Genomic DNA, 57,671 nt, shown 5'->3' with positions numbered 1-57,671 from the left:
TCAAATTCGATAGGATGGGTAGTCATACGGAAACGCGTGACATCTTCCATCTTCAAATTGATATATGCATCAATCATGGACTCAGTGAATACACCACCGCGAGTCAAGAACTCGTGATCTTTCTTCAATGCATCCAATGCCTCTTCCAAGCTTGCGCAAACGGTTGGGATCTTTGCGTCTTCTTCTGGTGGCAAGTCATACAGGTTCTTGTCAGCAGCTTCGCCTGGATGAATCTTGTTTTGAACACCATCCAAACCAGCCATCATCAATGCAGAGAAGCAGAGGTATGGGTTAGCCAATGGATCTGGGAAGCGAGTCTCGATACGACGACCCTTAGGATTTGGAACGTGTGGAATACGGATTGAAGCAGAACGGTTACGTGCTGAATAAGCCAACTTCACCGGGGCTTCAAAGCCTGGTACCAAACGCTTGTAAGAGTTTGTACCTGGGTTAGTAATCGCATTCAATGCTTTAGCGTGCTTGATGATGCCGCCAATGTAGAACAATGCGAATTCTGACAAGCCTGCGTAGCCGTTGCCAGCAAACAAGTTCTCGCCGTTCTTCCAAATGGATTGGTGAACGTGCATACCAGAACCGTTATCGCCAACTACTGGCTTAGGCATAAAGGTTGCTGTCTTACCGTAAGCATGAGCTACGTTTTGAACAACGTACTTCTGCCAGATAGTCCAGTCAGCGCGTTGCACCAATGTGCTGAACTTTGTACCCAATTCGTTTTGGCCTTGACCAGCAACTTCATGGTGATGAACTTCAACTGGAATGCCCAATGATTCAAGAATCAAACACATTTCAGAACGCATGTCTTGGAATGTATCTACTGGAGCAACTGGGAAGTAGCCGCCTTTTTTACCTGGACGGTGGCCAGTGTTGCCGCCTTCGATTTCTTTTGATGAAGACCATGGAGCTTCTTCTGAATCAATCTTCACGAAGCAACCCTGCATGTCGGCACCCCAACGCACGCCGTCAAAAATAAAGAACTCTGGCTCTGGACCAAAGTAAGCTGTGTCGCCCAAGCCAGTGCTCTTCAAATACGCTTCAGCGCGCTTAGCAATAGAACGTGGGTCACGGTCGTAACCTTTGCCATCAGCTGGCTCGATCACGTCACAAGTCAACACCAAAGTTGGCTCTTCATAGAATGGATCGATATAAGCAGCTGTTGGATCTGGTTTGAGCAACATATCAGATGCTTCAATACCCTTCCAGCCAGCGATAGAGGAACCGTCAAATGCATGACCACTCTCAAATTTATCTTCGTCAAAAGCAGAGATAGGAACTGTCGTGTGCTGTTCTTTACCCTTTGTGTCTACAAAGCGGAAATCAACGAAAGTACATTCTTTCTCTTTAACTAACTTCATCACATCAGCGACGGTCTTCGTCATGCAAATCTCCTCTATTAACTAAATTCGGAATTAAAACTTAAGGCATACACCCTTGTTTATTCCAGGCACCAAACATGCCTTATGGATGTATGTAATTTACTGAAGCAAACAAATGGGAACGCTCATTATTGCACTGTTTAAGTGCTGAAACACCCCTCATATCGCCTCAAATACACCTATTTGCACCTTTTTAGTGCAAATAAGGTTAGCTGATATCGTGGATTTCGTAGCCCAGCTCTTGGGTGCCAGCTCTTAATGCAATCCAAGCACTTTCCAAAAGGTTGGCATTACCTTTGATGCCCAGCTCTATATGGCGCTGGGCGTACACGCCACCCCTTGTGGCATCGCCTACCGATGGCAGGCTAAAGACCTTAACCCCAGGAAAATTCGCTTCTATGCGCTCCATTAATGGGGTCAAAGTCGATTCGATGCCCTTGGGAACGATAAAGCTCTGCTCAGCCCAGTTCTCTTGATGAAAGAGATCCTTATAGTGCGTATCCAAACACCAGGCCATCATCGGCGCAGCCATCACGGGAAAGCCGGGAACAAAGTGATGCTCCTGAATTCGGAAGCCCGGAATTTGGTTATAGGGATTTGGAATAATTTCACTGCCAATTGGGAACTCTCCCATCTTGAAGCGATGTTGATTTTCTGGGGTGCTGAGGTCTGACTTAATCGGATCACCCTCAGCCATCGACTGAATTCTGCCGGCAATAAGTTCTCGCGCAGTTGGATGCAATTCAATTTTTGTACCTAATGCCAAAGCTGCGCATTGACGAGTGTGGTCATCTGGGGTCGCACCGATACCGCCTGTACTAAACACCACATCTCCATTTGCAAAGCTAGCCTTGAGTGTGGCGGTGATTTGTTCTGGATCATCAGCAACATATTTGGCCCACGCAAGACTCAGACCACGCTCATTGAGAAGCTCGATGAGCTTACTCATATGCTTATCTTGGCGACGCCCAGAGAGAATCTCATCGCCAATGACAATTAAACCAAAGCGGCGCAGTGCCACGGTTGCTCCATTAGTCACATCTACTTCAACTTTCTTCATTACATCAACCATGGTGAGGGAGCTCCAAATCAACAATACGCGATTCCACTGTAAGTGCTTTATCGAGATCTTCTTCTCTTAGCTGCTTAAGCGCATCCAATAGGAAATAGCTAAACCACAAAGCAGCAAAGACAAAGATCAGAGAATAAATCCAAAGCGCAATAAAGCTCACTATCGGAAATAACACTAAAGCCAATGCAGAGGTAGCCCAAAAGAAAGTAGGCACAGCGCCCAACGCGCCTGAGGCAATACCCATACATAGCAATGGCCAGCGATACTTTTGAATCAGCAAATCGCGCTCTTCAGCGCTGGCATGTTTAGCCAGCACGTCATAAGACATTAGTCGCATAGTTAACCACCCCCAAAGTAAAGGAGGTAAAACAGCTACCAGTGGAGGCACCCACCAAACAGGCAAAGTCAACATCACAAGAGCGAGGCAAATAAGAGCAGACCATAAGGTGTAAACCAAGCTGCCAAAAAAACCGTCACCCTGTTTACATTCGAGACCATGAAATTGCGATTGACGAGAAGCAATTTTGACGATTGCCGGTACGGTTGAAAAAGCAATAAACACCAATAAGCTGATTGTGATTAACGGAATGATGAGCATGACAAAAAATAATGGTGCTATCCATGCTCGTGCGTTTTCAAAGCCTGCCCAAATTAAGCCCTCTTGAATCCAACTCGTAAAAACCGATGATGTTAGGAAGACGCTGAGCATTTCGAGCGCTGGTGACCATGTGAGCCAAATTAGGCAACCCCATAAAACGGAGACGATCAGAAACGGTCTTAAGCTAAGCCACAACATACGCGGATGCATGGTCCCAACCAAAGCCATTCCAAACGATTTAAATACCTGCTGCAGTCCGACCATACAACTCCTATTACCGAGAGACTTAAGGTCTACTTTGGCATGATTTCTTTAAGGGCATGAATAAAGCCTTGCCATTGTTGGGTAAGAATATTTTGGGAAACCGTTAGGTTTCTTACCCCTGTAGGATAGACCTCTTTAGGGAAGATGGCCGTTTTAAACAACATATCCCACCAAGGAAACAAAACACCAAAATTACAGCCCCCTAATACACCAGGCTTACCTTTGGCTTCATGACCATATCCCACTGCATGGTGCATACGATGAAACATGGGAGACACCAATAGATACTTAGCGGGACCTAGATGAGATTTAATATTGGCGTGCTGCCAACTCTGAATAAATTGACTCAAAACAATTAACAAAATGAATTGACCTGGAGATACGCCAAACAGTAGAGCAAAAAAGGACATCACTACCGCACGCATGATGTCATCCAGAATGTGATTACGGTTATCTGACCAAGCAGTCATTACTGTTTGGCTGTGATGCAGAGCATGCAATTGCCACCACCAGTTAAAAGTATGTGATGCGCGATGGTAGAGATAATCGATGAAATCTAATAACACCAAATAAATCAAAAAGCTAACAGCAGGAATAGAAGTTACGCCCGGCCACCAGGACTCAACATTTAATCGGCCGAAACGAAAATCATGCAAGATGGAATCTATTTCAAAAAAGAATCCAGATAAAGCAATAAACACTAGGCCATGAAAAATTCCCAGGCGATGGAATAAGGTGTAAAAGACATCTGCCTTGCTGGCCTTTGCAAAGCGCACCTGTTGTTCAGCTGGGGCTAAGCGCTCCCATGTTCTGAGCACAACAATAATCAAGAAGATCTGAATGCAGCCAAATAAAAACCAATCGATCCCATCAAATACATCTTCAGCCCAAGCCATTAAATCAAATTGATATAAAACTGGAGCCGCAATATTTGAAAAAAGAAATTCCTGAACGCTAGCGTACGCACTTGAAATAGTAGAGGCGATGGTATTGAGATCCATGCTTTATTTTGACTGATTTACGGAATTTTTGGGCAGCAAGTCAAAGCAGAAACCACGAGCCTTTAGATTAACAATGAGTTGCTCGAGAACAGCGGGCGCCCAGGGGTCTTTTCTAGACCAAATACCTAAGTGAGCCATAGTAATATCGCCGTCTTTTATGCTGCGACTGGCTTTATCCAAGAGTGCGCTATTGGGATATTTGTCAGAATTAAGCTCGTCACCCAAGAAACCAGCAGGAGACCAGCCAATATGCTCATATCCACACATATCCCCCATCCGAATTAAGGTGGGCGAAGTTTTGCCACCGGGCGCACGCCAAATCTTTTGAATCGGATGCTCAGTCAGTTCTTGAAAGCGCTGATCTACCTTACGGATTTCTTTACACATTGCTGCTTCGTTATAGAGAACGGTCATACCAGCTTTAGGTCCAAATTGTGGTTTTTCAAACACCTCACCTTTCGGTCCATCTTTGACAAAATAGGTATGGTCATAAGTATGACTACCAAAATGGTGCCCCTCTTTAACGCGCTCTTGCCAATAAGCCTTCCAGGAGTCGTCTAAGGAAAAATCACCGCGGAAAGTTTTCTCATTAGCCAAAAAGAAAGTAGCCTTCACGTTTTGTCGCTTGAGAATCTCCGCTACTTTTTCTGCGACTGACATATTGCCAGTGTCAAAAGTCAGGTAAACCTTTTTACTACACTGTGCAGCCTGAGCAAAGACGCCCAATGAAAAACAGCCGAGCAAAAGCGCGGCTGTGATGCGAAGGAATGCGTGATGACTAATGCGCTTCATGGTGATGGTTACTCCCATCCCGCCCTTGGTGTAAAGAAGACGCCGTGCGGTGACTTACCTACTGGGATCACGGTAACTAACTTCATCGTTGGAATATCGATCACCCCGACCTTTTTTGAGAAACGCAAAGTAACCCAGAGCGTTTTTCCATCTGGAGTAATTTCCATATCATCTGGACCCGCTGGCAGCCCAGTGATGTCACCTACCTTTTCTAAGGTTTGCATATTAATCAGACTGATTGTGGAGGCAATACGGTTACTCACAAAGACATGCTTCTTATCACCCAGGGGGCGGAAGTTATGTGCGCCCTTCCCTGTTGAAATGCGTTTTACTTCCTTGCGATTTTTCCAATCAATTACCTGAACGTTGTCTTCGCCGGTAATGCCTACCAATAAATACTGATCGCCTGGCGTCATCCATAAGCCTGCAGGCACCTTACCTGTTGGCATTACCCACAATACATTTTGCGTTTCAAGATCAATGGCAGCAAGCTCGTTTGAGTCCTGCAAGGTAATGAATGCAATTTTGCTATCGGCTGTAAATGCAATATGGCTTGGAGTCTTTGCTAACTTCACAGTCTTCGCTAATTTGAGATTAGCACCATCGGCAGCATAAATATCAACACGATCTAAGCGATTACCATTTGCAACAAACCATTTGTGATTTGGAGAGTACCCAATTTGGTATGGATCAATGATGTTGGGAATTCTGCCAGTTAACTCACCAGTGGTTGGGTTCATTAAGGCCACATCATTACCTGCTGCATTTGCGATTAGTAAAGTCTTTTGATCCGGTGTCAACATCAAATGGTGAGGCTCTTTACCAACCGGAATAGTTTTAATGACCTGGCGCGTAGTCATATCAATCAAACTGACTGAAGCTTCGCCAGAATTGAGAATGACTGCCAGCTTAGGCTGATTCGCTACAACTGCTGCCGTAGCATTACCTGTCTGCGCAAATCCGTTTTGACTGGCTAAAAAAAGTGTGAATAAAGCTGAGGTCGCAATTATGCGAAAACCTCTAATTCTGATAAATGTATACATACCCCCATTGTAAGCAATCAGGAGGCACTAAATGACCTCTAGACCACAATGGATTTGACTTAGCGCAAGCTAGCCAAAACCTTTTCAAGGCGCTTTAAGGACATTGGAGTTGGTGTTTTTAGCTCTTGTGCATATAAAGCCACCCTCAACTCCTCTAGTTGCCAGCGGAAATCCACTAAAGCCTGGTCTTCGGCCATGGCATAGGCAGCAGTACCATTGTTTCCCTGAATTAGTTTTTGCCATGGACGGGCAACTGATTCCCAATCTTTTTGGCACTGGGCATCGCGACTTGGGTTAGAACGTAATTTATCAATCCGCATCGCAATAGCTTTTAAGTAGCGCGGCACATGCACCAGCTGGGCATACGGTATCTCTGCAACAAACTTGGGAAATATCAAGCCCTGTATCTGCGCCTGAATATCTGCATAAGCACTCGGTGATGCAGCTTTTGTACTGGCAATCTTTTTCTGCAAATCCGCGTGGGCTTGTAATGCATTTAATGCATGACGAGAAATCTCTTGGGCGATGAGCGCCAATCTTGGTTTTCCTGCTTGTAAGCGCTCGGTAAATTGCTCAGCATTCACCGGCAAGGGCTCCGTCATATATGCGCGGTCTAACGCTAGATTAAGAATCTGATCAATCAATCCCTCGACTGAGCCCACATTAATAAAAAGCAGACCTAACTCACGTATCCCAGGCAACTGTTTTTGCAAAGCCTTGAGCGTATCTTTATTACTTAGAGCAAATAAGCGTCGCAATCCTAAGCTATGCTGCTTGCGCGCCTCTTCTAAATCATCAAATACTTCAAGATCGCAATAGTCGACGCGATCAACTAAGGCGGGATAACCGAAAAGGGTTTTATTACCTTTTTGTATTTCTAATGTTTCAGGTAATTCACCAAATTCCCAGGTACGGTAACCACCCTGCTCTACTTTTCGAGTGGCATCAAGGGCGCTAGTGCTGCCATTTGAATTGAGTTTAGTTTTTTCACCTACTGGTGGCTCTACACCTAACTCAACTTGGGCCGTTTCCTGCGCAATTGCTTGGAAAGCATTTCGGGCAGTTTGCCCATACTCGGAACGTAGACGAGCTAAGTTGCGCTCCACTTCTAACTGTCGCCCATGCTCATCAATCAAGCGGAAGTTCATCGAGGAATGGAGTGGCAATGCCTCTGGTCTAAAGTCAGTCCTTTTAATCTCGAGGCCACGCTCCTTGCGAATATCACTAATCAGACTATCCAAGAAATCACCAACACCAAATTGCTTCTCTTCTAATTTGCGCTCTAAAAAAGATTTAGCATAGTCAGGTAGCGGCACACAATGACGGCGAAGCTTCTGAGGTAAAGATTTGAGCAGGAGAAGCACCTTCTCCTCACACATGCCTGGCACAAGCCACTCGCAACGACGCCCATCTACTTGGTTTAACTGCGTCAACGGAACCACAAGGGTCACACCATCTTTAGGGCTTCCAGGTTCAAAGTGATAAGTCAGGCTGAGCTGTGCCCCGCCCACCAGCATCGTCTTAGGATAGCGATCCACAGTAATGCCTGCCGCCTCATGGCGCATCAAGTCAGCTTTTTCTAGGCGAAGCTGAGTATCCAACTCACTTCCTTGACTTTTATCTTCTCCGCTTTTTTTAACTAACCACGCTTTAAGGCTTTCTCGACTGCATACTCCTTTTGGAATTCGGGACTCATAGAAAGCAAATAGCAACTCATCATCCACCAAAACATCTGGTCGACGTGAGCGATGCTCTAAGGCTTCAATCTCTTTAATGAGACGACGGTTATGCCAAAAGAATCCAAACAAATTTGGATATTTTTTCTTGGCATCAGTTTCAGTCTCGCGTTGCAACGCTGGCGTATCCATGCGTCCAAACATTTCTTCTTGGACCAAAGCCTGGCGGATAAATAGCTCTCGAGCTTCATTAGGGTTATGAGGTTCATAGCGAACACGACGGCCATGGTAAATCGGCAAGCCATATAAAGTACCTCGCTCAAATGCCATAACCTCTCCCTGACGGTTATCCCAAAAGGGATCGCTCAAGGATTTAATGAGTCGATGGGCGGCTACACGTTCCACCCATTGCGGCTCGATCTTTGCAATGGTTCTGGCATACATGCGATTGGTTTCCTGCAGTTCACCAGCCAGAATCCAGGCACCGGCTTTTTTGCCAATCGTAGACCCGGGCCAGATGAATGGACGAATACCGCGAGCACCAACGTAACCACCGGTCTTGCTATTGCGATCCTGGGATTTTTCATCCTCTTCTTTTTTGGCTATATATCCCAGTAAGCCAGTCAACAAAGATAGGTGAACTTGTTCATAAGTTGCAGCCAAGCCATTTTCTTTCCAACCCTTCTCGCCCAGCATCGTATGGAGTTGACCATGGACATCGCGCCATTCACGCAAGCGACGTGGTGACAGAAATTTACTTTTACAGAGATTCTCTAGCTGACGATTGCTGTGCTTATGTTGCAAAGCATCTTGATACCAATTCCAGAGTTTTACGAAACTCAAAAACTCAGAGCGCTCATCGGCAAACTGCAAGTGCGCTTGATCCGCAGCCGCAGCCTGGTCCATGGGTCGATCACGCGGGTCTTGTGTAGCTAATGCCGAAGCAATAATGGTCACTTCTTTTAAAGCATTCTGCTCTTTAGCAGCCAATAACATTCGTCCAATACGGGGATCCAATGGCAAGTCTGCTAATTGCTTGCCAATGGCAGTAAGCTTGAAGCTGTTGTTGATATCTTTGCCTGCATCCTTAATATCAGCCGTCTCGGATTCATCGAACTCTATTGCACCTAATTCATCCAAGAGCTGAACGCCATCTGCAATAGCCCTGCCTAGTGGCTTATCGATAAATGGAAAGTGCTGAATCTTGGGCAAGCGTAAGGAGCTCATCCGCAACAACACTGCCGCTAATGAACTTCGCAATATTTCTGGGTCAGTAAATTTAGAGCGGCCTTGATAATCCTGCTCGCTATATAAACGTACGCAGATGCCATCTGATACACGACCGCAACGCCCCGCCCTTTGATTGGCAGCTGCTTGAGAGATCGGCTCTATTTGGAGCTGCTCAACCTTGTTGCGATAGGAGTAGCGCTTTACTCTCGCTAGGCCGCTATCAATCACATAACGAATATTGGGAACGGTTAATGAAGTCTCCGCAACGTTGGTAGTTAGAATGATGCGACGCCCATTACCCGCACTAAACACTCTTTCTTGTTCGGCAACGGACTGACGTGCAAATAAACTCAGAATTTCTGGATGAAAGCGCTGCTGCAGGACATGATCTTTACGCAAAGCTTCAGCGCAATCACGGATCTCCCGCTCGCCCGGCAAAAATACCAATACGTCCCCAGCGCCAGCGGCGCCTTCACGCCACAAACTTGCAATCTCTTCGGTAACGGCATCCGGAATTTCTTTGGCAGTCTTTGATTCTTTCTTGCCATCAGGCTTTGCATCTGGCTCTAGTGGCGCATAGCGCTGCTCTACCGGAAACAGTCGACCACTCACCTCAATCACTGGCGCTACTTGGCCATTGATTGCAAAGTGTTCTGCAAATCGTTGTGCATCAATGGTTGCTGAAGTGATGATGAGCTTAAGATCTGGGCGTTTAGGAAGCAGTTGGCGCAAATATCCCAATAAGAAATCAATATTGAGACTGCGCTCATGCGCCTCATCGATGATGAGCGTGTCGTAAGCGCGTAGCTGTGGGTCACGCTGAGTCTCGGCTAGCAAGATGCCATCTGTCATCAGTTTGATAGAGGCTGTATTGCTGGTCTTATCGGCAAAGCGTACTTGGTAGCCGACATCTTGGCCAATGGGTGAGCCTAACTCCTGAGCAATACGCTTGGCTGTGGCGGTAGCTGCAATCCTGCGGGGTTGAGTGTGGCCAATGAGCTTGCCGCCATTAATCGTGCCCCGACCTAGGTCCAGGCAGATCTTCGGTAACTGTGTAGTCTTACCTGAGCCCGTCTCACCGCAGACAATCACGACCTGGTGGGTCTGCAGGGCGTCCTTGATTAGTTGACGCTGACCGGAGACCGGCAATTCCTCCGGAAAGCGAATATCTAGCTTCCGCAAGGTGTTGGAAGCAGGCACAGGCTTTGGGATTGCTTTGGGTTTTTGTTGGTTTATAGGCTCTTGCACCCTATAATTTTCTCACTATGCCGACAAATGCACCAAACCAGGCCTCATTGGCCGAAGAAACGACCTCCAACTTCCCTTTTGTAGGGTGGCTGCGTGATGTTGCGCCCTATATTCATAGCTTCCGCGAAAAGACCTTTGTTATTGCTTTTGCAGGTGAACTCGTACAAGAAATCGGTCTTGAGAACCTGATTGAAGATATCGCCATGTTGCATGCCATGGGTATGCGCATTGTGTTGGTTCATGGCATTCGTCCACAAATTGAAGAGCAGCTCATGCTCCGTAAGATCAAGAGCAAGTTCGGCAAGAGTGCCATGCATAGCTACCGGATTACCGATGCTGCCGCGCTAGAGTGCGTCAAAGAAGCTGCCGGTGAATTACGCTTGGATATCGAAGCAGCCTTTAGTCGTGGTTTACCAAATACTCCAATGGCCGGCTCACGCATTTCAGTGATCTCTGGCAACTTCATCACTGCAATGCCAGTAGGTGTTGTCGAGGGTACTGACTACATTCATACAGGACTAGTTCGCAAAGTGGACTCTGGTTCAATTAGACAATCTCTGGATAGCAACAAAATTGTTTTGCTTTCACCTTTAGGTTTTTCGCCAACCGGTCAAGCATTTAACTTGGCGTATGAAGATGTTGCTGCATCGACTGCTGCTGCACTCAAAGCAGACAAACTCATCTTCTTAAGTCCGTATGCTGGCTTAAAAGATGCTGAGGGTGATTTCATTACCGAACTCTCAATGCCGCAGCTACAAGAATATATCTCCCAGAATAAAGATATTGATCTTGGTATGAAGGGCCTATTGAATACTGCTGGTAGAGCAATTCGTGCTGGTGTTAGCCGCGTTCATTTCCTGCCTTGCAATCAAGATGGCGCCCTACTGGAAGAACTCTTTACCCATGATGGTATTGGCATGATGTTGGCATCGTCTGATATTGAGAACTTACGCGAAGCCAATCAAGATGACGTTGGCGGCATCCTGCAATTGACTATGCCCTTAGAAGAAGAAGGTATTCTGGCTGCTCGTGGCCAAGATGTCATTGAGCGCGATATTCAGCGCTTCTCCGTCATTGAACATGACCGCGTACTCTTTGGTTGTGCAGCACTCTTCCCTTTCCCAAATGGCGTTGGCGAACTGGCCTGTCTCGCTGTTGATCCTGATGTTCAGGGATCAGGTGACGGTGAGCGCCTGCTAAAGCGTGTTGAGATGCGTGCTAAGCAAGAAGGCATTAAAAAATTATTTGTTCTCACAACAAGAACTGAGCATTGGTTCTTAAAGCGTGGCTTCAAGCGGGCATCGGTCGATGACTTGCCAGAAGAAAGAAAACAAATTTATAACTGGGACCGCAAGTCCATGGTTTTAACCAAAGATCTATAAGACATAAGAAATACTAGAAAGGCATTACAGATGGCACGTATGGTTCAATGTATCAAACTCAATAAAGAAGCTGAAGGCATGGATTTCGCCCCGCTTCCTGGAGAGCTGGGTAAAAAGATTTGGAATCAAGTTTCTAAAGAAGCTTGGGCCGCTTGGTTAAAGCAGCAAACCATGTTGATTAATGAAAACCGCCTCAATATGGCAGATCCGCGTGCACGCCAATACCTCTTAAAACAGGTAGAAAAGTACTTTTTTGAAGGTGGTGCAGATACAGCGCAAGGTTACGTACCGCCGCCAGCAGAATAAATATTCCTCAATCTTGATTTGGGGTGTTGACACCGCCAAAGATAAGCGTAGGATGAAGTCGTGGTGAGGCAGTTATAGTGCCCCGCTACATTGGCGAAAGCCAATCTTAATAAGTACATCTATGTGCTTATAGGCTAAGGAACTAAATACCTTCCGAGTGCCTGCGCCATGCAAACCATGGCAAAACAACCCGATGGGGATACCCCGTCGGGTTTTTTATTTCTTACAGAGCGAGACGCTCTACCCCAGCAGCGTTACTCACCAACAAAATATTGGCTTTTTCCTTGGCAAATAAGCCTACGGTGATTACTCCGGCAATTTGGTTGATTTGCGCTTCCAGTTGAATTGGGTCGGCGATCTTCAAACCTGCAACATCCAAGATCCAGCCACCGTTATCGGTTACAAAAGGCTCACTTGGTGTTTGATTAAGATCGGCACGAGTATTTTTTGCTAAGCGCAGGGTCACCTTGCCGCCAAGCTTTTCTAGCTCACGACTAACGACACCTTGAGCAAGAGGAATGATTTCTACTGGTAGTGCAAAGTTGCCTAGCACTGGTACTTGCTTTGATGAATCGCAAATACAAATGAATTGCTTTGCCATAGAGGCAATGATTTTTTCTCTCGTGAGCGCTCCGCCACCACCTTTAATCATGTGACCAGCTGGATCAATTTCATCTGCGCCATCTACGTAAGCAGGAAGACTTTGTACGTCATTTGGATTAAGAACCTTAAAGCCATGCTTTAACAAGCGATCAGTTGTTGCGTTAGAGCTAGATACCGTGCCAGCAAAATGATCCTTATGCGGAGCCAGCGCATCAATAAAACAATTGGCAGTGGAACCAGTGCCCACACCCAAAACTTGTCCGGCTGGCAACCTGAGGACTTCGTCTCTAGCTGCCTCGCCTACCATTTGCTTTAGTTGATCTTGATTCATATAGCTATCAAACGCCTTTACTGGAACTGAGTAATTAATCCATCTATCATATGATATTCACAAGATAACCACTTTAGAGCATTGAGTAAGCCCATGAATAGCACCGCCTCAGCATTAAGCCAGTTAGACCAGCTAAAGAAACTGACTACGGTTGTAGCCGATACAGGCGATTTTGAGCGCATGCAGGCCTTCCAACCTCAGGATGCGACTACCAACCCCTCGCTGATTCTGAAAGCTGCCCAGCAAAGCAATTATCAGGATTTAGTGCGGGCTGTAAAAGCGGCTCATCCAGGCATGAGTCCGACCGACCTTGTGGATTACATCCTGGTGGCCTTTGGTCTGGAGATTTTGAAGATTGTTCCAGGACGCGTATCTACCGAAGTGGACGCTAGGCTGTCATTTGATACCAAAGGTACCGTAGCAAAAGCAAAGCATTTAATTGCCCTATATGAATCTCACGGGATTGATCGCAAGCGTATTTTGATTAAGCTAGCTGGCACATGGGAAGGCATCGCTGCCGCAAAAGAATTAGAAGCCCAAGGCATTCATTGCAATATGACCCTGCTCTTCTCTTTAGTTCAGGCAGCAGCCTGTGGCGCAGCTAATGCCAAATTGATTTCTCCATTCGTAGGTCGCATTACTGATTGGAATAAAGCTAAGCTTGGTGCCAACTGGAGTGATACCGCCAATGGCGGAGCAAATGATCCTGGCGTGATTTCAGTGAAGAGAATTTTTCATTACTACAAGCACTTTGGCATCCCAACCGAAATCATGGGTGCAAGCTTCAGAAACACTAGCCAAATATTGGAGTTGGCAGGCGTGGATTTACTAACCATTAGCCCCGAACTATTAGCCGAACTTCAGGGTAGTAATGCGCCTGTTGAGAAAAAACTTAATCCCGCCAATGCACAAGCCGCATTGCAGGCAGAGAGTATTACACCCCTTAAGCTCGATGAATCCAGTTTCCGCCTACAGCTCAATAATGACGCTATGGCAACTGAGAAGCTAGCCGAAGGTATTCGAAACTTCTGCGTGGATACAGAGAAGTTAGAGGTACTACTGGCCAAATGATTGACCAGGAGTAATTCATTAATACCATTTACTTCTTGCCAGTATTAATACCAAGTATTGAGTAAGCTGGGCAATTACCTATCATTCCCGTTAATAGCGGGATGACACCTATCCAGGCCCAAGGGCCAGTAATACCAAATCCAGCCAAACCCATTAGCGTAACGCCAACAGTCATTCGCAGAACGCGATCTGTGTGTCCCATATTGCATTTCATATGAAGCTCCTTGTTTTACTTGGCAGCCTTGTCAGATACTTTGGCTAGGCGCTGTCTTAATGCCTCATACAAGCATACGCCACTTGCAACCGATACATTCAAACTCGAGACCACGCCTTGCATAGGGATGCGTACAAGCTCATCACAGGTTTCTTTTGTGAGGCGACGCATGCCCTCACCTTCCGCACCCATCACTATTGCAATAGGTCCGGTAAGGTCGATGTCATAGATTGACTTAGTTGCTTCATCATCCGTGCCAATGAGCCAAACCCCAGCTTCTTGCATTTCTTTCATGCTGCGTACGAGGTTGGTAACTGTGATCACCGGCATGACTTCTGACGCACCGCTGGATACCTTACTTACAGTGGCATTAATGGATGCTGAACGATCTTTAGGGATCACAACAGCATCTACGCCAGCACCATCCGCTACGCGCAGACAGGCTCCAAAGTTATGAGGATCGGTCACACCATCCAACACCAAAAATAAAGGTTTCTTCTGCGCACTCTCCGCATCTTCAACTACTTCAGTAATGGTTCTTGCAACAGTCATTTTTTCAGCCAAAGCAACCACGCCTTGGTGACGGTCATGACCCGTTAACTTATGAAGACGTTCAGCATCAGCTGCATGCAAACGTTCGCCTAAAATCTCTTCAGCTTGTTTTAGGAAATCACCCATGCGTCTATCGCGACGACCAGAATCAAAGTACACCGACTTTAAGCTGCCTGGGTCTACTCGTAATCGCGCTTGCACTGCATGAAATCCAACTAATATTTGTTTCATTTTCTTTTCTAACTTAATTTCTATACAGGGCGTCTTTATTTACGGCGTGCTTTGGTGCTACGAACTGGAGGTTTACTACCAGCAGGCTTGCCAATAGTTCTTCCAGGCTTGCTGGTCTTGCCGCTCTTACGCGCTGCTTTGCTCTTAGACTGGTTAGCGCCTAATGTACCCGCAGATTTAGCGGCATTCACATTGATGCCACTGGGTTTTTGCGGAACTTTGTTGTCAGGCCGGCTTCTTTTCGAAGCCGCTTTTTTGTTTGGTCTTCCGGTATCAGTTGCTAACAAGAGCTGACGGCGGTTAGATGATCCGCCAGGCTCTGCCCCGACCGATTTAACCAAGCTAAATTCAATCTTGCGAGCATCTAAATCAACACGACTTACCAATACATGCATGCGATCACCTAAGCGATAACGAATACCGGTACGCTCTCCACGCAATTCTTGCCGTGCTTCGTCATACTGAAAGTAATCGCCACCAAGCTCAGTGACGTGCACCATACCTTCAACAAATAAATTCTCTAACTGAATGAATAAACCAAAGTTGGCTACGCCAGTTACCGTACCTGCGTACTCTTGACCCAAATGGTCGCGCATGTAATAACACTTAAGCCATGCTTCAACATCACGAGAAGCTTCATCCGCACGGCGCTCATTTGATGAACAGTGAACACCTAGCTGCCCCCAAATTGGTAGGGCTGCATTTGCACCTTTTGGTGTTTTAGCGCCCTTGACCCCTGCTTTTGCATCACTTTGGGATTTCTTGGCATTGACTGCATTCTCACGACCCTTACCTTTGCGTGGCAGAGTGAGGTTGAGAGGTACCTTCGGCGGCAAGACTGGAACATAAGGCTTTTTCTGAAGAATCGATTTAATTACCCGATGCGTTAGCAAATCAGGGTAGCGACGAATTGGGCTGGTGAAGTGAGAATATGCCGGATAAGCTAAGCCAAAATGGCCCTCGTTATCTGGCTGGTACATCGCCTGCTGCATAGAACGCAATACAACCGACTGCAGCATATTGGCATCGGGCCGCTCTTTAATCTCACGCATCAATTTAGCGTAATCGCGTGGCTTAGGTTTCTCGCCGCCGCCCAATGAGAGCCCGGAGGTTCTGAGAACTTGGCGCAAAGTAACCAACTTCTCTTCCGATGGCTCACCGTGAACACGATATAAGCTGAGGTGCTTATTTTTATCAATGAAATCTGCAGCACAAACGTTGGCAGTCAACATACATTCTTCAATTAAGCGGTGCGCATCATTACGAATGCGTGGCTCAATGCGCAGAATCTTGCCTAGCTCATTGCTAATGATTTGAGTCTCAGTCGTTTCGAACTCAATAGCGCCCCGCTTCTCGCGGGCAGACAATAAGATCTTATACAGTGAATAGAGATTCGTTAGTAATGGGCGAAATTGAGCAAAACGTGTTGCTTCAGGCCCTTTACTATTAGAGAGGATCTCCCAAACAGTGTCATATGTAAAGCGCTGAGCTGAGTGCATGACCGCTGGGTAGAACTGATATGCCAAAACAATGCCATTGTTATCCACAACCGAATCGCAAACCATACACAAACGATCTACGCCCGGATTAAGAGAGCACAGTCCATTTGAGATCTTTTCTGGCAGCATCGGAATAACGCGTCTTGGGAAGTAAACCGAGGTAGCGCGCAGCAAACCCTCATCATCCAATGGCTGACCTGGCTTAACGTAATGAGATACGTCAGCAATCGCCACAATCAAACGCCAGGCCTTAGTCTGGCCATACATGACCGGCTCACAGTAAACCGCATCATCAAAATCTCGTGCGTCAGCCCCATCAATGGTGACTAATGGCACATCACGCAGATCAACGCGACCTTCCAGATCAGATTGCTGCACCGTATCCGGCAATGCAGCAGCCTCTTTCATGGCGGCGGCAGAAAACTCATGGGGAACACCATACTTACGCACAGCGATTTCGATTTCCATACCCGGATCATCAATCTCACCCAAAACCTCTACTACGCGCCCAACTGCTTGGCGATAGCTATCTGGGTAATCAATAATCTCGACACTAACCACTTGGCCTAATTTGGCATTGCCCTGACCTTTGGGTGGAATCAATATGTCATGACCAATACGCTTATCTTCCGGCGCAACAATCAAAACCCCGTTCTCATTTAAAAGTCTACCGATAACTACTTTATTGGCATGCAGAACAACTTCTACAATTTGACCTTCTGGACGACCGCGGCGGTCTGTACCTAAAACTCTGACATTCACTCTATCCCCGTGCATGACGCGTGACATTTCTCTTTCTGAAAGAAAGATGTCTTCGCCACCATCATCGGGAATAACAAATCCAAATCCATCTCGATGCCCTTGAACTGTTCCTAAACGATCAGCCTCGCGTGGCACCAAGTCTTTTGCTTTACGCATTTAATTCCTTCGGCAATACATGCCCTGTATATATCTAGTGATATCTATTTTTGTTATGAATAAGGCTACTGTATCAAACCACCAAGTCTGATGGGAAAAAGCCGGATGGGGCCAGAAATGACCCAGAAATGCTCATCCCTCTATAATAAAGGTATGCCCAGGTGGCGAAATTGGTAGACGCACCAGCTTCAGGTGCTGGCGATCGTAAGGTTGTGGGGGTTCGAGTCCCTTCCTGGGCACCAAACAGCTTAAAGTCATCCATTAGAGCCTTAATATAGGGCTCTATTGCTCAATCAATGAGCCCCACCACTAACTCTCATTACCAATCTTCCATTGAATCCTGCCCTACTTAAAACCGCGAGCAAGAAAAATAAAGGAATTAGTCTTTTATCAGCTACCGCCCTGGGTATCGGTGGAATGATGGGTGCCGGACTTTTTTCCCTATTGGGCACTGCAAGCGCTCATGCTGGATCCCATATTCCCCTGGCATTTTTGCTGGGCGCAATTGCCGCCTCATTTTCTGTCTACTCTTATGCCAAATTGGGCGCTACTTTTCCGAGTAGCGGAGGGGCTGCCACATTCACTGTGATGAGTTTTGGTCCAGGCGTTATTTCTGGCGGCCTCAATATATTTCAATTCATAGCCTATCTTATTGCTGCTGCTCTTTACGCTGCCGGCTTCTCTGAATACGCCAATACCTTGCTTGGTGGTAATTTATCTCCTGTGGAGATACAGCTTGTTGGCGCTGGCATAGTGATTTTTTGTGCCGGGATTAAATTACTTGGTACAAATTTTGTTGGGAAAGCAGAGGCATTAGCTATTGGCTTTGTAACGATTGCCCTTCTACTCTTTTCAGTAGATGGTATTCATGTTGCTGATATTGGCGCATTTAAGATGTCGAGCTGGTCTATCAATGGCATTGCTATTGCGACTGGTATTTTGTACATAAACTACCAAGGCTTTGGTGTAGTGACCAATTCCTCTAATGCCATGCAAGAGCCTAGAAAAGAGCTGCCACTGGCTATGTTTTCAGCCCTCATTCTAGTAACCATTGCTTATTTCTTGGTGAGTACTGCAGCCATATTGCTGCTCTCCCCCGCTCAAATGGCAGCCTATAACGGACATGTTTTGGCGGATGCCGCCAAAATCGTGGCCGGCAAGACAGGCTTTGTTGTCATAGGCGCATCAGCGCTCTTGGCTTGCGCTGCCGCACTGAATGCCACTATCTTTGCTGCATCTAACATTGCTGCAGACATGGCCAACAAGAGCTCAATCTCAAAAGTACTTGGGGAGTCCGTCTTAACAACAGACTCACGCTCTTTAACCATATCCACTATCTTGGTCATTGCCTTGGTATTGGTATTCCCACTAGAAGTGGTTGGAAAAATGGCAAGTCTTGCTTTTTTATTAGTCTATGCGGCGATTACCTTTGGGCACATTCGAGTTCGCCAGCAAACTGGTGCAAAGCTATGGCCACTCTGGGCCGCAATCATCATTAATCTAGGTTTGTTTACTACTTTATTTATCAATGTTGTTGAAAGTGCTCCAGGTAGCGCAATTGCACTAGTGATTGCTTTATGTGGATGCTTTTCTGCTGAAGCCATTTCCCGCAAATATCTCAGAGGGCTATTAAAGCCCCATTGAGCGGTGTAGGATTTTTGCTTTCATTTCGATCCAAAGACTCTGAAAATCTTCGGTCTTTTCCTCGGAAAACTGGATCGGCTCAAAAAGATGGCCAAAAATGATTGAGCCCTTCTTTACCAGGGTCTTCTCAAACTCACCCAAGCCAATTGGCTTATCGTCCATATCCCTTGTTAACTCTGCCGAGCAGACAATGGCATCAGCATCATCTTTGTCAACCACAGCAAACTCAATGTACTGCTGATTTTTTTCAACAATCACTAAGGTTCCGCGAGCATAACTAACAGCATCATGCTCTTGCACAATGTAGGCAAGAAACTGATTCTTTTCTTCCTCTTTTTCAAAGGGAAGATCATCAATAAAGAAAAGGTATTGATCACCCTCGCTGTTTACCAAAGTAAATACCTTGGGTACTACTCCATGCCCCAAGGCCAAGTTACGGTAATAGGTAGAAATTTCTACAGCAAGATTTTCAGAAAATAAGTGCATAACAGTTAAATGAGACATTACTCTTTACGAGTTTTAATGGATTCAATAATTTTATAGAAGGCATCAGGTTGAACTGAGTTTTGCCCTTTAAATGGCTGATCTGTTATCACCAAGAGCGAGATTAAGGCCCCTAAAGTTACCGGCAAAATCTTGAGGCCAAAGAAAAAAGAATCTGATGGCAGAAATAAAGTGTTAGTCCCCATGAGGGCGAACATACAAATCAGAATAACCACCCAAAACAAACCAGGCAAGCGAATACTTGAACGCTCAATACGGGCTTCTCTGCTCTCGGCCACCTCTTCTGATTTCTTAATGATGTCGGTATACATGGCCGTTTGCCGATTGGTGTGCGGCTCAATCGCCATCAGATTACGAGAAATACTGCGCCAAAGCATGTGTGTCTTAGGGCTGCCTTCGCCCTTTTGTAGCAAAGGCCATTCATCATGAACAATCGAATTCATATACGCAAATAGCTCAGCACGAATAGGCGCAATGGCTGGATCGCCAAAACGGGTCAGTAAACGATCTAAGTTATTAATACGCCCCGCTTCCTGTGAAACTAAAGTTTGGACCTCACGAAAATTGGTTTGCGCTTGATTGAGCAAAAAACCAATTAACAAACCACTTAAGGTAATGATCGATCCAAATAAACCCAAGCCCAATCGGGTGCTGTCTTGAGTTGGAGCAAAAATAGGGATGCATTGCAATAGGCGCGGCAATATATCCAACATGGTCACAAAAAAGAGGACCAGTATTAATAATATTTGGATATTACTTTTTGTATAAATCCAATTGAAAAACTTATCTTCACGAACTCGCTGTTTCATATTGCCTAGTTATTAATATATTTTTTTAAGAAAGTAAATGTACGATCCCAGGCCAACTGGGCAGCTTCCTCGCTGTACTTCAGAGGCGCTAGACCACGTGTATCCGATTTAGGATTGGCAAAGGCATGCTTAGTGTCATAGCGATGAAACTCATAGTTCACGCCTGCCTGCTTTAACTTCTCTTCAAGTTGATCGACTCCAGCGATTGGGAAAAACTCATCATGCATAGCCCAGTGCCCTAACATCGGCTTTGTAATCGCTTTTGCATCAACGTACTCTAAAGGAGGGTTTCCGTACCAAACTATCGAGCCATCCAGCTCCGGTACATTACAGGCGGCCAAGATGGTTAATGCGCCGCCCATACAAAAACCCGTTACTGCAACTTTCCCGCTACCAGTAGCTTTTAAGTATTGAACAGCACCGCGAATATCTTGCCCAGCAGCATCACCAAAATTAAGATCACCCATCAGATGCTCTGCCTCATTTGCTTCAATCGCTAATTTACCGCGATAGAGATCGGGCACCAATGCTCTATATCCAGCATTTGCAAGGCGATCAGCTACCGCCTTGACCTCATCATCAAGACCCCACCACTCCTGAATGACAACAACTCCAGGAGCATTGGATTTATCGACTGGCTCAGCAAGGTAGCCTTTTACAGTTTGTCCATCAGGTCTTTTAAATTCAATCATGAGGTCTCCTTATGCTTTTTTCGTATCAGAATGAATATATCCTACCAGCCAAAATGTAAGCAACCCACAAATTGCCGCGCCATAGCCCACCAAGTTGTAGTGCTGCATCATGCCATCCGGGCCAATAGTGACTATCCAGCCAGCCAGAACCGAGGCTATACCTGAAGACAGCATTTGCACTGAACCGACCAAACTCATAAAGGTGCCACGAATCTTGCTTTCAACTACCTGGCTAACCATGGCCATTGCAGGGATCATGCGGCCAGATACCAAGATGAAGAATGCAGTTGAATTAATCAGTACGATCCATAAAGGCGTAACCGGCAAGTTCGTTGTCACAAGAAGCGGTATCAAACTAATAATGGCCAGCACTCGAAATACAGCCACCTTCCCATACTTATCGGCCATGTGCCCAATAAAACGAGAGCTCATCAGAGTAGCGATGCCGCCACACAAGTAGATCAATGAAATATAAGAGTTACTAATGCCCACATTAGATGTTAAATACAGCGCAATATATGGAATCACTGAGAAGCCGGTAATCATAATGAGCGCCATAAATACGAAAGCTTTGATATTTTGAGGTGCAGTCAAAATCTTCATGATTTGACTTAGTCGACTACCCTCATGGATGTGATCTAAGTGCCCTGCAATCTTCGGAATGTTTCGATATCCCAGATAAAGAATGAGAGCGGAGATCAATGCAATAAAGAAAAACGGCGCACGCCAACCTAAACTTGGTATGTGGTTTGCAAGAAATAATCCCAGCGGAACTCCGGCTACGGTTGATACCGAAAATGCCGCCATCACTGTTCCCAATGCCTTCCCTCTGCGCTCGAACGGTATGGAGTCAGCCACGATAGTTTGGACCAAGGATCCTAGGATGCCCCCGAAAGCACCGGCAAATGCCCTAGCAATAAAAAGTGCTTCGTAGTTGGGCGCTAGACCACAAGCAAAAGTAGCAATAATAAAAAGGGCATACAGGCTTAATAAGAGCTGTCTACGCTCAAATCGATCTACATAGTAGGTAGCAAAGATACCCGCTGCTGCTGCTGCAAAAGTATAGGAAGAAAGCAATAAGCCAAATTGATGCGTATTGATATTAAGCTCCCGAATAAACTCAGGGCCCAATGGCATCATGATCATGAAGTCCAGGATATGGGTGAACTGAATGCCTGCCAATGAAAACAAAAAGAAGCGTTCTCGCTTCTTGGCTTCAGTGGTATGGACGGCGATATTCAAAGGTTGCTTTACATGGCTTAATCAATATGACATTATCAACCCTGATAAGGAAACTTGCCCACCCTTAAACCAAATGAAATTCGCCTAACTTATGTCCATTTCTACTGAAGTCATTACCCAAGCATCAATAGGCGGCATACCGCTTCTACTGCTAATCAGAGATACTTTTTATGGAGTTTTTGGTCTACTCCTTATCCTTCTCTTTCATGGCAGCTCGATTAACTACATCATGCTGCGATTTGAAAGATTGACCATTGGAAATCTAAAACTAAAGCAATATAACCGCGTGTTTTTTCATTTTTACGCGTCCTTTTTCTTTATTGCTTTGATTCACATTAGCGAAATTGTTATTTGGTCTCTTTATGTGATGACACTTGGCATCATGAATGATGGTGTTCAGACCCTACTTTTCGTGGGTAGTTGCTACACCACCGTTGGCTTTATTGAGGATATTTTGCCGGCCGGCTGGAAAAGTCTCGCCTTCTTCATTTCTTTCTCGGGATTATTTGCGGTAGCCTGGACTACTTCCACCATGATTGGGATGACTAATTCATATAAAGCAGCTTGGAATCTCAAGCACCATCAAACGGATCCTAGCGTCTCTTAATATAGTATCCATAGACACAACGCTTCCCACCTCGGGAAGGATCGTGCGTATCATGAATGACGCCATCAATAATGGCGGTGAGGTGCTTAGAAACCTTGGCTATCATCACGCCAGCAGGTAACTCATCAGGGCAAAGGTGAACCTGACAGCCGACCCCCACCCTCATCGTTGGAACCCAGTCAAACCCCTGAGCTAGGATGTAATCATGAAAGACGTTGCGATGATTACCGTTTCTAGGGGACGCTCCTTTGATGGCCAATCTTTTCGCAAGACGATCATTTTTGAGTTGTGCGTATCTCTCGTTAGCAAGTCTTAGATCTTCATAGACTTGGATGTAAGGCAGGTCTGCAGCAATAGCAATTGATCTCACGACGCAATCACTTGCTCCACCTTTAAACCCAGCAGCCTCCCGACCACCATCATTTAGTTGAAATAAGAACCTAGAGTGGGACTTAGAAAAGGGATTCAGAAATCCAAACATAGTTATGGGCTAATAAAAAATGGATTTGCTTTGTAGGCAAATCCATTCTTATCTGAGGTCTAAGTAGTATTAAGCGTTCGCTTTTTTGACTTCCAAACGCCATGCATGCAACAAAGGCTCAGTGTAGCCATTAGGCTGCTCAAGACCTTTGAAAATCAAATCACTAGCTGCCTTATAAGCATAAGAATCTTTGTAGTTTGGCATCATTGGCTTATACAAAGGATCGTCAGCGTTTTGGCCATCTACCACTTTAGCCATACGCTGCAAAGTTTCATTCACTTGGTCAGCAGTCACAATGCCGTTCAGTAACCAGTTAGCAATATGCTGGCTAGAAATACGCAAAGTAGCACGATCTTCCATCAAACCGACGTTATGAATATCCGGCACCTTAGAGCAACCTACGCCTTGATCAATCCAACGAACCACATAGCCCAAGATTCCTTGGCAGTTATTGTCTAATTCTTGCTGAATTTCTTCTTTAGACCAGTTTGCTTTTTCAACCACTGGAATAGTCAACAAATCGTTGATTAGGGCTTCTGCTTCTGCTTGAGTATCGAGCTTTTCCATTTCTTTTTGGAGCTCAGCTACGTTAACTTGATGGTAATGAAGTGCATGCAAGGTAGCAGCTGTTGGAGATGGAACCCAAGCAGTATTTGCTCCTGCTTTTGGATGAACAATCTTCTGCTCAACCATAGCTTTCATCATGTCTGGCATTGCCCACATACCCTTACCGATTTGAGCACGACCACGTAAGCCACAATCCAAGCCAGCAAATACGTTACGACGCTCATAAGCAGACAACCACTTGCTGGTTTTCATATCGCCTTTGCGCATCATTGGACCTGCGTACATCGCTGTGTGCATTTCATCACCAGTGCGATCTAAGAAACCGGTATTAATAAAGGCAACGCGCGCACCAGCTGCAGCAATCGCCGCCTTGATGTTTGCACTCATGCGACGCTCTTCGTCCATGATGCCTAACTTGACTGTGTCCGCTGGTAAGCCAAGCAGCTTTTCAACACGTCCAAAGAGTTCGCCTGCAAAAGCCACTTCTTCTGGGCTATGCATTTTTGGCTTCACGATATAAACAGAACCTTTGCGAGTATTACCAATTGCTTGGCTTGCTGGCCGATTAATGTCATATAAAGCGATCAATACAGTCACCACTGCATCTAAGATACCCTCGTAAATCTCTTTGCCTTCGCCAGTAATAATGGCTGGGTTAGTCATTAAGTGCCCAACGTTACGGAGGAATAAGAGTGAACGGCCATGCAATGTAACGATGCCATCTTTGGCATCAACAGCACCAATGCCAGCCTTGTATTTACGGTCAGGGTTGAGTGCACGAGTAATCGTCTTATCACCCTTCTTCACTTCCTCAACCAAAGTTCCTTTGAGGATGCCTAACCAGTTTTCATAGGCAACCACTTTGTCATCGCCATCTACTGCAGCAATAGAGTCTTCCAAATCCAAAATAGTGGATAGCGCTGCTTCCAGTACAACATCGTTGATGCCTGCAGGGTCACTTGCGCCAATCGTTTTGCTCTTATTGATTTCGATATCAATATGAATGCCGTTATTACGCAAGAGGATTGAACTTGGTGCTGAAGCCTCGCCTTGATAACCAACAAATTGCTTCTCGTCAACTAAACCAGTTGTTGTGCCATCCTTTAATTTGACAGCCAACTTATTGCCATCAACTGTGTAGGCAACAGAGTCGCGGTGCGAGCCTTTGACCAATGGTGCAGCTTGATCCAAGAAGTTACGTGCATAAGCAACTACCTTAGCGCCACGAATTGGATTGTAAGCACCAGTCTTGGTGGCGCCGTCTTCTTCAGAGAGAACGTCCGTGCCATAAAGAGCGTCATACAGGGAGCCCCAACGTGCATTAGCAGCATTTAACGCATAACGCGCATTGAGAACTGGAACTACCAGCTGAGGACCAGCCTGAAGAGCCAACTCATCATCCACGTTCTTAGTAGTTGCAGTAATTTTTCCTGGTACATCAACTAAGTAATCAATCTCCTTCAGGAACTTGCGGTATGCAGGCATATCGGTGATTGGGCCTGGATTGGCTTGGTGCCATTTATCTAAATCTGCCTGAATGCGATCACGCTTGGCAAGTAAAGCCTCATTTTTTGGCGTGAGATCTTTAACGATCTCATCAAAGCCCTTCCAAAAATCAGCACTCTTAATACCAGTACCAGGAAGTACTTTGTCTTCAATAAATCGGTATAAAGGGGTTGCCACTTGAAGGCTATTACAGGTAGTACGCGCAGTCATGTTGTTATCTTCTTAAACAAAAGTTAATAAATTAAGGTGAATAAATTATTTTCCATCAATCCTGAAAAGGATGTTGGAGGAGAATGGTTTCATCACGCTCTGGTCCAGTAGAAACCATAGCGATCGGCTTGCCAGCAACTTCCTCAATACGTCGCAGGAAGTTTTGTGCCTCAACCGGTAGCTTGCTCCACTCACGAATTCCAAAGGTTGTGCCCTTCCAACCCGGGAAGTCTTCATAAATTGGCTCACAGCGAGCGACAGCTTCGGCGCCACGTGGCAATACATCCAATTTTTTGCCGTCTAAGGTGTAGCCCACACATAAACGAATAGTTTCTAAGCCATCTAGAACATCTAGTTTAGTGATGCAAAGTCCAGATAAGCCGTTGATCTGAATGGAACGCTTCAATGCAGCAGCGTCTAACCAACCAGTACGGCGTGGACGGCCAGTGACAGAACCAAATTCTTTACCTACCTCAGCCAAACGAATACCGATTGGATCTTGCTTCGCAGGATTGTCATGGTCATAGAGTTCGCTTGGGAATGGGCCCGCACCAACGCGTGTGCAATAGGCTTTGGTAATGCCCAAGATATATTGCAATGAATCTGGTCCAACACCTGAACCCGCAGCAGCATTACCTGCTACACAGTTACTTGAAGTGACATAAGGATAAGTACCGTGATCGATGTCGAGCAAAGTACCCTGTGCACCCTCAAACAACAGATTTTGGCCAGCTTGTTCAGCAGCATACAAAGCGCTGGAGACATCTACCACCATAGGCTTGATGCGTTCAGCGTAAGACATCGCTTCTGCTAATATCTTTTCATAATTGACCGGCTCTGCGCCGTAGTAATTCGTCAGCATGAAATTGTGATATTCCAAGTTTTCACGTAACTGCTCGGCAAATTTTTCTGGGTAGAACAGATCTTGCACGCGCAGTGCACGACGCGCCACTTTATCTTCGTAAGCTGGACCAATACCGCGTCCAGTAGTGCCAATCTTGGCTTCGCCACGCTTCTTCTCGCGAGCATGGTCGATTGCCACGTGGTATGGAAGAATCAATGTAGTCGCTTCAGAAATCTTCAGGCGAGACTGAACGTCTAAGCCTGCAGCCTCTAGTTCACCAATCTCTTTAAAGAGCGCTTCCGGAGAAAGGACAACGCCATTGCCGATATAGCAAATAACAGTCTTATGCATGATGCCGGATGGAATCAAACGCAGAATGGTTTTCTTATCACCAACAATGAGTGTGTGACCAGCATTGTGTCCACCCTGAAAGCGAACAACTGCTTGAGCATGATCAGTTAACCAATCTACCACCTTACCTTTGCCTTCATCACCCCACTGGGTGCCAATGACAACTACGTTACGACCTTTAGCTTGCTGCTTTGAAGACATAATGAAAATCCAAAAAGATAATTACAAAATAAGTTAACTGTTCACTGCTTTAATTGATATGTCGCTTTACTTCTTTTTTACTTCCCAAGAGCTAGCTTGCTTGACAAGCTCTCGGTCACATTCGTATTCGGCAGCCTCTAGGCTGGTGCCCGCAGGCACTTGTATCACCACCTCACCTTTGCCTCTGAGATCGGCGACTGCCTTAGTTAATTCTGCATCCTCGATCCAAGGGGCAATAATGGCCATCTTGCGCGCACTAAATGGCGACAAACTTGCCAGCGTTAGCAGATCCAAAGAAAAACCAGTGGCAGGACGTGGTCGACCAAATGCCTGACCAACATGGTCATAGCGACCACCTCTTGCAATGGGTTGCGGCAATTGATCAACATAGGCGGCAAACATCACACCGCTGTGGTATTGATAACCACGCAAATCAGCCAAATCAATACTGAGCTCTAAGTTGCTCGACAGTTTTGCTGCAGCAGCAACCAAGCGCTCAAGATCTGCCAATGCCTGATCAATAGCAACATGCTTAGGCAAATCTTTTTTAGCTTTAGCCAATACATCAGCACAAGGGCCATTCAATTCTGTCAATGCTACAAGCGCTTTTGCCACATTTGCTGGCAAGCAAGTCGCCCATTGACTTAAACGTGGACGATCTTTGCTTTGCAATAAGCCATACAAAGCTTCTACCGTTGATTTATCTAAGTTCTGGCCATCCAAGATGCCAGCCAAAATACCGGCATGAGACAAATCAAGATAAACCTTCTTGACGCCAGCAATATCAAGTGTTTTTAGCAACAAGGTAATCGCTTCTAGATCAGCTTCCCAAGTGGCACAGCCATAAATCTCAGCACCCAGTTGTAATTCTTCGCGAGCAGAGCTACCTACAGGCGTACGTGCATGAGCAACAGAGCCTGCGTAACAAAGGCGAGTGACCCCAGCACGATTTAAAAGGTGCGCATCAATACGAGCAACTTGTGGCGTCATGTCAGCGCGCAAACCCAAGGTACGCCCTGACAATTGATCTACCAATTTAAAGGTCTGAAGATTGAGATCTGAGCCAGTACCAGTCAATAAAGAATCTAAGAACTCCAGGATTGGAGGGGCAACTAGCTCATAACCATAGGACTGATATAAATCCAAGACAGCACGACGCAAAGACTCGACCTTGCGAGCCTCAGCGGGCAATACATCTGCAATATCTTCAGGAAGTAACCAGCGATTCATGATATGAACTATTTGCTTTCTTATTTTTTGTGCAGGAACTTGAAGAACTCACCACTTGGCTCAACCACCATCACGTCCTTCTTATCCTTAAAGGAGCTTCTATAGGCCTCAAGGCTTTGATAGAACTGAGCAAACTGAGGATCGCGCCCAAATGCCTCTGCATAAAGTGCAGTAGCTTTAGCGTCACCTGCTCCCTTAATTTTTTGTGCATCACGATAGGCTTCAGCCAAAATAGTGTCACGTTGACGTTCGGCATTTGCACGAATTTTGTCAGACTCTGCAGCACCAGTAGATCGTAACTCGTTAGCAACACGCTTACGCTCTGCTTCCATACGACGATAAACAGAATCACTAATTTCAGCCAACAAATCAACGCGCTTTAAGCGAACGTCAACAATCTCTACGCCGATATCCGATGCATCATCAGCGACTTTCTTACGGATGCCCTGCATTACCTCTTCACGCTGATCAGAAATTAACTCACGAACAGTACGCTTGGTGAACTCTTCATTGAGTGCTGAACGAACCAATTGAGTCAATCGATCCTGCGCTAAACGCTCGTCACCTTTAAAGCTAATAAAGAACTTACGTGGATCGACAATGCGCCATTTCACATAAGAATCAACCAATAGGTTTTTCTTCTCAGCGGTAATAAAACGTTCTGCTTCAGGATTATCGATTGTCAAAATACGACGATCAAAGAAGCGGACACTCTCAAATGGAGCTGGTAGCTTTACTTGAATACCAGGGTTTTCAATCACACGAACAATTTGTCCGAAAGAAAATACCACCGCGAACTTGCGTTGATCCACTACAAAGATGCTAGAGGACAGCACATAGATCAGCGCAACAAAACCAATACCAGCAGCGATTAAACGATTTGCATTCATTATCTTGCCTCCCTATCGCGACTACGGAGACCATCACGTTTGTCTGCAGAACCACTACTTGGAGATACTGGAGCAACAGTATTGGCGCCAGTGGCACCGCCTACTGTGACGCTTCCCGTTGGGGTATTGGATCCAGACTGATTTACTTGCGAAGTTGCAGCTTGAGCACTTTCAGCGCTTACCTGTGCAACGATCTTATCGAGCGGGAGATATAAAAGACTATTGCTCTTGGTGGTATCAACCAAAATCTTAGTAACGTTGTTATACATCTCACGCATGCTATCGATATACATGCGGTCACGAGTCACCTGAGGCGCCTTGGAATATTCAACTAATACTTGCTTAAAGCGTGTGGCATCGCCCTCTGCGGTAGCCACTACACGAGCTTTATAGCCTTCAGCTTCCTGAATCAAGCGGGCAGCAGTACCTTTGGCTCTTGGAATAATGTCATTTGCGTATGCCTGACCTTCACTCTTTAAGCGCTCTTGGTCCTGACCGGCCTTCACTGCATCATCAAAGGCAGCCTGAACTTGCTCTGGAGGCTGAACATTTTGGACAGTGACACTAGTGACATAAATACCTGTCTTATAGCTATCCAAAATCTTCTGAATAGAATTTGCCAAATCAATGCCGATCTTTTCGCGACCTTCGTACAACACGGTATCCATCTTGCTACGCGCGACGATTTCACGGACGGCAGTTTCAGCAGCTTGCACTACTGCAGCATCAGGATCGCGATTGTTGAATAAATAGTCCGTAGGGTCTTTAAGGCGATATTGCACAGCAAAGCGTACGTCAATAATATTTTCATCCTCGGTGAGCATGGAGGAATCTTTTTGATTGGTTGCCTTGATTAAAACAGGGCGCCCCACTTCCACAGAGCGAACGCCTGATAAGTTGACTGTTTCTTCAGACTGAATTGGCCAAGGCATGCGCCAGTTGATACCAGGCCTTGCTGTGTAGTCGTATTTACCGAAAGTCAGAATAACGCCAGCCTGCCCCTCTTGAATAATGAAGAAACCGCTACATACCCACATAAAGAAAACAACTGCGCCTGCGATTAAGATGCTTGCTTTAGATCCAAACGGATTGCTGAAGTTGAAGTTGGGAGCACTCATCCCGCCGTTGCCACCCCCACCGCCACCTCTTTGAGAAGGCGGAGGAATATCAGTGTTACTTGGTTTATTAGCCGGTCTATTTGTTGCGCCAGGAGATTTCTTGCCGCCAAAGATGCCAGCAATTCTGTCATTGAAGTCACGCCACAACTCATCCAAATCCGGAGGGCCGTCTGGTTTAGCGGGTCGATTATTTGGCTGAGTCTCTACTGGTTTATTTGTATCGGGGTCAGCTTTAGGAGCTTGATCACTTCCCTGCCCATCTTTGGCATCTTTAGATCCGCCGGAATTGAGGCTATTGCCCCAACCTGGATCATTGACCGAAAACAGATCTAGAAATTTACGCATCATTAGAAAAATAGCTCGGGTTGGATATCGGATTAAATTCAGAAGTTGCTGGTCGTTCAGGTAAAGGCTCTAAAAACTCATCCGGGGCCAATTGCTTCTTGGCACGGTTGTGCTCGACCCTTATTCTATCAGTCATTTGAGAGCATTCGGCGAGCGCTGAGCGAAGTAAATCAAGGCCTAAGCCCGTCTGGGCCGAGAGGAAAATCTGGCTCGGGAAGCCTTGTCCATCGCGTTCTAAAACAGCCCCACGGGTAAAGGTTTGGGGCATCTGATCGATTTTGTTCATCACCTCGATGCGGGGGATGTCATCGGCCCCAATTTCCTCTAAAACTGCCTCAACTTCAGCCTTTTGCTCCCTAGCAACTGGGCTACAGGCATCAATAACATGCAAAATCAGGTCGGCATGGATGGTTTCATCCAAAGTGGCCCTAAAAGCCTCAACCAGCTGATGGGGCAAATCTCGGATAAAACCCACTGTATCGGAGACCACAATTGACCCAACCCCGTCCAAATGGACCTTTCTAGAGGTGGTATCTAAAGTGGCAAACAATTGATCGGCCGCATATGTCCCTGCTTTGGTAAGGGCATTAAAGAGGGTTGATTTGCCAGCATTGGTGTATCCCACCAAAGAAACCGAGAACACGTCTTTACGATTTCGCGCCCGCCTTTGCGTTCTTTGCTGACGCTGCAGTTTTTCTAATTCATTCTCAAGGCGCTTTGCTTTGGTTGCCAACATCCGGCGATCCAACTCCATTTGCGTTTCACCAGGACCGCCGCGAACACCAATACCACCGCGTTGACGCTCTAAGTGACTCCAAGCTCTGACTAAGCGAGACATACGATAGCGAACTTGTGCAAGTTCTACTTGCGTTTTACCGATATGACTTTGCGCTCTTTGACTAAATATATCCAAAATCAAACCAGTGCGATCCATCACATGAAACCCAATGTGACGCTCTAAATTTCGCTGCTGTGTTGGAGATAAGGGATGATTGAAGATCGCGAGTTCTGCACCCTGCTCTTCCATCACTCTTTTGAGTTCATTAGCTTTACCTGAGCCGATGTATAAAGCTGGATCAGTCCTGCCTTTACGGGCGATCACACTGGCTGCAGGTATAGAGCCGGCGCTATCAGCCAAAAGACTGAGTTCGGCCATGCTGTCAGCAAAATCTTCGCGCCCTGTATCTACTCCAACCAGAACGGCGCGTGCCGCATCTACTCCAGTTTTATACAGGGCTAGCTTCTTCTAAACGGAAATCAATCGCACGAGCAGGAACTATTGTCGAGATTGCATGTTTGTAAACCATCTGCGTAACGGTATTGCGCAAGAGAACAACATACTGATCAAAAGATTCAATATTGCCTTGCAACTTAATGCCATTTACGAGATAGATCGAAACAGGAACATGCTCTTTGCGTAATGCATTGAGAAATGGATCCTGAAGTAATTGAACTTTGTTGTTATTCATACTGCCCCTTATTTATCTTTTCTGAACTACTTTTTTCGGAGTCTTGCTTTTTTAATTAAATATCAATCTGTACTGCAAACTGCTGATTGAGTCCTCTATATTGGGCTGATTTTCGAAAAAATCAAGCCCAAGAAGGCTCAGAAATGAAAGCTTAGCCCAAATTAGCGCTTTTTGCCTTTTTTACCCTTATCAGCATCTACATAGGGGTTTTTGGCTGTATTCATCTGAATCCGCAAAGGCGTACCGCGTAACTTAAAGACATCCCTAAAGCGACCTTCCAAGTATCGCTTGTAGCTATCAGTCACCCCACTCAAGGATGTGCCATGAATGACCACAATTGGAGGGTTCATGCCCCCTTGGTGGGCATAACGCAATTTAGGACGGCCCATACCAACCCGTTTTGGCTGCTGATGCTCAATTGCTTCTTGCAAGATACGGGTCAAACGTGGGGTCGGCAATTTGGCCATAGCTGCAGCGTAGGCAGAATCCACATCTTTAAAGAGCTCTTTGAGGCCTGTGCCCTTTTTGGCAGAGATCGGATGCACGTTTGCAAAATCCAAGAAACGCAGTTTTTGTGCAATTTCTAAGCGAGCACGCTCTTTTACGTACGCGTCGATACCATCCCACTTATTTACCGCAACCACTAGGGCGCGACCAGCTTCAACAATAAATCCTGCGATGTGAGCATCTTGCTCGGAAATATCTTGCTGCGCATCCAGCATTAAGATCACTACGTTACAGTCTGCAATCGCTTGCAAGGTCTTTACAACAGAGAACTTCTCAATCGCTTCAAATACTTTGCCACGACGGCGCAGACCGGCAGTATCTACCAAGATGTAGGGCTTGCCATTGCGCTCAAAAGGAACTTCAATCGCATCACGTGTAGTGCCTGGCATGTCAAATGCAATCACGCGCTCTTCACCAATCAACTTATTGATTAATGTGGACTTACCTACGTTTGGACGACCTACTACTGCAATCTTCATTGGACGATTAGGGTCGTTAGCCAACTCTTCCTCATCCGGCTCAGCGATGCCTAAAGAATCTAATGCATCATCAATCAGACCGCGCACACCATCACCATGCGCAGATGAGATTGGGAAAGGCTCACCTAAACCGAGTTCATGAAAGTCTGCCGTTACAACGCCAGCTTGCATACCTTCAGTTTTATTTACAGCAAGAATGACTGGGCGACCCGTTTTACGCAAGAAGTCTGCAATTACGCGATCTTGTGGAGCCATACCTAAACGACCATCCACCAAGAAAATGACAATGTCTGATTCTGCGACAGCCTGCTTGGTTTGTTTGGCCATTTCAGCAACAATACCGGTCTTAGCAACAGGCTCGAAACCACCGGTATCTACGCAGATGAATGCGCGCTCACCAATGCGGCCTTTGCCATAGTGCCGATCTCTGGTTAAGCCAGAAAAATCAGCTACCAATGCATCACGTGAACGCGTTAGGCGATTAAAGAGGGTCGACTTCCCTACGTTGGGACGGCCGACGATAGTGATAACTGGATTCATTTTGGACTGTACGCCGCTATTTTTCCACCTTGAGATTGAACCAAGATGAGACCACCTACCGCAATGGGGGCAGCCGAGATTGGACTACTGTCGTGACGAATACGTGCAACCAACTCACCATTCGCCTGTGAAAATGCATGGATGTACCCTTGAGCATCACCCATGAGTAAAACCCTACCGACTGCAAGCGACTCGCCCACATCACGGAACGTTAACTGAGTGTTCTCCCAAACTTGTGTGCCATCTTTGGTAGCAAATGCAGTCACGTGCGATTTGTCGTTAGCCGAGAAAACCATATCCGCACTTTGTGATGTGCCGGTATAGCTTGAATAATCTTTAAACCACAAAAGATTTCCAGTACGCGCTTGACCGCAACCAACACGACCTTGATAAGAAACTGCGCAAATAATCTCGCCATCCATACTAGGCTTGGCAGTAACATCATTCAAGCGCTCAATTTCTGAGAATCCTTTAGGAAAAGAGACTGGGGTCTCCCAAACTAAACCACCATTGGCAATCGCAATCATGCCAAAACGTCCGCCAGTAAAACCCGTAACAATAACCTCATTACCAATAGCGAGCATTCCATAGCCAACTCGCAAGGACAAAGCGGACTGCTGACGTTGATAGGTCCACTTGCGCGCTCCAGTTTGAGCATCTAATCCAATAAAACGGTTGTCGAGCGCACGCACAATCACCACACCGGCAGCAACTACAGGCTCACTTAATACTTCGCTTCCAACACTCACGTTCCAGATTGACTTACCAGTATCGTCGTAGGCGTAAACCGTACCTTTTGTAGTTACAGCAACCGTGGTGCGACCATCGGAACCAGGTCCCACGGATAAACGTTCGGGAACAGATGCTTCCCATACCTTGTTACCCGATGCCAAATCAATCTTAGCTAAATTGCCTCGATGGGAGGCAGCGTAAACAGCATCCCCAGCAACAATGGGATGAAAGTTAAAAGTTTCTGATGAGCCGACGCTGGTTGACCACACCGGCTGCAAATCAAATTGATTGGTTACCGTCGCCAACTCGGCAGGCTTTCTGACTCGAGAGTTGCCAGAGCAGGCAACCAAAGCAATTACCACTGAACTCAACACTAGGGCAGCGCCTATGCGCCTTGGTAAACGCTTCATCTCTGTAGTCATCACTGAGCAACTCCTCCAACGGCATCCAATTTAACCTTCAAGAGACCACGCGCCTCCTCAGGAAATTCTTTTGATTGGTCTAGCTTCTTCCAAGCCTCTTGGTAGCTTTGCTTTGCTTGATCATTTTTCTTCTGAGCCAAATACCAATCACCGCGACGCTCAAGCCATAAAGACTCAAAACCAGCAATGGGTTTTTGATTCAAGATTTGATCTGCTTCAGTAAAATCTTTCTCGCCACCCTGCTCAATTAACTGTGTCACCAAGCGTAATTTTGCCAATGCCAAATAGCCATCATTTGATGCGTTCTTGGCAGCCCAACGTAAATAATCTGTCGCCTTAGAGCTATCGCCTGCATCTGATGCAATACGCGCAGCAATTAAGCTAGACATTGCAGCATACGGCGTACGTCCAAAATCTTTTTGTAAATCATCTGCAGCACGCAAAGTTTGATCCTTATCGCCTTTAGCGATTGCGCTCACCATCGTTTCATATAACTTGGAAGCCTCCAGTGATTGACTATTGCGCCACCACTGATATCCGCTGTAAGCAGCATATGCAAACAAAGCAGCCGTAATTACGCCCGTAATGAGATTGCGGTACTTCTGCCAAAACGCTTTGAATTGGTCTAATTGTTCTTGTTCTTCTAGATCTAAAGGCATGTCAATCCAAACTAATTAATCGGTAATTTATAAGTATTAGGGTAATTCTATTCGGAGGCGCCTACCAAGGCGTCAATTGCTGCTCCCAAGACATCATCCAGAGAAATAGACTTTTGCTCACCTGTGCCACGTAAGTCCTTGAGTTGAGCCTCATTCTTCGCTAATTCATCAGGTCCAATAATGACCGCAAAAGCAGCCCCACTGCTATCCGCCTTCTTCATTTGGGACTTAAAGCTAGCGGATTGACCATCTGGAGGGCAAAACAAGATCGTATCGATTCCGGCACTGCGTAAGCGCTCGGCAATAATCATGGCGGCCGTCAAAGTCTCACCGCCTTGGTGCAAAACAAAGATGTCGCACTGAGCTTGCGTCTCTGGCAAAGAACCAGAAACTTTCATTAACTCTAGAACGCGCTCCATTCCCATAGCCCAACCACAAGCAGGAGCAGCTTTACCGCCCATACGCTCAATCAATGGATCGTAGCGTCCACCACCAGCGATCGTGCCTTGGGCGCCTAACTCATCTGTCACCCATTCAAATACGGTGAGGTTGTAATAATCTAAGCCGCGTACTAAACGGGGATTAATTTTGCAAGGGATGTTGTTGGCCTTTAGCAAAGCCTGTACTGCATTGAAGTGCTTGAGCGACTCTTCACCCAAGAAATCTAACAGCTTCGGCGCGCCCTCAATCAAAACTTGCATCTCAGGATTTTTAGAATCCAAGATACGCAATGGATTTGAAATCAGACGCCGCTGTGAGTCTTCATCGAGCTGCTCTTTATTCTTTTCAAAGTAAGTCACCAGGGCTGCACGATGTTCTGCGCGCTCAGGAGCTTGACCTAAAGAGTTAATTTCTAGGCGGACGCCCTTCAAGCCCAGCTCATCCCAGAGGCGTTGACCCATGAGAATGATTTCAGCATCAATATCTGGCCCAGCAAAACCTAAGGCCTCAATACCGAACTGGTGGAACTGGCGATATCGACCACGCTGAGGACGCTCATGACGGAACATCGGACCGGTGTACCAAAGACGCTTCGGTCCTTCGTACAGCAAATTATTTTCAATAACGGAACGCACTAAAGCGGCAGTACCTTCAGGACGCAAAGTAAGCTGCTCACCATTGAGGCGGTCTTCAAAGGAATACATTTCCTTTTCAACAATGTCTGTGACTTCGCCAATGCCACGCTGAAATACCGCTGTTGCTTCCACAATAGGCGTTCTCAAAAACTCATAGCCATAAGCACGAGTGAGATCGCGTAAAACATGTTCAAGATGAGCCCACTGCGCAGCATCAGCCGGCAGCAAATCATTCATGCCGCGCACACCGTTAATCTTCTGCGTCTTTTGAACTTTATCTTTTGCGTTTTGATCAGTCATTTTTATTATTGTTTTGTTATTGCTTTACTTAAATCTATTTAAACCTTGGCTGCGTAATTCTGTTTTACGTATTCATCCACAATTACCTGAAACTCCTCAGCAATTCTCTCACCGCGCAAGGTTTTCACTTTAACTCCATCCACGAATACAGGTGCCGCCGGTGTTTCACCTGTTCCAGGCAATGAAATGCCAATATTCGCATGCTTGCTCTCGCCTGGGCCATTCACAATACAGCCCATGACAGCCACGTTCATATTCTCAACGCCAGGATGGGTTTTCTTCCAAACCGGCATTTGTTGACGTAAGTAGGACTGAATATTGGCTGCTAATTCTTGGAAAGTGGTACTAGTTGTTCTGCCGCAACCAGGACAAGCAATCACCATCGGCGTGAAATTACGCAAGCCCATGGTTTGCAAAATCTCTTGCGCAACAATCACTTCATTTTCACGAGGCGCACCTGGATCAGGCGTTAACGAAACGCGAATCGTATCGCCAATGCCTTCTTGCAACAAGATGCCCATTGCTGCCGTAGAAGACACAATTCCTTTACTACCCATACCGGCTTCAGTTAAACCCAAATGCAATGGATAGTCAGAGCGTCGTGAGAGATCGCGATAGACCGCAACCAAGTCCTGCACATTACTTACCTTGCAAGAAAGCAAAATCTGATCGGGATTCATACCCAACTCCACTGCTTTTTCTGCGGACTGTAATGCAGACTGAATCAATGCCTCAATCATCACCTCTTGCGCAGTCTTTGGAACTGCTAAAGCCGCATTGCTATCCATGATGGAAGCTAAAAGCTCTTGATCTAAGCTACCCCAATTGACACCAATTCGAATCGGTTTGTCATATTTACAAGCTGCCTCAATCATTTGGGCAAACTGAGGATCACGCTTAGCGCCCTTACCCACATTACCTGGATTAATGCGGTACTTGGAGAGTGCCTTCGCGCACTCCGGATAATCATTTAATAACGTGTGGCCGTTGTAATGAAAGTCCCCAATCAAGGGCACCAGCACATCCATCTTGTCTAACTGCTCACGAATATAAGGAACTGCAGCAGCCGCTTCCGGCGTATTAACGGTAATACGCACCATCTCCGATCCAGCACGCGCCAATTCTTTTACTTGAATGGCAGTACCTACCGCATCAGCAGTATCGGTATTTGTCATGGATTGCACGCGCACTGGTGCATCACCACCTACAGTAATGATGTTGGTCTTCCAAGCAACAGTTGCCTGACGGGTAGCGCGCTTAGGACTGGGTCCTAAGGGCAAGGGAGGTAATGAATTAGAGCTCATTGGAATCTATTGGTCGGGATCTAATCTTTAATTTAATTTTTTGAGCCATTCAATGGGATGCTCACTTGATTCAACTTCAGCAATTTCAATCTCAGCGCTGTGAACATCACGCTCACGAACTCGAGTGCGATCTACCACGTCCCCTGCTAACTGCCCACATGCGGCTGCAATGTCATCGCCGCGAGTCTTGCGTACTGTTGCTACCATTCCGGCATCCAAGAGAATGCCAGCAAAGGCATTGACCCGCTGGGCTGACGAACGCTTGAGGCCGGACTCTGGAAACGGATTAAATGGAATCAAATTAATTTTGCACTTAATGTTTCTGAGCAAGCGCACCAATTCTTTTGCTTGGATGTCGGAGTCATTCACACCATCAAGCATGCAATATTCAAAAGTTAAAAAATCTCTTGGAGCAAATGGTAGGTAACGCTCACAAGCATCCAATAATTCACGTAATGGATATTTTTGATTGAGCGGCACTAACTGATCGCGCAATGCATCATTCGACGCATGCAATGAAACCGCTAATGCTACTGGGCAATCTTGCGCGAGGCGATCAATCATCGGCACTACGCCTGATGTTGAAACAGTCACACGACGGCGCGATAAACCATACGCCCTATCATCAAGCATAAGGCGCAATGCAGATACGACATTGTCATAATTGAGTAAGGGCTCGCCCATTCCCATCATCACGACATTTGAAATCACGCGACCAGTGTGCTCCCAGCCTGGAGTAGGAAATTTTTCAATGCGACGAATAGCCTCAGGATCATTACGGAGCAGATGCTCAGCGAACCAAAGTTGCCCGATGATTTCACCAGAGGTGAGATTACGCGAGAAGCCTTGATGTCCAGTAGAACAAAAACGGCAATTAACTGCGCAACCCGCTTGAGAAGAGATGCACAGGGTGCCCCGGTCATCCTCAGGAATAAATACAGACTCCACGGCATTACCAGCGCCTACGTCCAGCAACCACTTACGGGTGCCGTCCAATGCGTGCTCATCTTTGATAACGGGGAGAGAAAGTACTTCCGCTTTATCTAGCAAGGTTGCTCTGAAGCTTTTTGCTAAATCACTCATGTCATTAATATCTGATACACCACGTTGATGTATCCACTGCATGAGTTGCTTTGCCCTGAAGGGCTTTTCATTCAACCCCGCGACATACGCTGCCATTTGGTCAGCGTCAAAATCTAAGAGATTTACGCGCGGGGTGGTCAATGCGACTACTTATAGATAAATAGCTAATCGATTAATCAGTGATTAACGATTAAAAACATTCATGCCAGGGAAGAAGAATGCAACTTCCACAGCAGCTGTTTCAGGAGCGTCAGAACCGTGAACAGCGTTTGCATCAATGCTGTCAGCAAAGTCAGCACGAATCGTGCCTTTTTCTGCTTTCTTAGGATCGGTAGCGCCCATCAAGTCGCGATTCTTAGCAATAGCACCTTCGCCTTGCAAAACTTGAATCATGACAGGACCAGAGATCATGAAGCTCACCAAGTCTTTGAAGAAAGGACGATCTTTGTGAACGCCATAGAACTGCTCAGCTTCGTTTTGTGACAAATGGGCCATTCTGGAAGCAACAATCTTCAAACCAGCAGATTCGAAACGGTCATAGATTTTGCCGATGACGTTTTTAGCGACAGCATCAGGTTTGATAATAGAAAGGGTGCGTTCAATTGCCATTCAAGACTCCAATAGTGATTTCAAAGGTATTTACCAGCTTGGGGCTTATAAGCCACCCCACTCCAGCGACCCCCGAATTATACATTGCCTGACCGTATTTACCCCTATGTCTGTAGGGCTAAGCCCTTGAATTTACAGGGCATAAGCCTTTAATTTGTAGGTCTTTCATAGGGGGGCTTGAAATTTAGGTGTTTTGTCTATACTTACTGTCAACAGCCCTATATGGGCTCTTGTAATAACTATGAAAAAGAAGGAGTCAATATGAGTGATCTGAACTCTTACGGCTTTGGCCAAACCGGCTCAATTAGTACCGTCCAGGTACGCAACCGCGTACTTCGCAATACTTATGCGCTCTTAGCGCTATCCATGGTGCCTACTGTCATTGGCGCCTGGCTCGGTATTGCCATGGGATTGGATTTCTTCTCAGGCAGTCCATTTATCGGCTTTATCGTGTTCATGGCAGTTGCCTTTGGTTTCTTCTGGGCAATTGAAAAGAATAAAGACACTGGTGTAGGCGTTCTCCTACTCCTGGGCTTTACCTTCTTCATGGGCATCATGATGTCCCGTTTAGTTGGCTTCACTCTTAACAGCTACAGCAATGGCGCAACACTCATCATGCTGTCCTTCGGCGGCACAGCTGCGATCTTCGCCACCATGGCAACGATTGCTACTGTTAGCAAAAGCGACTTCTCCGGCATGGGCAAATGGCTCATGGTTGGTGTGCTGCTCTTAATTGTTGCCTCTTTAGCAAACATCTGGTTACAGTTGCCTGCTTTGATGTTGACAGTGATGGTGTTAGCCATCGCAATCTTCTCCGCATTTATCTTGGTTGACGTACAGCGCGTGATCAACGGCGGCGAGACGAACTACATCATGGCTACTTTGGCTATTTACTTAGATGTATATAACGTCTTCACCAACTTACTTGCCCTCTTGGGTATTGTTGGCGGCAATAGAGATTAAGCAATACTAAGAACTGAAGTGTGACGTTCCCTAAGGCGCCTGCGGGCGCCTTTTTATTTGCTACAAAATAAGCTTCGTGTGAATTGCTTGCGACTAGAAACTAAACAGCAACAAACATACTCACTGCGTAAGACAGCGCCATCAAAATCAATAAGAGGGCAAAACTATCTGAGGCTTTCATGACAGACTCCCAAAAGTAATTTGCGGGTTTGGCGGCTAAGCATCACTGCACAGATTCAATTTACTCTTAGGTTGGGTTGAAGCATTTACCAGACGCACTGGATTTAGGCTCTACGCACTAAATTGGGGCAATCCCAGCTGGCTTATTGGGAAAATACTGCTCAATGAGCGATTTTGGTCGCTACAGCCGATCAAAAACCGCCATGGACTCCACATGTGAGGTGTGAGGGAACATATTAATAATCCCTGCACTGCTCAAAGAGTAGCCCGCTTGATGGCACAGGATCTCAACATCTCTTGCCAAGGTTTTGGGGTTACAGGAGACGTACACAATACGCTGAGGAAGCAAGTCACTTTGCTGAAGGTGTAATTCGGCTAACGCCTTGCAAATCTCCATCGCGCCTTCGCGTGGTGGATCCATTAGCCAGCGCTCTGCTTTTCCCCAGGATGCAATCGTTTCTGGCGTCACTTCAAATAAATCACTTTGCATGAAGCTTGCTTTATCAACCAGGCCGTTATGTTCGGCATTGGTTTTGGCTCTAGTAGTTAAGCTTGCTAAACCTTCTATACCTAAAACTTGTTTTGCTTTTCTAGCAAGCGGTAATGTGAAATTACCAATCCCACAAAATAAATCGAGCACACGATCCGTTGGCTTTACTTCAAGCAAGCGAATCGCCCTGCTGACTAATGCACGATTCATCATATGATTAACCTGCGTAAAGTCTGCCGGCTTAAATGGCATCTCGATTTCAAATTCTGGCAATCGATAGCAAAGCTTGCCAGTCACGGGATAAAACGGTGCCACCGTCTCAATGCCTTTGGGCTGGAGCCATATCCACACCTGATGCCGATTGGCAAACTCTCGCAGCAGTTGCTCGTCGTCAGCCGTTAGGGGCTTGAGATTACGAAATACCAAGGCGGTAACTGGTTTTGACTTTTTAGGATCATCCGATTGAGAATCTTCTGGCTCGCCAACTGCAATTTCAATTTGCGGCATGCGATCGACGATAGATAAGCCCATCACCAATTTGCGCATCTCTGGCAGCAAGTCGGATACGTGCTTAGGCAGAATCTCACACGCAAGCATGTCAGCAACATAGCCACTCTTGCCTTCATGAAAACCAATGAGTACCGTGCCTTTTTTGATAGAGCGATTAACGGCGCTGAGGCGTGCACGATGACGGTATTCCCAAGTAGGCCCACCCATCGGGCGCAGAATTTCTCCTGGCTTTACTTTGGCAATATGCTGCAAATCATCTTCGAGCACACGCTGCTTCATAGCAACTTGTGCACGTATATCTAAATGCTGCATCGTGCAGCCACCGCAAACACCAAAGGCTTTACATTTAGGCTCAGCCCGAAATACTGCAGGCTTCAGAATATCTCGAGCTTTGGCCTTGCTAAAGCGGGCTTTGTCGCTAGTGATGGTGTATGTCACTAACTCCGTTGGCAATGCGCCCTTAATGAAGATGACTTTGCCACTTTGACCCTGGGCAAGCTCTTCCTCATTAGGTGCTAAGCGTGCAATGCCTTGGGCGTCTAGATCCAAGGCTTCGACTTTAATTGGCTCAGTCACCTCAATATTGACTGGCTTATCCCCTCTACGCATCCGCAGAAAAACCCTGGAGATATTCTTGCCACTGAGCACCATTAGGCTCTTTAGCTTCTTTTTCTAGGTAGGCTTTTACAAACTCAATCTCTTCTTGGTACTCCTCAAGAGAAAAGCCACCACGTAGTAACTGAAACCGACAGTACATGAGATAAGTGTTGACCACATCAGTCTCACAGTAACGACGAATGTCATTAATCTTGCCATCTTGGTAAGCGGGCCACACTTGACTGCCATCCATACCCATCTTGCCCGGAAAGCCGCAGAGCTTAGCCAAGCCATCGAGAGGCGCATTGGCGCGACCATTAAATTTAGCTAAGAGATCCATCATATCGAGATGACGCATGTGATATCGACTGATGTAGTTATTCCACTTAAATTCACGGCTATCTGACTCTTGGCTCTCGCCCATCTCCCAATAACGCGGTGCTTGAATATGATTCGCCAGAGCGCGATAGTGCAATACCGGCAAATCAAAGCCACTGCCATTCCATGAAACCAACTGCGGCGTGTATTTTTCAATCAGATCAAAGAAGGCTTGCACCAAAACTTTTTCATCATCTTGTGGGGCGCCTAAGGTACCAACTTTAATTTGTGGCAAACCTTCTTTGGTGGTTCTGCGAATCACGCAAGATATAGCCACAATCTTTTGTAGGAATAGAGGCAGAAATTCACTGCCAGTTTTAGCGGCACGATCAGCCATGGCCTTGCTAGCTACTTCGGTATCGCTCATAGATTCTGGAAAATCTTCCAGACGACGCAATCCCGCTACATCAGGAATGGTTTCAATATCGAATACGAGAACGGTCGCCATACTTACTTAAGGCAACGTTACTGCAGATACGGCGTTGGATTAACTGGTTTTCCGTTAACGCGTAACTCAAAGTGCAACTTGATTGCATTGGCATCTGTATCGCCCATCTCGGCAATCCTCTGACCCTTACGCACAGAATCACCTTCTTTTACCAAGAGCTTGCTATTGTGAGCATAAGCAGTGAGATAAGTGTTGTCATGTTTAACAATGACTAAATTGCCATAACCGCGCAAGCTATTTCCGGCGTAGACCACCTTACCGTCAGATGCTGCAAGCACAGGTTCGCCAACCTTCCCGGCAATATCAATCCCTTTATTGGTCTCACTAAATTCAGCAATGACCTTGCCCTTTGCGGGCCAAGATAAACGAATACCTGGCTCAGCCACCACTTCAGCTTTCGCTGGCTCTGGAGTAGCTGCAGGTGAATCTGCTTTATCTGCTACCGGCTTCTTATCCGCAACACGTGCCGGCTTAGAACCTGCAGGCGCTTTAATCAAAATCAAATCACCCACTTCAATCACATTAGGGTTGAAGTTAGGGTTGACTGCTTTATTCCACTGAGTGACATCGCGCGGAGCTTGGCCATGATCCAAAGCAATACGCGCTAAGGTATCCCCTTTTTTCACACGGTAGTAACCAGACGGTGTAGGCTCAGTAGTGCTAGCACTACGATCTGTGACGCTAGCAGGTTTAGCGCGTGGCACAGTACTGCAACCGACAACCAATACCAATGATGTGGTCATGAGCGCAATAAGGGAAGACTTCAATAAGGTACGTGACATTAAATTAGGTTCTGAATTGTTGAATTCATCATAAAACTTATACTACCCCTGATTGTAAGGGGACAAAAAAGACCTCGTCCAGCACAGTTCTTTGGTAGCGCTGGGAGCTCATCCTCTCCACCATCACCAACTGCTGTTCTTTGTCATTTTTAGCAACTGGGGCAACCAGACGACCGCCAATCGAGAGTTGGTCCAATAAGGCATCCGGAATCCCTAAGCCTGCAGCGGCCAAGATAATCCCGTCAAATGGTGCCGCTTGGGGCAAACCTAAGATGCCATCACCATAAATCAGACGCAAATTATTAATCCGAAATGGGCGTAACTTAGCTCTAGCCATGTCATGCAATGGGCGTATACGCTCAATTGAGTAAACCTCATCTGCTAGCAAACTGAGGACCGCCGCTTGGTAGCCGCAGCCAGTACCTATTTCCAATACTTTGCCTAGTTTGTGCTTAGGTTTATGAAGTAGTTCAATCATGCGCGCTACTACGGATGGCTTTGAGATAGTTTGCTCATGACCGATAGGTAAGGCCGTATCTTCATAAGCTTGCGCATGTAGACCTGCATCCATAAATGCATGCCTTGGAACGGTGGCAATCGCCTCTAAAGTTTTGCCATGCTTTACGCCACCAGCATGCACTTTTGCAGCTAGAGCTTGGCGATAGGCAGCAAAGCGCTCTGTAGGTGCCTTCAACCGCGGTCCCATCCGTTCGCACGCATCGCTGCCAAACGAGCATGGTGCGTTAAATCCAATTGCATTGGCGTAATGGAAATGCATCCTTCGGCAATCGCATGAAAGTCAGTGCCTTCGGAGCCCTCTTTGACATCACCTGCCGCACCAATCCAGTAAATCTTGTCGCCACGGGGGCTATCCTGCACCACTACTGGCTGTGAATGATGGCGATTACCTAAGCGAGTTACGCGCCAGCGATAAAGATCAGCATAAGGACGATTGGGAATATTGACGTTAAGCAGTGTTGCTACGCCATCAGCATGATTCTTGCTTAAGGCAGACACCAGCATTTGCGCTACTACATCGTGCGCCGCTTTAGCGGCATCTTCAATGCGATTCCAGCCACGATCAATTTGCGAGAAAGCAATACCCGGCACTCCAAACATCACACCCTCAACAGCAGCAGCTACCGTGCCAGAGTACAGAGTATCTTCACCCATGTTCTCGCCTTGATTGATTCCAGAGATCACCAAATCTGGTTTCTCATCCAGAAATCCAGTCATCGCAACGTGTACACAATCTGTCGGCGTGCCATTGATAAAGAAAAATCCATCGCGCTCACCACCCGCAACTCGGTGAATGGAAAGCGGTCTTGAAAGCGTTAAAGAATTCGAGGCACCGCTATGGTTCTGCTCAGGAGCAATCACCGTAATGCGCCCCAAAGGACGCACTGCATTTACTAGAGCCAATAAGCCAGGAGCTAAATAGCCATCATCATTGGAAACCAAGATGTGCGGTTGACGATTGCTCATGACGATTTAGTTCTTTCTGTTAGCTATTGAATTAAACGCAATTAAATATTGCTTGCTGGGGTTAGCGCGCGAGCTCTAAACCAACCATAAATGACTGGCAAAACCAAGAGTGTCAAGATCGTTGTGGTTACCATGCCACCTACAATGACCAATGCCAGGGGACGTTGCGCCTCAGAGCCAATCGAATGAGATAAGGCTGCAGGCAAGAGGCCTAGTCCTGAAAGTGCTGCAGTCATCAAAACTGGACGAACGCGCAATGATGCACCCTCCACCATGATGTCTTTCATCTGACCATGTTCGGTGGCAGCCGTCTTATTGATAAAGGAAATGAGTATCACGCCATCCTGGATTGCAATACCAAATAGTGAGAGGAACCCAAAGAATGCCGAGATACTGAGAGTCTCACCTGCGAGATGCAAAGCAATGACGCCACCGATGGCAGCAAATGGCACGTTGATCATGACGATGAAAGCATCGCGGAAATTACCAAATGCACTCACCAGCAGCAAGAAGATGCCCAACAACGCCAACGGAACAATCAACATCAGCTTTTTCTGTGCTTGCTTCATTTGATTGAACTGGCCATCCCAGCTAATCGAATAGTTAGGCGGCAAGGTAATGTTCTTTTCCACCAAGAACTGGGCATCTTCTACTGCACTACCCAAGTCACGGTTACGAACACTAAACTTAATGGCGATATAACGCTTACCTGCTTCGCGATAGATAAAGAATGGGCCGTCCGTTAAACGAACACTAGCCACCATCGATAAAGGAACCTTGGTGCCGTCAGGTGCTTCCACCAATAAGTGACCAATATCAGCAACGTCGTTACGGCTACCTTCATTGAGACGTACGGCAATACCAAAAGTTTTTTCATCTTCAAGCAAGTTAGTTACAGCAGCGCCACCAATCGCGTTTGCTACCACTGTCTGGATATCATTCACATTAATGCCATAACGTGCTGCACGATCACGATCAATCTGAATATTAAGAGTAGGCTGACCTAACTCTTTCAAAATGCCCTCATCCGCTACACCACGAACCTTTTTGAGCTGATCAATGACCTCATGTGCTTTTTGATCTAGCACCTCAAGATCAGTACCGTAAATCTTGACGGAGTTCTCTCCTTTAACGCCGGATAAAGCTTCGTTAACGTTATCTTGAATGTATTGAGAGAAGCTATAAGTAATGCCGGGAATCTTATTGAGCTCAGTCTCCAAATGCGCAATCAAATCCTTCTTAGAGGATCCGCTCGGCATTTTGTCGGGACTCTTTAAATAAAGACCATATTCCTGGTTAAACACACCAGTAGAGTCAGTGCCGTCGTCTGGGCGACCAATCTGCGCAGCAACCTTTTCAATCTCTGGCTGCTTCATAAAGGTTTCGCGTAATTGGTTGGCAACTTTGACTGAGTAATCAAGATCAACCGTATTAGGCAGGGTTACCCGCAACCAAATATTGTTTTCTTCCAATGTTGGCAAGAAGGCAGTACCTAAGCGAGTCATACTTAAAAGAGTAATACCCAACACAAAGACAGCTACTGAGAATACGGTTAATGGACGATCCATCCATCTTCTCAACAAAGGCTTGTAACTATCCAAAATCTTGGTAATAAAAGATGGTGGTTTGTGATGTAGATTCTCGCCAAACACTAATGAAATCATTGCCGGCAAGAATGTCAGACTCAGAATCATCGCTGCAATCAAGGCAAAGCCCATGGTGAAAGCCATTGGCTTAAAGATAATTCCCTCTACACCACCCATAAAGAACAATGGCGAATAGGCCACGATGATGATGCCAGTGGAATAAATCATGGCGCGCTGTACTTCACTAGTAGCCAGAATAATGCTTTGGTTCAGGCGCTTACCGCCCTCCTCTAGGTGACGCATCACGTTTTCAGTCAGAATCACTGCCGAGTCAACGATGACACCAAAGTCAATCGCACCCAATGAAATCAAATTGGCTGGCACGCTCCACAAATGCATTTGAATAAATGACACGCACAGCGCCAAGGGAATCACTGCAGCTACAACAGCCGCTGCACGAATATTTCCAAGAAAGAAAAAGAGAACTGCCAATACCAGCGAGATACCGAAGAACAAAGTATGTTTAACGGTGCCAATCGTGATATCGAGCAGCACTTGACGATCGTAGAAAGGTTTTACTTCAATTCCTGGCGGAAGAATATGTTTATTAATGTTTTCAACAGTATTGCGAACGCGTGCCAATACTTCAGTAGCATTCTCACCTCGACGTAAGTAAACAATGCCTTCAACTGAATCAGGATTGTCATTGAACTGGAACATACCCAAACGTGGCGCATTGCCAATCTCTACCCGTGCAACATCACCAATCCGAATGGGGACGCCATTATTAATAGCGACAACCACCTGCTTAATGTCATCGATATTCTTCAAAAGACCTACGCCACGCACTACAAACTGTTGCTCACCACTTGGCAGTAGACCGCCACCAGTATTGCTATTGGCATTTGTTAGAGCAGTGATTAACTGATTAACAGACACCCCTTTAGCTTGCAGGCTTTCAGGGCTAACAATGACTTGATATTGGCGAACCTTGCCGCCAAAAGACGAGACATCAGCCACACCCGGGGTTTGCTTAAGCTCTTTATAGATCTCATAGTTTTGTAAGGTCTTCAACGAAGTAGAGGATGCATAGTCAGAACGCACCTCATAACGCATGATCTCACCCGTCGCATCCGAGTCCGGGCTAATGCTGGATGTGACACCAGGCGGAAAAGCAACATTAGCTAGGTTAGCTAAAAAGGTTTGGCGCGCCTTAAATGGATCGGCAGTGTCATTAAATTTGAGAGTGACGACAGATAAACCGAAAAGTGATACTGAGCGGAACGCCTGCAATCCCGGAATACCTGCCAGAGCATTCTCAACCGGAATAGTGACCTGCTGCTCAACTTCAGTGGTACTTCTTCCGGGCCACTGTGAAATAGCTTGAATCGTTAATGGTGCAACGCCTGGATATGGCTGGATTGGCAACTTACTCAAACTGAGCATTCCTAAGCCAAGCAATACGATCGACGCAAAAATGACGAGCGCGCGCTTCTCAACTACCCCTCGAATAAAAGAGGTGAAAACGCTCACTTAGTCCTCCTGCTTTGCAAAACGATCGTTTAACAAAACTGCGCCTTCAGATAGCACTTGCCAACCCTGCTCTACACCCTCAGTAATAGCAAAGCTCTTGCTATTGAGGTCATATCCCTTAACAGGAACACGGCGGAAAGTTTCTGGGCCAACTCTAACAATGGCGTACCGATTTTCTCGAACTCGCACAATAGCGGATTGCGGAACCACTACAGCATCTGCTGTGCCCGTAGTTAATGAGCCTGATGCAAACATGTCTGGGCGTAAGAGATCATCAGTATTTTCAACATCCGCACGAATTAATAAAGCACGTGTTTGCGGATCAACCGTTGGTGAAATGTAATTCGCGTAGGCAACAAATTCTTTTTCTGGATAAGCCTCTAAGTGCAAAACCATTTTTTGACCCTGCTTGATCAAACGAAAATCTTGCTCAAACACATTACCCAAGAACCAGAGTTGCTTAGGATCAGCCAAAGTGGCAATGACATCACCAGAGTTCACAGCAGAACCTGGCTCGACGTTACGCCTGACTACAACCCCTTTTAAAGGGGAGCGCATGATTAAGTTGTTACTAGTCTTGCCAGTGGATTCGATACTTTTAATATCACCATCACCGGCACCAAGATTTCTCATACGGTTAGCGGCTGCCTGTTGGGTAATTCGCGCATCACCCAATAAGTCACTCATTGTTTTACTTGCTTCGAGAACCTTAGCGGTTTTTGATGAAAGCAAATACTCCTGCTGTGCTGATAAAAATTCAGGGCTGTATAACTCAACGATTGGTGAACCAATTTCGACTTGAGCACCATCGAATGCATAAATACGCTCCACTCGGCCTGGCGCACGCGCTGAAAGTACTTTAGATTTTTCAGCATTAAACGCTAATCGTCCTGGCACTTTGATATTGACCGGCACTTGCACTTTTTCAGCTGTTTGAAATACATAAATCTCCGGGTTGAGCTGAACGCCAGGCAACTTCAACTCAAGCACACCCGTTTTTTCTACTTTGAGCGCCTTATCGGAAGCCTCAATCTTGACAGTGCGATTGACGTTAGTCACACGCCCCACTACGATGCCCAATGAAAGAATGGCAAAAGCAAAAGCGGCGAGACGAACACGATAACGGTTCTGCGGGGATAGATTCCAATACAAGCCAGCCAAGCCAGCAGCGGCTACTTTTGCATGGTGAGTACCATGAGATGCGCCTTTATGCAGAATTGGCTTGGCCTTTTCTGACACATGTTTTAGAAACGAAAGAATTTTGTCTTTCAAAACTACTCCTTAAAAGGGCTCTTTACCCGCTGAAACCATTAATACCGCTTGTGCTTGCAGTAGATTGCTCTCAGCCTGAGCTAACGCAATCTCCAAGTTACGCAATTGTGTTTGCGCAGTCAACAAATCATTGAAGCCTTGACCATTATTTGAGTACTGCGTCAGACCCACCTTGTAAGCAGCATCAGCCTGGGGTACTTGGCGCTCCCTCAAAAACTGAGTTTGATTCTTGGCTTGCTCGTAAACAGCATAGGCTGTGTTTACAGCCAAAACGATTTGCTGACGATTCGAAATATTGCCCGCTTCTGCAGCTGCTTGATTGCGCTGTGCTTGCTCTACCCCATACTTTTCCTTAGTGAAGAAGTACAAAGGAATAATGAGATCTAATTCGAACTGATAAAACATCGCGCCATTATTTGCGGAGAATGGTCCACGCGGTGTATAGGATGAACCAATTACCTGAAAATCTGGCAAGTAGGCTTTCTTTGCCAAGTCCACGCCTTTGCGTGCCGCATCTAATTGCAACGCTGAGCTTTTCAAAGATGGATGACTATTCTCTGCATAGTCTTCTAGTTCAACTAAGGTTGGAACCTTACTCATTGCACGACGAACATCGCCACGCAATACTAATTTTTCGCGAGAATGCCGACCAACTAAAGTATTAATGCTATGCAAAGCAACATGTAGTTGACGCTCTACATTAAATTGATCTGCTTGAGCCGCACTTTGCGCTACTTGAGCATTCAAATATTCAACATATGCTGCAGCATTATTAGCATAACGCGCCTTAGCAACATTCTTAATCATCTCTAAACGGATGACAGATTCTTTCAGGACCGCCAGCTGCTTCTGAGAAGACAAAGCGCTGTAGTACAGAGTTGAGAGCTGAGCGCCCAATTGCAAATAAGTAGACTCTGAGCTTGCCAATAAGGCTTCAGCATTGGTATCAGCAATATCAGCAGCAAGACTTTTCTTGCCCGGAAATTGAAGGGGTTGTGCTACTGATATCGAGTTATTACTGCTGATACCGCTAGGATATTGTGGCGATGGCGCATTTGCTCCACCCAAAGCAAATGGAGAATTCGCTGGCATACCTGACCACACCAAGCCTACTTGTGGATTGGCTGGCGCGTTGATTTGCGGAACAGTTGCCTTGGCAGATAAATAGGATTCACGCAACGATGACAGTTGCGGATTGTTCATCTTGAGCTCACTCCACAGCTGACGCAAATCCATCTCTGTTGAGCCTGATGACGCTGGCTTGGCGTAAATCGTTGGCGTGTTTGCTTTTGTTACGGGAGCAAACAATTCAGCTGCTTTAGAGTTTGATGCTACTGGTGGATCTTGCGCACTTAGCTGTGCACCAATGGATGGGGGTGCGGCCAAAGAGGTATCACCAGACTGAACAGTGACGCTTGCTGGAGCAACATCCTGGGATGGCTGAGCAAAAATGGATAACGGTGAGGCGGAGGTATAAAGAACACAAGCAAGTACCGCAAGTGAAGTCTTGCTTTTAAGCGATTCAACTACCCCAGTTGTATGTTTGCCGAGAATCAACAAATGCGGCTGCCTCTAAATCAATCAAATACTGTTTTTTATAGCCCCAGATGCAGATTTAGATCCAATCTATGCCCATTTCAGGGGGTTTTAAAGATTATAGTGGACAAAAGTCAAAAGCCGAATAATTAGATCTCTCTAAGTTATTGATTATAAAGATAATAATTATGCCCCCTATGCCTGCCGTCAGCAAAGCCCTTAAAACTCGGCATGAACCCTAAAAGACAGAATGTTCACAGGCCCGCGAGCGGAGTTGTAGGCAGGATTATTAATGTGCTGAAAGTTCAATCCTGCTAGGACATTCTTGATCACGGTGGCGTTGTAATACACCTCCCCGATTCGCTCTGGACGATAAGAAATTGTTTGACCAGGGCCAGCATAGTCGCCAATAAAGTAAGACACCCCACCAGATTGCAAATAGTTTTTGCGATAACTGGATAAGCCGTTTTGCATCATCGAGATGCCAATCGTATCTTTAGGTCGACTCCAACTTGTGCCATTCAATCCCATGCCTACTGATATGGAATTATCTGCTTCAGTAAACGACATCGTTTCAGTATGACCATCAGAAGTGAAAGCGCGACCATAGATACCTAAGTCTTTTGTTAAAGCTTGTTCGCCATTAATACCAACACCGGTTTTGTATTGATAGTTGGTTCGTACATTATTGATTGCTTGCGTACCTTGAGCGTTATTAGCAACCACATAATTTGTCGCATCCTGAAAACGCGCCAGAATCATTCGATTGCGATAAGCAAGCACACTTACCTTACCTGGTAAATCTGCAATATTGTGTTGACGCTCCACTTCAATTTGATCGCCATAGGCATTAAATATTTGCCAATTTAAATCGCGGCCATTGGGGGACTTTGGAGCCAGCATACGAGAAGCTCTCATAACCCAATTACTGAGGTACCATTCACCCGCTAAGCCACTACTGTAGCCGCGTGCGTCAGCTGCGTAGTCATAGGCTAGATAGGTCATATTGCCCCAGTTCATGAACTGAATGCGAGGGTCTTTGGCGTATTTGCTATCGTCAAAAATATCTAAAGTGGAAAACTGTCCAGCGGTAAGCACAACACGATTACTGCTAACGGTTTGCGTAATTTGATTTGCTTCATTTTCGAGAACAACTTTATCGCCCTCTTGATTAATGGTTTGACGCAGAAATGCGCGAGCAGAATAAAACTTTGCATTTAACCCAGCTGCTTTTGTCGCTTCACCGTTAGAAAATCCGCCAAGACCAACTAAATCAGAAAATGGCACGCCTGACACCACCTCTGGATTGAAATAGATATCTGTGTTTGGGGCTAAGCGTGCACCAAAAAATAGAGTGCCTGACCAGGTGTAGCTCATTGACTTCGATGAAGAAAGGCTATTTTCTCCAGAGTAGCTGGATGTGAAATTGTTGTAACGTTGATTGATGTAAGTTGTTTGTCCGTGAATATTTACAGGCAAACCAAAAAGCGTTCCTTCGGTTGGCAAATCATCAATAGGCGATGCAAAGCTCGCAATTTGGTCCGAGCCTGATCCCGCCTTCTGCGCAAATGCAGTTGCCCCGAAAAATGTGCAAATTATGCTCAGCAGGAGGAGTAGATAAATCTTTCGGGTCATTCACAATTTCTAGTTGGGATGCCAGTGCTATGCATTAGCAACATGCCGATAGGAAAACAAGGCAAACACAGCCTGGGATTGAAGCCCAAGGGTGGCGCAGACCAAATTATCCCCAAAAAGAGGCAATTTACCTAGTCTTTATGACGGCAATGTGAAAAATGGGCCACGCATTACTACTAATAATGCAAGATTTAATGCCTAGCGCTTTAAATCACGATAGAAATTTTCATGAACTCCATAACCCATTAATACTAGCTGAGCACTATCGAGGCTAACTGAATATGCCAACAGCATCTGTTGCTTCAGATGTCTAAATTTAATTACCTGAATACCCGATAAATCACCTTTTTTTGCCTCACCTTTATATGGCTCAGCCATGATGCTCTTCACTGCTCCATCAAGGGTCTTTTTTTCGGCAGGTGATATTTTCTTAATTGCCCTATCAAATCTAGGGGTTGTGGATACGATCATCCGAATTTATACGGATTGAGATTGCCGGCTTTTACTTCCTCAATGCTGACCAACATATCCTGGAGCATATGGATCGGGAGATCGGGATTCTCCTCCGCAACCTTACCTAAACGAGCCCAATATTCTATTTGCTTCGGAATAGATCTATGCATCGCCTGCGCATAAGGCTTAGCATCTTCCACCAAAAGATCGGATAACTTAATGGCTATAGACATAATTGATCCCCCCATCGAATGAGTGTCAATTTAACACAAAAAGTTGCAAATTGCAACCTTTTAAGACTTTGGCCAATAGGCGGCAAAGACTATCGGCGGTCCATTAAGGCACGAGCTAGTGTGCCAGCGTCAACATACTCGAGTTCACCGCCCACCGGAATGCCGCGCGCAATGCGAGTCACTTTAATGCCTTTAGATTTGAGAACCTCACCAATGTAATGGGCAGTTGCTTCGCCCTCACTGGTGAAGTTGGTGGCCAAGACTACTTCCCGAATAGGAACCCCAGTATCAGGAGTCTCAATGCGATTGAGCAGGCGATCAAAACCAATTTCATTTGGGCCCATGCCATCAAGTGGCGAGAGACGGCCCATCAATACAAAGTAGTTACCTTTGAAACTGAGAGTCTGCTCCACCATGACTTGGTCAGCTGGTGTTTCCACAATACACAGTAGTGATGGGTCACGACGCTCATCAGAGCATGTGCTGCAAATCTGTGTTTCTGAAAATGTATTACAACGCGCGCAGTGCCCTACCGTTTCCACTGCCTCACCCAATGACTGAGCAAGTACAGCAGCGCCATTGCGATCATGCTGCAATAGATAGAAGGCCATGCGCTGGGCAGACTTAGGGCCTACACCAGGAAGCACGCGCAAAGCCTCGATCAATCGACCGAGTGCATCTTGAGGTGCTTCTATGCGTGCCATTCAGAATTCAACTAAATAATTAAGTTAGAACGGCAACTTGAAGCCAGGAGGCATTGGCATACCAGCAGTAGCACCTGACATCATCTGTGCGCTAGCGGCTTCTACTTGCTTAAATGCTTCTGTATAGGCGGTCACGATTAGGTCTTCTAACATCTCGCGATCATCCATTGCGCCTGGATCAATCTGCACACGCTTGAGTTCGTATTTGCCAGAGATAGTTACCTTAACTAAGCCACCAGCTGCTTGACCAGTCACTTCTAACGCAGCCAACTCGGCTTGCGCAGTTTTCATCTTCTCTTGCATCTGCTGAGCCTGTTTCATGAGGCCAGCAAGTCCACCTTTCATCATCGCTTTATTTCCTTAGTGCTTTTGAATATTGATATTTAAATTAAAGAGCTTGTACTGAGTGATCAAATTAAAGTGGCTTTACTGAGCCACCAACTACTTTGGCGCCGAACTCTTTTTCTAATTGCTGAATGAATGGATCAGCTGCAATCATTTGCTCAGCGTTCATTCTTTTCTCTTGATGAATCTGGGCATCAACCTTAGCAACGGTCTTGCCCTCTACTTCACCTTTTTCAATTACGATCTTCACCGGCTTACCAAAGTGCGCAGTCAGCGCATCACATAAACGACCAACAGAAGCTTCGGAAGCCAGCTGCGGCATTGGCGTCACAATCGTTGCACGCACACCTGCAGCGGAGTCATTCCAATCTTGCAACTCTGTCTGGAACGCCAACTGCTGCACCAAGCCTTTAACTGGCAGCTGACGCATCAATGCATGCCAATCGGGACGTTCTGCTGAGTTACCTGCAGCAGCAACCGGGGCTGAAGCAGCAGCCGAAGATGCTGGAGCTGGAGCGGTAGAGGCAGACTTTGCTGTAGGCGCAGGAGCAGCTGTTCTGGATGCTGGTGCAGCGGGTGCTGGACGAGCCGTATTTACCTGTGGAGCTGAAGGTGCTGGAGATGAACTACCGCCTCCACCACTGCCCGGACGAAACGCCAACATGCGCAAGAGCGTCATAGCAAAGCCGGTTTGCTCATCTGGAGCAAGTGATAAATCTGGACGACTAGTAATTGTAATTTGATAGAAGAGTTGCGCTTCTTCTTTTGTTAATTGAGTAGCCAAACGACGAATCTCACCTGCTTCTGGCCAATCATCCAATACAGATTCAGGAACAACTTGAGCTGCTGCAATCTTTTGCAACAAACTAGAGAGATCTTGCAATGCTAATGAGAAGGACATGCTGCGTTCGCCCATTTCATTTGCAACAGAGAGAAGGCTTGCGCCATCTTTAGCAATCAAACAATCCAGAATGCGAATGAGATAAGCATCATCTAATGTGCCGAGCATGCCGCGGACAGACTCTTCAGTCACTTTGCCGGCGGCATAAGCAATAGCTTGGTCGGTCAGAGACAGAGCATCACGCATAGAGCCTTGGGCTGCTTTAGCTAAGACACGCAAGGCATTGACTTCGTATTCCACTTTTTCGGAGGCGAGTACTTTCTCCAAATGCTCAACGATGAGCGGTACTGGCATTTGCTTGAGGTTGAACTGCAAGCAACGAGACAAAATAGTAACTGGGATCTTTTGCGGATCGGTTGTAGCCAAAATAAATTTGACGTGCTCTGGAGGCTCTTCCAAGGTTTTGAGCATGGCATTAAAGGCATGATTGGTGAGCATGTGCACCTCGTCAATCATGTAAACCTTATAACGACCATTACTTGGTGCGTAAGCAGCTTTTTCTAGGAGAGCAGCAATATCGTCAACACCACGATTACTTGCGGCATCCATCTCGATATAGTCAACAAAGCGACCTGCATCAATTTCCATGCAAGCTGGGCATTTTCCGCAAGGCTCTGAAGTCATCTTGCCGGAACCATCAGATCCTGTGCAATTGAGGGCTTTTGCCATAATTCGGGCAATGGTGGTCTTACCTACCCCACGGGTGCCAGTAAATAGCCATGCATGGTGCAGGCGACCCTGATCCAAAGCATGAGTTAAAGCCTTAACCACATGGTCTTGGCCGACTAATTCAGAGAAGGTTTTGGGGCGCCACGAACGGGCCAATGCCAATGCTGTCATGTCTTACATTCTAACAAGCTAAAATGGAATTGGATGGGCCTCCCCGCATGGTGGGTTGGATAACCTGGTCAGGTCGGGAACGAAGCAGCCAAACCCAATTTCTACCAGTGCCGGGGGTTTGGCTCATCCACCCTTCACTTCATTTATTCAGGTTCGTCACTCTCACAACTGTTGCTTACTGGGCAACGTTTGTAGCCTGATTTGCAACATCATTTCTGTGGCGCTTTTGTCTCTTATTTGCTGATATTCTAACTTGGTATTTAGGAGCGCCTGCCTTAGGTCAATTTGCAGCACTACCCACATAAAAATCAGTTCTTACTGATAAACAAAGCACTCCTCTCTTCATAAGCTGGAGAAACTCTTCCCAGCCCCATTTACCGGCTTTTTCTTCTATCGCATTACATCCCACGGTTGCAATAAGTTCACATATATGAGAACATTATCTTGAGCATTTGGACTATCTACTACTTTAATGAGCGCACTAAATCTGAGATTTTTTCTTGGCCTGTAGGAGTTTTGGCGGATTACAGGCGCCTGCTAGATTTGATGGAGCAATACGGTGCTGATCTAAGACTCCCCCACTCTAGGGCAATGGGTGATGGCTTATTTGAAATACGTTGTAGGGGTAGCGAAGGTATTGGGCGAGTTTTCTACGGGATGATGATTGGTAAACGCATCATTGTTTTGCATAGCTTTATTAAGAAAACGCAAGAGACCCCAGATAAGGAAATAAAGAAGGCGCGCAAGCGACTAAAAGAGGTGAAAGAAAGAGGTTAAAGAAAATGATTAAGAAAAAAGATCGATATGCACCTGTACCCCACTCTCGCCAAGACGATGAAAAGTTATTTGCTAACCCGCAGTTTAAAAAGGCTTGGGATGCTCTAGAAGAAGAATATGCAGCTCTTTCTGAATTATTTCAGGCCCGCAAAGAAGCAGGGCTTACTCAAGAACAGG

General features: G+C 46.2%; 51 protein-coding genes, 1 tRNA gene, 1 other RNA gene and 1 pseudogene (2 of these 54 cut by a window edge). 10 read left to right on the top strand and 44 right to left on the bottom strand.

What is annotated here, in order from left to right; all coding sequences use genetic code 11:
- From glnA to hrpA, 7 genes are all read right to left on the bottom strand, one after another.
- A protein-coding gene (gene glnA, locus PKF022_RS03875) for a type I glutamate--ammonia ligase (protein ID WP_216231632.1) crosses the window boundary here: on the bottom strand, positions 1-1,397 show its 5' portion. The gene continues 19 nt to the left of window position 1, outside the view; 1,397 of the gene's 1,416 nt are visible here — the first part of the coding sequence; the start codon lies at positions 1,395-1,397; its stop codon lies beyond the left edge, outside the window.
- A gap of 205 nt (positions 1,398-1,602) precedes the next feature.
- Positions 1,603-2,454, bottom strand: a complete 852-nt coding sequence (locus tag PKF022_RS03870) for a molybdopterin-binding protein (RefSeq protein WP_281777465.1) — start codon at positions 2,452-2,454, stop codon at positions 1,603-1,605.
- 4 nt (positions 2,455-2,458) lie between these two features.
- Entirely contained in the window at positions 2,459-3,328 is an 870-nt protein-coding gene (locus tag PKF022_RS03865) for an EI24 domain-containing protein (RefSeq protein WP_281777293.1), read from the bottom strand.
- A 29-nt stretch (positions 3,329-3,357) separates the two neighbouring features.
- Positions 3,358-4,329: a sterol desaturase family protein gene (locus PKF022_RS03860; RefSeq protein WP_281777292.1), complete on the bottom strand. Its 972-nt coding sequence runs from the start codon at positions 4,327-4,329 to the stop codon at positions 3,358-3,360.
- 3 nt (positions 4,330-4,332) lie between these two features.
- On the bottom strand, positions 4,333-5,139 hold the full coding sequence (locus PKF022_RS03855) for a polysaccharide deacetylase family protein (RefSeq protein WP_281777291.1): 807 nt from the start codon (positions 5,137-5,139) through the stop codon (positions 4,333-4,335).
- Entirely contained in the window at positions 5,130-6,164 is a 1,035-nt protein-coding gene (locus tag PKF022_RS03850) for a cytochrome D1 domain-containing protein (RefSeq protein ID WP_281777290.1), read from the bottom strand. Before PKF022_RS03850 ends, PKF022_RS03855 begins: the two co-directional genes overlap by 10 nt.
- Before the next feature lie 59 nt (positions 6,165-6,223).
- The gene (gene hrpA, locus PKF022_RS03845) at positions 6,224-10,252 is read right to left on the bottom strand and encodes an ATP-dependent RNA helicase HrpA (RefSeq protein ID WP_281777289.1); all 4,029 of its coding nucleotides are present in this window, start codon (positions 10,250-10,252) and stop codon (positions 6,224-6,226) included.
- An 83-nt stretch (positions 10,253-10,335) separates the two neighbouring features.
- Here hrpA and argA point away from each other — a divergent pair, with 83 nt between their 5' ends.
- Entirely contained in the window at positions 10,336-11,700 is a 1,365-nt protein-coding gene (argA, locus tag PKF022_RS03840) for an amino-acid N-acetyltransferase (RefSeq protein WP_281777288.1), read from the top strand.
- Positions 11,701-11,730: 30 nt separating this feature from the next.
- Positions 11,731-12,006: an oxidative damage protection protein gene (locus PKF022_RS03835; protein WP_281777287.1), complete on the top strand. Its 276-nt coding sequence runs from the start codon at positions 11,731-11,733 to the stop codon at positions 12,004-12,006.
- A 223-nt stretch (positions 12,007-12,229) separates the two neighbouring features.
- Here PKF022_RS03835 and rpiA read toward each other — a convergent pair whose 3' ends face one another.
- Complete coding sequence (gene rpiA, locus PKF022_RS03830) at positions 12,230-12,940, bottom strand: ribose-5-phosphate isomerase RpiA (RefSeq protein WP_281777286.1); 711 nt, start codon at positions 12,938-12,940, stop codon at positions 12,230-12,232.
- A 93-nt stretch (positions 12,941-13,033) separates the two neighbouring features.
- Between rpiA and tal the strand changes: the two genes are divergently transcribed.
- The gene (gene tal, locus PKF022_RS03825) at positions 13,034-14,011 is read left to right on the top strand and encodes a transaldolase (RefSeq protein ID WP_281777285.1); all 978 of its coding nucleotides are present in this window, start codon (positions 13,034-13,036) and stop codon (positions 14,009-14,011) included.
- A gap of 28 nt (positions 14,012-14,039) precedes the next feature.
- Here tal and PKF022_RS03820 read toward each other — a convergent pair whose 3' ends face one another.
- The 3 genes from PKF022_RS03820 to rnr are packed head-to-tail and all read right to left on the bottom strand — an operon-like array spanning position 14,040 to position 17,425.
- Entirely contained in the window at positions 14,040-14,225 is a 186-nt protein-coding gene (locus tag PKF022_RS03820) for a DUF2892 domain-containing protein (RefSeq protein WP_068321183.1), read from the bottom strand.
- 15 nt (positions 14,226-14,240) lie between these two features.
- Complete coding sequence (gene rlmB, locus PKF022_RS03815; RefSeq protein ID WP_281777284.1) at positions 14,241-15,008, bottom strand: 23S rRNA (guanosine(2251)-2'-O)-methyltransferase RlmB; 768 nt, start codon at positions 15,006-15,008, stop codon at positions 14,241-14,243.
- 35 nt (positions 15,009-15,043) lie between these two features.
- Positions 15,044-17,425 (bottom strand): ribonuclease R, encoded by a 2,382-nt coding sequence (gene rnr, locus PKF022_RS03810; RefSeq protein ID WP_281777283.1) that lies wholly within the window; start codon positions 17,423-17,425, stop codon positions 15,044-15,046.
- 155 nt (positions 17,426-17,580) lie between these two features.
- Here rnr and PKF022_RS03805 point away from each other — a divergent pair.
- Positions 17,581-17,667 (top strand) — tRNA-Leu (locus PKF022_RS03805).
- A gap of 91 nt (positions 17,668-17,758) precedes the next feature.
- Positions 17,759-19,069 carry an APC family permease gene (locus PKF022_RS03800; protein WP_281777282.1) on the top strand — a complete coding sequence of 437 codons (1,311 nt, stop codon included), beginning with the start codon at positions 17,759-17,761 and terminating at the stop codon, positions 19,067-19,069.
- On the opposite strand, the gene PKF022_RS03795 is transcribed toward PKF022_RS03800, so the two are convergent.
- From PKF022_RS03795 to PKF022_RS03780, 4 genes are read right to left on the bottom strand one after another with little or no spacing between them, the layout of a single operon-like run.
- On the bottom strand, positions 19,055-19,573 hold the full coding sequence (locus PKF022_RS03795; protein WP_281777281.1) for a hypothetical protein: 519 nt from the start codon (positions 19,571-19,573) through the stop codon (positions 19,055-19,057). The genes PKF022_RS03800 and PKF022_RS03795 overlap by 15 nt on opposite strands.
- The gene (locus PKF022_RS03790) at positions 19,573-20,382 is read right to left on the bottom strand and encodes a DUF4239 domain-containing protein (protein WP_281777280.1); all 810 of its coding nucleotides are present in this window, start codon (positions 20,380-20,382) and stop codon (positions 19,573-19,575) included. Before PKF022_RS03790 ends, PKF022_RS03795 begins: the two co-directional genes overlap by 1 nt.
- Positions 20,383-20,387: 5 nt before the next feature.
- Positions 20,388-21,074: a dienelactone hydrolase family protein gene (locus tag PKF022_RS03785; RefSeq protein ID WP_281777279.1), complete on the bottom strand. Its 687-nt coding sequence runs from the start codon at positions 21,072-21,074 to the stop codon at positions 20,388-20,390.
- Between the two features lie 9 nt (positions 21,075-21,083).
- The gene (locus PKF022_RS03780; protein ID WP_281777278.1) at positions 21,084-22,316 is read right to left on the bottom strand and encodes an MFS transporter; all 1,233 of its coding nucleotides are present in this window, start codon (positions 22,314-22,316) and stop codon (positions 21,084-21,086) included.
- Positions 22,317-22,407: 91 nt separating this feature from the next.
- On the opposite strand from PKF022_RS03780, the gene PKF022_RS03775 reads away from it, so the two are divergent.
- The gene (locus tag PKF022_RS03775; RefSeq protein ID WP_281777277.1) at positions 22,408-22,923 is read left to right on the top strand and encodes a hypothetical protein; all 516 of its coding nucleotides are present in this window, start codon (positions 22,408-22,410) and stop codon (positions 22,921-22,923) included.
- Here PKF022_RS03775 and PKF022_RS03770 read toward each other — a convergent pair.
- From PKF022_RS03770 to ndk, 15 genes are all read right to left on the bottom strand, one after another.
- Positions 22,910-23,404, bottom strand: a complete 495-nt coding sequence (locus tag PKF022_RS03770) for a hypothetical protein (RefSeq protein ID WP_281777276.1) — start codon at positions 23,402-23,404, stop codon at positions 22,910-22,912. The two genes, PKF022_RS03775 and PKF022_RS03770, sit on opposite strands and share 14 nt — an antisense overlap.
- A 69-nt stretch (positions 23,405-23,473) precedes the next feature.
- The gene (locus tag PKF022_RS03765; protein ID WP_281777275.1) at positions 23,474-25,687 is read right to left on the bottom strand and encodes a malate synthase G; all 2,214 of its coding nucleotides are present in this window, start codon (positions 25,685-25,687) and stop codon (positions 23,474-23,476) included.
- Between the two features lie 55 nt (positions 25,688-25,742).
- Positions 25,743-27,083: an adenylosuccinate synthase gene (locus PKF022_RS03760; RefSeq protein ID WP_281777274.1), complete on the bottom strand. Its 1,341-nt coding sequence runs from the start codon at positions 27,081-27,083 to the stop codon at positions 25,743-25,745.
- A gap of 66 nt (positions 27,084-27,149) precedes the next feature.
- A complete protein-coding gene (locus tag PKF022_RS03755; RefSeq protein ID WP_281777273.1) occupies positions 27,150-28,313 on the bottom strand; it encodes an ATP phosphoribosyltransferase regulatory subunit in 1,164 nt (387 codons plus the stop codon).
- A gap of 20 nt (positions 28,314-28,333) precedes the next feature.
- The gene (gene hflC / locus PKF022_RS03750; RefSeq protein ID WP_216231612.1) at positions 28,334-29,203 is read right to left on the bottom strand and encodes a protease modulator HflC; all 870 of its coding nucleotides are present in this window, start codon (positions 29,201-29,203) and stop codon (positions 28,334-28,336) included.
- Positions 29,203-30,669 (bottom strand): FtsH protease activity modulator HflK, encoded by a 1,467-nt coding sequence (gene hflK / locus PKF022_RS03745; RefSeq protein ID WP_281777272.1) that lies wholly within the window; start codon positions 30,667-30,669, stop codon positions 29,203-29,205. Before hflK ends, hflC begins: the two co-directional genes overlap by 1 nt.
- Positions 30,659-31,864, bottom strand: coding sequence for a GTPase HflX (hflX, locus tag PKF022_RS03740; protein WP_281777464.1), 1,206 nt, complete (start codon positions 31,862-31,864; stop codon positions 30,659-30,661). Before hflX ends, hflK begins: the two co-directional genes overlap by 11 nt.
- 28 nt (positions 31,865-31,892) lie before the next feature.
- A complete protein-coding gene (hfq, locus tag PKF022_RS03735) occupies positions 31,893-32,135 on the bottom strand; it encodes an RNA chaperone Hfq (RefSeq protein WP_281777271.1) in 243 nt (80 codons plus the stop codon).
- Positions 32,136-32,296: 161 nt separating this feature from the next.
- A complete protein-coding gene (gene der / locus PKF022_RS03730; RefSeq protein WP_281777270.1) occupies positions 32,297-33,661 on the bottom strand; it encodes a ribosome biogenesis GTPase Der in 1,365 nt (454 codons plus the stop codon).
- On the bottom strand, positions 33,658-34,815 hold the full coding sequence (bamB, locus tag PKF022_RS03725) for an outer membrane protein assembly factor BamB (protein WP_281777269.1): 1,158 nt from the start codon (positions 34,813-34,815) through the stop codon (positions 33,658-33,660). The genes der and bamB overlap by 4 nt, the downstream gene beginning before the upstream one ends.
- A complete protein-coding gene (locus tag PKF022_RS03720; RefSeq protein WP_281777268.1) occupies positions 34,815-35,474 on the bottom strand; it encodes a tetratricopeptide repeat protein in 660 nt (219 codons plus the stop codon). The genes bamB and PKF022_RS03720 overlap by 1 nt, the downstream gene beginning before the upstream one ends.
- Positions 35,475-35,521: 47 nt before the next feature.
- On the bottom strand, positions 35,522-36,850 hold the full coding sequence (gene hisS / locus PKF022_RS03715) for a histidine--tRNA ligase (protein WP_281777267.1): 1,329 nt from the start codon (positions 36,848-36,850) through the stop codon (positions 35,522-35,524).
- Between the two features lie 38 nt (positions 36,851-36,888).
- Entirely contained in the window at positions 36,889-38,154 is a 1,266-nt protein-coding gene (gene ispG, locus PKF022_RS03710) for a flavodoxin-dependent (E)-4-hydroxy-3-methylbut-2-enyl-diphosphate synthase (RefSeq protein ID WP_281777266.1), read from the bottom strand.
- 27 nt (positions 38,155-38,181) lie between these two features.
- Positions 38,182-39,378 (bottom strand): 23S rRNA (adenine(2503)-C(2))-methyltransferase RlmN, encoded by a 1,197-nt coding sequence (gene rlmN, locus PKF022_RS03705; protein WP_281777265.1) that lies wholly within the window; start codon positions 39,376-39,378, stop codon positions 38,182-38,184.
- 42 nt (positions 39,379-39,420) lie between these two features.
- Positions 39,421-39,846, bottom strand: coding sequence for a nucleoside-diphosphate kinase (gene ndk, locus PKF022_RS03700; RefSeq protein ID WP_068321117.1), 426 nt, complete (start codon positions 39,844-39,846; stop codon positions 39,421-39,423).
- Positions 39,847-40,107: 261 nt separating this feature from the next.
- Here ndk and PKF022_RS03695 point away from each other — a divergent pair, with 261 nt between their 5' ends.
- Complete coding sequence (locus PKF022_RS03695; protein WP_281777264.1) at positions 40,108-40,809, top strand: Bax inhibitor-1 family protein; 702 nt, start codon at positions 40,108-40,110, stop codon at positions 40,807-40,809.
- A 361-nt stretch (positions 40,810-41,170) separates the two neighbouring features.
- Here PKF022_RS03695 and rlmD read toward each other — a convergent pair whose 3' ends face one another.
- From rlmD to dnaX, 14 genes and pseudogenes are all read right to left on the bottom strand, one after another.
- Positions 41,171-42,598, bottom strand: coding sequence for a 23S rRNA (uracil(1939)-C(5))-methyltransferase RlmD (rlmD, locus tag PKF022_RS03690; protein WP_281777463.1), 1,428 nt, complete (start codon positions 42,596-42,598; stop codon positions 41,171-41,173).
- Positions 42,591-43,412, bottom strand: a complete 822-nt coding sequence (locus tag PKF022_RS03685; RefSeq protein WP_281777263.1) for a 3'-5' exonuclease — start codon at positions 43,410-43,412, stop codon at positions 42,591-42,593. Before PKF022_RS03685 ends, rlmD begins: the two co-directional genes overlap by 8 nt.
- Before the next feature lie 17 nt (positions 43,413-43,429).
- The gene (locus tag PKF022_RS03680; protein WP_281777262.1) at positions 43,430-44,194 is read right to left on the bottom strand and encodes a peptidoglycan DD-metalloendopeptidase family protein; all 765 of its coding nucleotides are present in this window, start codon (positions 44,192-44,194) and stop codon (positions 43,430-43,432) included.
- A gap of 37 nt (positions 44,195-44,231) precedes the next feature.
- Positions 44,232-44,855 (bottom strand): annotated as a pseudogene (locus tag PKF022_RS03675) (protein-L-isoaspartate(D-aspartate) O-methyltransferase); the annotation flags it as partial.
- Between the two features lie 29 nt (positions 44,856-44,884).
- On the bottom strand, positions 44,885-45,679 hold the full coding sequence (gene surE, locus PKF022_RS03670) for a 5'/3'-nucleotidase SurE (RefSeq protein ID WP_216214433.1): 795 nt from the start codon (positions 45,677-45,679) through the stop codon (positions 44,885-44,887).
- Positions 45,680-45,720: 41 nt separating this feature from the next.
- On the bottom strand, positions 45,721-48,798 hold the full coding sequence (locus PKF022_RS03665; protein WP_281777261.1) for a CusA/CzcA family heavy metal efflux RND transporter: 3,078 nt from the start codon (positions 48,796-48,798) through the stop codon (positions 45,721-45,723).
- The gene (locus tag PKF022_RS03660) at positions 48,799-50,070 is read right to left on the bottom strand and encodes an efflux RND transporter periplasmic adaptor subunit (protein WP_281777260.1); all 1,272 of its coding nucleotides are present in this window, start codon (positions 50,068-50,070) and stop codon (positions 48,799-48,801) included.
- Between the two features lie 9 nt (positions 50,071-50,079).
- Positions 50,080-51,630, bottom strand: a complete 1,551-nt coding sequence (locus tag PKF022_RS03655; RefSeq protein WP_281777259.1) for a TolC family protein — start codon at positions 51,628-51,630, stop codon at positions 50,080-50,082.
- Between the two features lie 195 nt (positions 51,631-51,825).
- Complete coding sequence (locus PKF022_RS03650) at positions 51,826-53,241, bottom strand: carbohydrate porin (RefSeq protein WP_281777258.1); 1,416 nt, start codon at positions 53,239-53,241, stop codon at positions 51,826-51,828.
- 198 nt (positions 53,242-53,439) lie between these two features.
- Positions 53,440-53,712 (bottom strand): type II toxin-antitoxin system RelE/ParE family toxin, encoded by a 273-nt coding sequence (locus PKF022_RS03645; protein WP_281777257.1) that lies wholly within the window; start codon positions 53,710-53,712, stop codon positions 53,440-53,442.
- Complete coding sequence (locus PKF022_RS03640; RefSeq protein ID WP_281777256.1) at positions 53,709-53,942, bottom strand: hypothetical protein; 234 nt, start codon at positions 53,940-53,942, stop codon at positions 53,709-53,711. The genes PKF022_RS03645 and PKF022_RS03640 overlap by 4 nt, the downstream gene beginning before the upstream one ends.
- A 74-nt stretch (positions 53,943-54,016) precedes the next feature.
- Positions 54,017-54,631: a recombination mediator RecR gene (gene recR, locus PKF022_RS03635; RefSeq protein ID WP_215349117.1), complete on the bottom strand. Its 615-nt coding sequence runs from the start codon at positions 54,629-54,631 to the stop codon at positions 54,017-54,019.
- A gap of 24 nt (positions 54,632-54,655) precedes the next feature.
- Positions 54,656-54,979, bottom strand: coding sequence for a YbaB/EbfC family nucleoid-associated protein (locus tag PKF022_RS03630; RefSeq protein ID WP_072582156.1), 324 nt, complete (start codon positions 54,977-54,979; stop codon positions 54,656-54,658).
- A 67-nt stretch (positions 54,980-55,046) separates the two neighbouring features.
- Entirely contained in the window at positions 55,047-56,717 is a 1,671-nt protein-coding gene (gene dnaX, locus PKF022_RS03625; protein ID WP_281777255.1) for a DNA polymerase III subunit gamma/tau, read from the bottom strand.
- 32 nt (positions 56,718-56,749) lie between these two features.
- Between dnaX and ffs the strand changes: the two genes are divergently transcribed.
- From ffs to PKF022_RS03610, 3 genes are all read left to right on the top strand, one after another.
- Positions 56,750-56,848, top strand: an RNA gene (gene ffs / locus PKF022_RS03620) — signal recognition particle sRNA small type.
- A gap of 313 nt (positions 56,849-57,161) precedes the next feature.
- On the top strand, positions 57,162-57,494 hold the full coding sequence (locus tag PKF022_RS03615; RefSeq protein WP_348773176.1) for a type II toxin-antitoxin system RelE/ParE family toxin: 333 nt from the start codon (positions 57,162-57,164) through the stop codon (positions 57,492-57,494).
- Between the two features lie 5 nt (positions 57,495-57,499).
- A protein-coding gene (locus PKF022_RS03610) for a helix-turn-helix transcriptional regulator (RefSeq protein WP_281777254.1) crosses the window boundary here: on the top strand, positions 57,500-57,671 show its 5' portion. Its footprint extends 143 nt past the window's final position; the window shows 172 of its 315 coding nt (coding positions 1-172); the start codon lies at positions 57,500-57,502; its stop codon lies off the right edge, out of view.

Origin of the sequence: Polynucleobacter sp. KF022 (assembly GCF_027924105.1) — a bacterium.
Classification (GTDB): Bacteria; Pseudomonadota; Gammaproteobacteria; order Burkholderiales; family Burkholderiaceae; genus Polynucleobacter.
Note: the sequence above shows the minus strand (reverse complement) of the source record. Positions and strands in the feature narration are given on the sequence as shown.

What these genes read in the sequence shown, in the direction of transcription:
- PKF022_RS03720 (WP_281777268.1), bottom strand. Translation starts at nt 35,474, where the DNA reads ATGCCTTTAGATCTAGAAGAACAAGAACAATTAGACCAATTCAAAGCG.
- PKF022_RS03860 (WP_281777292.1), bottom strand. Translation starts at nt 4,329, where the DNA reads ATGGATCTCAATACCATCGCCTCTACTATTTCAAGTGCGTACGCTAGC.
- PKF022_RS03865 (WP_281777293.1), bottom strand. Translation starts at nt 3,328, where the DNA reads ATGGTCGGACTGCAGCAGGTATTTAAATCGTTTGGAATGGCTTTGGTT.
- rlmB (WP_281777284.1), bottom strand. Translation starts at nt 15,008, where the DNA reads ATGAAACAAATATTAGTTGGATTTCATGCAGTGCAAGCGCGATTACGA.
- hfq (WP_281777271.1), bottom strand. Translation starts at nt 32,135, where the DNA reads ATGAATAACAACAAAGTTCAATTACTTCAGGATCCATTTCTCAATGCA.
- PKF022_RS03680 (WP_281777262.1), bottom strand. Translation starts at nt 44,194, where the DNA reads ATGTCACGTACCTTATTGAAGTCTTCCCTTATTGCGCTCATGACCACA.
- tal (WP_281777285.1), top strand. Translation starts at nt 13,034, where the DNA reads ATGAATAGCACCGCCTCAGCATTAAGCCAGTTAGACCAGCTAAAGAAA.
- rlmD (WP_281777463.1), bottom strand. Translation starts at nt 42,598, where the DNA reads ATGCGTAGAGGGGATAAGCCAGTCAATATTGAGGTGACTGAGCCAATT.
- hflK (WP_281777272.1), bottom strand. Translation starts at nt 30,669, where the DNA reads ATGATGCGTAAATTTCTAGATCTGTTTTCGGTCAATGATCCAGGTTGG.
- PKF022_RS03775 (WP_281777277.1), top strand. Translation starts at nt 22,408, where the DNA reads ATGTCCATTTCTACTGAAGTCATTACCCAAGCATCAATAGGCGGCATA.
- PKF022_RS03760 (WP_281777274.1), bottom strand. Translation starts at nt 27,083, where the DNA reads ATGTCTTCAAAGCAGCAAGCTAAAGGTCGTAACGTAGTTGTCATTGGC.
- PKF022_RS03645 (WP_281777257.1), bottom strand. Translation starts at nt 53,712, where the DNA reads ATGATCGTATCCACAACCCCTAGATTTGATAGGGCAATTAAGAAAATA.
- PKF022_RS03820 (WP_068321183.1), bottom strand. Translation starts at nt 14,225, where the DNA reads ATGAAATGCAATATGGGACACACAGATCGCGTTCTGCGAATGACTGTT.
- PKF022_RS03685 (WP_281777263.1), bottom strand. Translation starts at nt 43,412, where the DNA reads ATGGCGACCGTTCTCGTATTCGATATTGAAACCATTCCTGATGTAGCG.
- PKF022_RS03795 (WP_281777281.1), bottom strand. Translation starts at nt 19,573, where the DNA reads ATGTCTCATTTAACTGTTATGCACTTATTTTCTGAAAATCTTGCTGTA.
- rnr (WP_281777283.1), bottom strand. Translation starts at nt 17,425, where the DNA reads ATGCGTAAAGCAAAAGACTTGGTGCCACGCGAGGCTGATCGTTTAGGA.
- PKF022_RS03870 (WP_281777465.1), bottom strand. Translation starts at nt 2,454, where the DNA reads ATGAAGAAAGTTGAAGTAGATGTGACTAATGGAGCAACCGTGGCACTG.
- PKF022_RS03835 (WP_281777287.1), top strand. Translation starts at nt 11,731, where the DNA reads ATGGCACGTATGGTTCAATGTATCAAACTCAATAAAGAAGCTGAAGGC.
- rpiA (WP_281777286.1), bottom strand. Translation starts at nt 12,940, where the DNA reads ATGAATCAAGATCAACTAAAGCAAATGGTAGGCGAGGCAGCTAGAGAC.
- ispG (WP_281777266.1), bottom strand. Translation starts at nt 38,154, where the DNA reads ATGAGCTCTAATTCATTACCTCCCTTGCCCTTAGGACCCAGTCCTAAG.
- hisS (WP_281777267.1), bottom strand. Translation starts at nt 36,850, where the DNA reads ATGACTGATCAAAACGCAAAAGATAAAGTTCAAAAGACGCAGAAGATT.
- PKF022_RS03650 (WP_281777258.1), bottom strand. Translation starts at nt 53,241, where the DNA reads ATGACCCGAAAGATTTATCTACTCCTCCTGCTGAGCATAATTTGCACA.
- bamB (WP_281777269.1), bottom strand. Translation starts at nt 34,815, where the DNA reads ATGACTACAGAGATGAAGCGTTTACCAAGGCGCATAGGCGCTGCCCTA.
- PKF022_RS03695 (WP_281777264.1), top strand. Translation starts at nt 40,108, where the DNA reads ATGAGTGATCTGAACTCTTACGGCTTTGGCCAAACCGGCTCAATTAGT.
- recR (WP_215349117.1), bottom strand. Translation starts at nt 54,631, where the DNA reads ATGGCACGCATAGAAGCACCTCAAGATGCACTCGGTCGATTGATCGAG.
- argA (WP_281777288.1), top strand. Translation starts at nt 10,336, where the DNA reads ATGCCGACAAATGCACCAAACCAGGCCTCATTGGCCGAAGAAACGACC.
- PKF022_RS03790 (WP_281777280.1), bottom strand. Translation starts at nt 20,382, where the DNA reads ATGAAACAGCGAGTTCGTGAAGATAAGTTTTTCAATTGGATTTATACA.
- PKF022_RS03785 (WP_281777279.1), bottom strand. Translation starts at nt 21,074, where the DNA reads ATGATTGAATTTAAAAGACCTGATGGACAAACTGTAAAAGGCTACCTT.
- PKF022_RS03755 (WP_281777273.1), bottom strand. Translation starts at nt 28,313, where the DNA reads ATGAATCGCTGGTTACTTCCTGAAGATATTGCAGATGTATTGCCCGCT.
- der (WP_281777270.1), bottom strand. Translation starts at nt 33,661, where the DNA reads ATGAATCCAGTTATCACTATCGTCGGCCGTCCCAACGTAGGGAAGTCG.
- ndk (WP_068321117.1), bottom strand. Translation starts at nt 39,846, where the DNA reads ATGGCAATTGAACGCACCCTTTCTATTATCAAACCTGATGCTGTCGCT.
- dnaX (WP_281777255.1), bottom strand. Translation starts at nt 56,717, where the DNA reads ATGACAGCATTGGCATTGGCCCGTTCGTGGCGCCCCAAAACCTTCTCT.
- surE (WP_216214433.1), bottom strand. Translation starts at nt 45,679, where the DNA reads ATGAGCAATCGTCAACCGCACATCTTGGTTTCCAATGATGATGGCTAT.
- PKF022_RS03640 (WP_281777256.1), bottom strand. Translation starts at nt 53,942, where the DNA reads ATGGGGGGATCAATTATGTCTATAGCCATTAAGTTATCCGATCTTTTG.
- PKF022_RS03770 (WP_281777276.1), bottom strand. Translation starts at nt 23,404, where the DNA reads ATGTTTGGATTTCTGAATCCCTTTTCTAAGTCCCACTCTAGGTTCTTA.
- PKF022_RS03850 (WP_281777290.1), bottom strand. Translation starts at nt 6,164, where the DNA reads ATGTATACATTTATCAGAATTAGAGGTTTTCGCATAATTGCGACCTCA.
- hflC (WP_216231612.1), bottom strand. Translation starts at nt 29,203, where the DNA reads ATGAATGCAAATCGTTTAATCGCTGCTGGTATTGGTTTTGTTGCGCTG.
- PKF022_RS03630 (WP_072582156.1), bottom strand. Translation starts at nt 54,979, where the DNA reads ATGATGAAAGGTGGACTTGCTGGCCTCATGAAACAGGCTCAGCAGATG.
- PKF022_RS03855 (WP_281777291.1), bottom strand. Translation starts at nt 5,139, where the DNA reads ATGGGAGTAACCATCACCATGAAGCGCATTAGTCATCACGCATTCCTT.
- PKF022_RS03765 (WP_281777275.1), bottom strand. Translation starts at nt 25,687, where the DNA reads ATGACTGCGCGTACTACCTGTAATAGCCTTCAAGTGGCAACCCCTTTA.